The 56078-nt window shown below is 71.9% G+C and carries 51 protein-coding genes (2 of these 51 only partly in view); 25 read left to right on the forward strand and 26 right to left on the reverse strand.

Annotation, left to right across the window (positions count from 1 at the left end):
• The 3 genes from ACFYST_RS22990 to ACFYST_RS23000 all read left to right on the forward strand — a co-directional run.
• On the forward strand, positions 1-1030 hold the 3' portion of the coding sequence (locus tag ACFYST_RS22990) for a hypothetical protein (RefSeq protein WP_387865028.1). 17 nt of this gene lie to the left of the window's left edge; 1030 of the gene's 1047 nt are visible here — the last part of the coding sequence; its start codon lies off the left edge, out of view; the stop codon is at positions 1028-1030.
• Positions 1031-1384: 354 nt separating this feature from the next.
• A complete protein-coding gene (locus ACFYST_RS22995; RefSeq protein WP_387865030.1) occupies positions 1385-2197 on the forward strand; it encodes an ABC transporter ATP-binding protein in 813 nt (270 codons plus the stop codon).
• Positions 2198-2318: 121 nt separating this feature from the next.
• Positions 2319-4841, forward strand: a complete 2523-nt coding sequence (locus tag ACFYST_RS23000; RefSeq protein WP_387865033.1) for an FtsX-like permease family protein — start codon at positions 2319-2321, stop codon at positions 4839-4841.
• Positions 4842-4962: 121 nt separating this feature from the next.
• Here ACFYST_RS23000 and ACFYST_RS23005 read toward each other — a convergent pair whose 3' ends face one another.
• Complete coding sequence (locus ACFYST_RS23005; RefSeq protein ID WP_387865036.1) at positions 4963-6372, reverse strand: oxygenase MpaB family protein; 1410 nt, start codon at positions 6370-6372, stop codon at positions 4963-4965.
• A gap of 250 nt (positions 6373-6622) precedes the next feature.
• Complete coding sequence (locus tag ACFYST_RS23010) at positions 6623-7270, reverse strand: DUF4253 domain-containing protein (RefSeq protein ID WP_387865037.1); 648 nt, start codon at positions 7268-7270, stop codon at positions 6623-6625.
• Positions 7271-7665: 395 nt separating this feature from the next.
• Here ACFYST_RS23010 and ACFYST_RS23015 point away from each other — a divergent pair, with 395 nt between their 5' ends.
• The gene (locus ACFYST_RS23015; RefSeq protein WP_387641418.1) at positions 7666-8703 is read left to right on the forward strand and encodes an NlpC/P60 family protein; all 1038 of its coding nucleotides are present in this window, start codon (positions 7666-7668) and stop codon (positions 8701-8703) included.
• Positions 8704-8739: 36 nt separating this feature from the next.
• On the opposite strand, the gene ACFYST_RS23020 is transcribed toward ACFYST_RS23015, so the two are convergent.
• The gene (locus ACFYST_RS23020; protein WP_387865039.1) at positions 8740-9690 is read right to left on the reverse strand and encodes an EamA family transporter; all 951 of its coding nucleotides are present in this window, start codon (positions 9688-9690) and stop codon (positions 8740-8742) included.
• 91 nt (positions 9691-9781) lie between these two features.
• Here ACFYST_RS23020 and ACFYST_RS23025 point away from each other — a divergent pair, with 91 nt between their 5' ends.
• The 3 genes from ACFYST_RS23025 to ACFYST_RS23035 all read left to right on the forward strand — a co-directional run bounded on the left by ACFYST_RS23025 (position 9782) and on the right by ACFYST_RS23035 (position 13378).
• Positions 9782-10666, forward strand: a complete 885-nt coding sequence (locus ACFYST_RS23025; RefSeq protein ID WP_387865041.1) for a LysR family transcriptional regulator — start codon at positions 9782-9784, stop codon at positions 10664-10666.
• Positions 10667-10907: 241 nt separating this feature from the next.
• On the forward strand, positions 10908-12227 hold the full coding sequence (locus ACFYST_RS23030) for a bifunctional o-acetylhomoserine/o-acetylserine sulfhydrylase (RefSeq protein ID WP_387865042.1): 1320 nt from the start codon (positions 10908-10910) through the stop codon (positions 12225-12227).
• A gap of 8 nt (positions 12228-12235) precedes the next feature.
• Positions 12236-13378 carry a homoserine O-acetyltransferase gene (locus ACFYST_RS23035; protein ID WP_387641406.1) on the forward strand — a complete coding sequence of 381 codons (1143 nt, stop codon included), beginning with the start codon at positions 12236-12238 and terminating at the stop codon, positions 13376-13378.
• 32 nt (positions 13379-13410) lie between these two features.
• On the opposite strand, the gene ACFYST_RS23040 is transcribed toward ACFYST_RS23035, so the two are convergent.
• A complete protein-coding gene (locus ACFYST_RS23040; RefSeq protein WP_387865045.1) occupies positions 13411-13833 on the reverse strand; it encodes a DUF350 domain-containing protein in 423 nt (140 codons plus the stop codon).
• Between the two features lie 145 nt (positions 13834-13978).
• Between ACFYST_RS23040 and ACFYST_RS23045 the strand changes: the two genes are divergently transcribed.
• From ACFYST_RS23045 to ACFYST_RS23055, 3 genes are all read left to right on the forward strand, one after another.
• On the forward strand, positions 13979-14317 hold the full coding sequence (locus ACFYST_RS23045; RefSeq protein WP_387865047.1) for a hypothetical protein: 339 nt from the start codon (positions 13979-13981) through the stop codon (positions 14315-14317).
• A gap of 6 nt (positions 14318-14323) precedes the next feature.
• Positions 14324-15553, forward strand: coding sequence for a glutathionylspermidine synthase family protein (locus ACFYST_RS23050; RefSeq protein WP_387641400.1), 1230 nt, complete (start codon positions 14324-14326; stop codon positions 15551-15553).
• Between the two features lie 137 nt (positions 15554-15690).
• On the forward strand, positions 15691-15843 hold the full coding sequence (locus tag ACFYST_RS23055) for a hypothetical protein (protein WP_387865048.1): 153 nt from the start codon (positions 15691-15693) through the stop codon (positions 15841-15843).
• Positions 15844-15921: 78 nt separating this feature from the next.
• On the opposite strand, the gene ACFYST_RS23060 is transcribed toward ACFYST_RS23055, so the two are convergent.
• Positions 15922-18756: an AAA family ATPase gene (locus tag ACFYST_RS23060; protein ID WP_387641396.1), complete on the reverse strand. Its 2835-nt coding sequence runs from the start codon at positions 18754-18756 to the stop codon at positions 15922-15924.
• 372 nt (positions 18757-19128) lie between these two features.
• On the opposite strand from ACFYST_RS23060, the gene ACFYST_RS23065 reads away from it, so the two are divergent.
• Positions 19129-19623 carry a DUF5709 domain-containing protein gene (locus ACFYST_RS23065; RefSeq protein WP_387641394.1) on the forward strand — a complete coding sequence of 165 codons (495 nt, stop codon included), beginning with the start codon at positions 19129-19131 and terminating at the stop codon, positions 19621-19623.
• A 33-nt stretch (positions 19624-19656) separates the two neighbouring features.
• On the opposite strand, the gene ACFYST_RS23070 is transcribed toward ACFYST_RS23065, so the two are convergent.
• Both ACFYST_RS23070 and ACFYST_RS23075 read right to left on the reverse strand, forming a co-directional pair.
• Positions 19657-20388: a carbon-nitrogen hydrolase family protein gene (locus ACFYST_RS23070; RefSeq protein WP_387865050.1), complete on the reverse strand. Its 732-nt coding sequence runs from the start codon at positions 20386-20388 to the stop codon at positions 19657-19659.
• Positions 20389-20877: 489 nt separating this feature from the next.
• Positions 20878-21450 (reverse strand): chloramphenicol phosphotransferase CPT family protein, encoded by a 573-nt coding sequence (locus ACFYST_RS23075; RefSeq protein ID WP_387641388.1) that lies wholly within the window; start codon positions 21448-21450, stop codon positions 20878-20880.
• 545 nt (positions 21451-21995) lie between these two features.
• Here ACFYST_RS23075 and ACFYST_RS23080 point away from each other — a divergent pair.
• Complete coding sequence (locus tag ACFYST_RS23080) at positions 21996-22211, forward strand: heavy-metal-associated domain-containing protein (RefSeq protein WP_387865051.1); 216 nt, start codon at positions 21996-21998, stop codon at positions 22209-22211.
• Between the two features lie 737 nt (positions 22212-22948).
• Positions 22949-23953, forward strand: a complete 1005-nt coding sequence (locus ACFYST_RS23085) for a GNAT family N-acetyltransferase (protein WP_387865052.1) — start codon at positions 22949-22951, stop codon at positions 23951-23953.
• A gap of 213 nt (positions 23954-24166) precedes the next feature.
• On the opposite strand, the gene ACFYST_RS23090 is transcribed toward ACFYST_RS23085, so the two are convergent.
• Positions 24167-25012, reverse strand: a complete 846-nt coding sequence (locus tag ACFYST_RS23090) for a spermidine synthase (RefSeq protein ID WP_387865053.1) — start codon at positions 25010-25012, stop codon at positions 24167-24169.
• A gap of 187 nt (positions 25013-25199) precedes the next feature.
• Here ACFYST_RS23090 and ACFYST_RS23095 point away from each other — a divergent pair, with 187 nt between their 5' ends.
• Positions 25200-26153 carry an alpha/beta hydrolase gene (locus tag ACFYST_RS23095; protein WP_387865054.1) on the forward strand — a complete coding sequence of 318 codons (954 nt, stop codon included), beginning with the start codon at positions 25200-25202 and terminating at the stop codon, positions 26151-26153.
• A 180-nt stretch (positions 26154-26333) separates the two neighbouring features.
• Here the strand turns inward: ACFYST_RS23095 and ACFYST_RS23100 are convergent, their stop codons facing one another.
• The 4 genes from ACFYST_RS23100 to ACFYST_RS23115 all read right to left on the reverse strand — a co-directional run bounded on the left by ACFYST_RS23100 (position 26334) and on the right by ACFYST_RS23115 (position 31389).
• Positions 26334-27467: an AI-2E family transporter gene (locus ACFYST_RS23100; protein ID WP_387865057.1), complete on the reverse strand. Its 1134-nt coding sequence runs from the start codon at positions 27465-27467 to the stop codon at positions 26334-26336.
• 974 nt (positions 27468-28441) lie between these two features.
• The gene (locus tag ACFYST_RS23105; protein WP_387865060.1) at positions 28442-29143 is read right to left on the reverse strand and encodes a glycerophosphodiester phosphodiesterase; all 702 of its coding nucleotides are present in this window, start codon (positions 29141-29143) and stop codon (positions 28442-28444) included.
• A 197-nt stretch (positions 29144-29340) separates the two neighbouring features.
• On the reverse strand, positions 29341-29754 hold the full coding sequence (locus ACFYST_RS23110; RefSeq protein ID WP_387865062.1) for a molybdopterin-binding protein: 414 nt from the start codon (positions 29752-29754) through the stop codon (positions 29341-29343).
• A 327-nt stretch (positions 29755-30081) separates the two neighbouring features.
• Positions 30082-31389, reverse strand: a complete 1308-nt coding sequence (locus tag ACFYST_RS23115) for an ROK family transcriptional regulator (protein ID WP_387865064.1) — start codon at positions 31387-31389, stop codon at positions 30082-30084.
• 86 nt (positions 31390-31475) lie between these two features.
• Between ACFYST_RS23115 and ACFYST_RS23120 the strand changes: the two genes are divergently transcribed.
• Positions 31476-32669, forward strand: a complete 1194-nt coding sequence (locus ACFYST_RS23120; RefSeq protein WP_387865067.1) for an MFS transporter — start codon at positions 31476-31478, stop codon at positions 32667-32669.
• Positions 32670-32923: 254 nt separating this feature from the next.
• Here ACFYST_RS23120 and ACFYST_RS23125 read toward each other — a convergent pair whose 3' ends face one another.
• On the reverse strand, positions 32924-33568 hold the full coding sequence (locus ACFYST_RS23125; protein WP_387865068.1) for a methyltransferase domain-containing protein: 645 nt from the start codon (positions 33566-33568) through the stop codon (positions 32924-32926).
• 180 nt (positions 33569-33748) lie between these two features.
• Here ACFYST_RS23125 and ACFYST_RS23130 point away from each other — a divergent pair, with 180 nt between their 5' ends.
• Both ACFYST_RS23130 and ACFYST_RS23135 read left to right on the forward strand, forming a co-directional pair.
• Positions 33749-34651 carry a deoxyribonuclease IV gene (locus ACFYST_RS23130; protein WP_387641363.1) on the forward strand — a complete coding sequence of 301 codons (903 nt, stop codon included), beginning with the start codon at positions 33749-33751 and terminating at the stop codon, positions 34649-34651.
• Between the two features lie 103 nt (positions 34652-34754).
• Complete coding sequence (locus ACFYST_RS23135; protein ID WP_387865069.1) at positions 34755-35534, forward strand: TVP38/TMEM64 family protein; 780 nt, start codon at positions 34755-34757, stop codon at positions 35532-35534.
• A gap of 175 nt (positions 35535-35709) precedes the next feature.
• Here ACFYST_RS23135 and ACFYST_RS23140 read toward each other — a convergent pair whose 3' ends face one another.
• Positions 35710-36066: a YrdB family protein gene (locus ACFYST_RS23140; RefSeq protein WP_387865072.1), complete on the reverse strand. Its 357-nt coding sequence runs from the start codon at positions 36064-36066 to the stop codon at positions 35710-35712.
• A gap of 147 nt (positions 36067-36213) precedes the next feature.
• Between ACFYST_RS23140 and ACFYST_RS23145 the strand changes: the two genes are divergently transcribed.
• The 4 genes from ACFYST_RS23145 (at position 36214) to ACFYST_RS23160 (ending at position 40017) form a co-directional block, all read left to right on the forward strand.
• The gene (locus tag ACFYST_RS23145; protein WP_387641354.1) at positions 36214-36747 is read left to right on the forward strand and encodes a DinB family protein; all 534 of its coding nucleotides are present in this window, start codon (positions 36214-36216) and stop codon (positions 36745-36747) included.
• 426 nt (positions 36748-37173) lie between these two features.
• Positions 37174-37569, forward strand: coding sequence for a cell division protein SepF (locus ACFYST_RS23150; protein ID WP_387641352.1), 396 nt, complete (start codon positions 37174-37176; stop codon positions 37567-37569).
• A 313-nt stretch (positions 37570-37882) separates the two neighbouring features.
• A complete protein-coding gene (locus tag ACFYST_RS23155; RefSeq protein WP_387641350.1) occupies positions 37883-38437 on the forward strand; it encodes a TetR/AcrR family transcriptional regulator in 555 nt (184 codons plus the stop codon).
• Positions 38434-40017: an MFS transporter gene (locus tag ACFYST_RS23160; RefSeq protein WP_387865075.1), complete on the forward strand. Its 1584-nt coding sequence runs from the start codon at positions 38434-38436 to the stop codon at positions 40015-40017. Before ACFYST_RS23155 ends, ACFYST_RS23160 begins: the two co-directional genes overlap by 4 nt.
• A gap of 55 nt (positions 40018-40072) precedes the next feature.
• On the opposite strand, the gene ACFYST_RS23165 is transcribed toward ACFYST_RS23160, so the two are convergent.
• Positions 40073-41434, reverse strand: a complete 1362-nt coding sequence (locus ACFYST_RS23165) for an alpha/beta-hydrolase family protein (protein WP_387865076.1) — start codon at positions 41432-41434, stop codon at positions 40073-40075.
• A 252-nt stretch (positions 41435-41686) separates the two neighbouring features.
• Between ACFYST_RS23165 and ACFYST_RS23170 the strand changes: the two genes are divergently transcribed.
• Positions 41687-42391 (forward strand): hypothetical protein, encoded by a 705-nt coding sequence (locus tag ACFYST_RS23170; RefSeq protein ID WP_387865078.1) that lies wholly within the window; start codon positions 41687-41689, stop codon positions 42389-42391.
• A 91-nt stretch (positions 42392-42482) separates the two neighbouring features.
• Here the strand turns inward: ACFYST_RS23170 and ACFYST_RS23175 are convergent, their stop codons facing one another.
• The gene (locus ACFYST_RS23175) at positions 42483-42770 is read right to left on the reverse strand and encodes a hypothetical protein (protein ID WP_387641338.1); all 288 of its coding nucleotides are present in this window, start codon (positions 42768-42770) and stop codon (positions 42483-42485) included.
• A 229-nt stretch (positions 42771-42999) separates the two neighbouring features.
• Between ACFYST_RS23175 and ACFYST_RS23180 the strand changes: the two genes are divergently transcribed.
• Both ACFYST_RS23180 and ACFYST_RS23185 read left to right on the forward strand, forming a co-directional pair.
• Positions 43000-44202 (forward strand): nitrous oxide reductase family maturation protein NosD, encoded by a 1203-nt coding sequence (locus ACFYST_RS23180; protein ID WP_387865080.1) that lies wholly within the window; start codon positions 43000-43002, stop codon positions 44200-44202.
• Positions 44203-44248: 46 nt separating this feature from the next.
• Entirely contained in the window at positions 44249-45364 is a 1116-nt protein-coding gene (locus ACFYST_RS23185) for a methyltransferase (protein ID WP_387865083.1), read from the forward strand.
• A gap of 92 nt (positions 45365-45456) precedes the next feature.
• Here the strand turns inward: ACFYST_RS23185 and ACFYST_RS23190 are convergent, their stop codons facing one another.
• From ACFYST_RS23190 to ACFYST_RS23235, 10 genes are read right to left on the reverse strand one after another with little or no spacing between them, the layout of a single operon-like run.
• Complete coding sequence (locus ACFYST_RS23190) at positions 45457-46812, reverse strand: acetyl/propionyl/methylcrotonyl-CoA carboxylase subunit alpha (RefSeq protein WP_387641328.1); 1356 nt, start codon at positions 46810-46812, stop codon at positions 45457-45459.
• Positions 46813-46821: 9 nt separating this feature from the next.
• Positions 46822-47319 carry an acetyl-CoA carboxylase biotin carboxyl carrier protein gene (locus ACFYST_RS23195; RefSeq protein WP_387641325.1) on the reverse strand — a complete coding sequence of 166 codons (498 nt, stop codon included), beginning with the start codon at positions 47317-47319 and terminating at the stop codon, positions 46822-46824.
• A complete protein-coding gene (gene accA / locus ACFYST_RS23200) occupies positions 47316-48992 on the reverse strand; it encodes an acetyl-CoA carboxylase carboxyl transferase subunit alpha (RefSeq protein ID WP_387865085.1) in 1677 nt (558 codons plus the stop codon). Before accA ends, ACFYST_RS23195 begins: the two co-directional genes overlap by 4 nt.
• A 34-nt stretch (positions 48993-49026) precedes the next feature.
• Entirely contained in the window at positions 49027-49356 is a 330-nt protein-coding gene (locus ACFYST_RS23205) for a TcmI family type II polyketide cyclase (protein ID WP_387641319.1), read from the reverse strand.
• Positions 49353-49811, reverse strand: coding sequence for an SRPBCC family protein (locus ACFYST_RS23210; RefSeq protein ID WP_387641316.1), 459 nt, complete (start codon positions 49809-49811; stop codon positions 49353-49355). Before ACFYST_RS23210 ends, ACFYST_RS23205 begins: the two co-directional genes overlap by 4 nt.
• 1 nt (position 49812) lies before the next feature.
• A complete protein-coding gene (locus ACFYST_RS23215; protein ID WP_387641313.1) occupies positions 49813-50067 on the reverse strand; it encodes an acyl carrier protein in 255 nt (84 codons plus the stop codon).
• A gap of 26 nt (positions 50068-50093) precedes the next feature.
• Positions 50094-51317, reverse strand: a complete 1224-nt coding sequence (locus ACFYST_RS23220) for a beta-ketoacyl synthase N-terminal-like domain-containing protein (RefSeq protein WP_387641310.1) — start codon at positions 51315-51317, stop codon at positions 50094-50096.
• Complete coding sequence (locus ACFYST_RS23225) at positions 51314-52576, reverse strand: beta-ketoacyl-[acyl-carrier-protein] synthase family protein (RefSeq protein WP_387865088.1); 1263 nt, start codon at positions 52574-52576, stop codon at positions 51314-51316. The genes ACFYST_RS23220 and ACFYST_RS23225 overlap by 4 nt, the downstream gene beginning before the upstream one ends.
• Positions 52573-53004 (reverse strand): cupin domain-containing protein, encoded by a 432-nt coding sequence (locus tag ACFYST_RS23230; RefSeq protein WP_387865091.1) that lies wholly within the window; start codon positions 53002-53004, stop codon positions 52573-52575. Before ACFYST_RS23230 ends, ACFYST_RS23225 begins: the two co-directional genes overlap by 4 nt.
• Before the next feature lie 42 nt (positions 53005-53046).
• On the reverse strand, positions 53047-54195 hold the full coding sequence (locus ACFYST_RS23235) for a SchA/CurD-like domain-containing protein (RefSeq protein WP_387865093.1): 1149 nt from the start codon (positions 54193-54195) through the stop codon (positions 53047-53049).
• A 216-nt stretch (positions 54196-54411) separates the two neighbouring features.
• Here ACFYST_RS23235 and ACFYST_RS23240 point away from each other — a divergent pair, with 216 nt between their 5' ends.
• Positions 54412-56078, forward strand: partial view of an FAD-dependent oxidoreductase gene (locus tag ACFYST_RS23240; protein ID WP_387865096.1) — the 5' portion only. Its footprint extends 4 nt past the window's final position; the window shows 1667 of its 1671 coding nt (coding positions 1-1667); it begins with the start codon at positions 54412-54414; its stop codon lies beyond the right edge, outside the window.

Here is a 56078-nt window from a genome sequence, read left to right on the forward strand (position 1 = left end):
GTCCGATGCCATCGAACCGCCGGACCCGTTCGAAGGTCTGGTCCTGGACGAGGAGTTCGTCCGCTCCGCCACCGTGACCGAGCCGTCCGCGCGGGCCCGGATGCTGGCGGAACGCTGGCGTCATGAGCCGCCGGTCGACCCGGGTGGCCGCCACTGGTCGCCGGGCGGGTCGCGACCGTCCCGCCGCAGTCGGCGGCCCCGGCGGACAAGGCAGGCCCAAGTTCCCTACCACACCCGGCGATTGGGGCGGCTGCGACGGTTCCGCTCGCTCAGCCGGGGTGAGCAGTGGACGGTGGTGCTCGGGCTGCTGATCGTCCTGCTGGTGGTGGGCGGGGTGCTGTTCGAACCGCAGCGCGCCCACACCCCGCAGCTGGCCCGCCTGGCAGGAGAGCCGGGCAGCCCGTCGCCCTCGCAGGACCGTGCGCTGCCGGGCGGTGGGATATTCGTCGGCAGCCGGTGCGGGACTCGCGGCTACCACCATTTCCCGGCCGCGCCCGCCTCGCTCAGCGTCGACGGGTCGTCAGGTCCTGCGTTGCTGCTGGCCGCCCACGGTTACCGACACCTCGGCACCGACCGGCCCGGCGAGTTCACCTTCGACCTGCGGCTCAGCTCGGGCTCCGCGACGCCGATGGTGCTGTCCGGACCGCTCGGCCCGGAGGGCGTGGCGGTGGAGATCGAGGGACCGAACGGGCTGGTGGCCGGCGCGTACGGACTGCCCGCGACAGTCGAGGGCGCGCCGCACACCTCCGACGGCCGGAGCTGGCTGATCTCCGACTACGGCGCGGTCGCGCACGTCGTGCTGCCAGCGGCGGCGCTCTGCCCGGGCGTCGACGCGCAGGCCCTGGCGACCGGGCTGGCACTGCGCACCGACGGCGGCAACACCATCACCGGCCCGGCGCCGTACACCGTCACGATGTCGCTGGCCGACCCGGAGGTGGGCGAGCTGCGGCGCACCCTCGGGGTGCTGACCCGGGGCGAGGTCCTGGCGGTCACCAACCAGATCCCGGCGCGCGCGACCAGCCCGATCTGATCCTGTCGCGAACCTTCTTCCTGAGGCTGCCCCAATCTCCCCAAACCTTCCGGGGGTTGGCCACCGGACACCGGTGGGGATAACCCCACCTCGAACCTTCGTGCCCCCTCCATGGCGGGTGACCTGCGGTTTTCCTAGCGTTGGTGAGGCCCCGGCAGAGAGAACCACTGGGGCCTCATCTCCGAGGAAGGCTTCACCATGTCGCCCCGCCTGCGCCGTTCCCAGCCCGGCCGGCCCGCCCATTCCGCCACGCCGGACGCTGCCGCCGCACCGGGGTCGCCCTGGCCCAGCCATGCCGCGCCCACGTCCACGCCCGGCCTGCCCACGCCCGGCCTGCCCGTAAACGGACGGCCCATGGACGGACGGCCCACCGGCGGGCAGCCGGCGAGCGGGCAGGCCACGGGCGGACGGCCCGTCGACGGAACGCCGGCGGTCGAACTGCGCGGCGTGCGCCGGGTCTACGGTCGCGGCGCCGCGGCGGTGCATGCCCTCGGCGGGATCGACCTGGCCCTCCCCGCAAGCAGCTTCACGGCCGTGATGGGCCCGTCCGGCTCCGGCAAGAGCACCTTCCTGCAGTGCGCCGCCGGCCTCGACCGGCCCGATGCGGGGCAGGTGCTGCTGGCCGGGAGCCCGATCAGCTCGCTCGGGGAGGACGCGCTGACCAAGCTCCGGCGCAGCAGGATCGGCTTCGTCTTCCAGGCGTTCAACCTCCTTCCGTCTCTGACGGTCCTGCAGAACGTGCTGCTCCCGCAGCGCCTGGCCGGCCGCCGACCGGACAAGGCCCGGGCCCACGAACTGCTCGCCCGGGTCGGCCTGGGTGAACATGCCGCCCGCCGCCCCGGTCAGCTCTCGGGCGGCCAGCAGCAGCGCGTCGCCCTGGCCCGGGCGCTGATCACCCGGCCCGACGTGATCTTCGCCGACGAACCCACCGGGGCGCTCGACACGCGCAGCGCGCACGAGGTCCTCGGCCTGCTGCGCAACGCGGTGGACGGCCTCGGCGCCACGGTGGTGCTGGTCACGCACGATCCGGTCGCCGCGTCCTTCGCTGACCGCGCGGTCTTCCTGGCCGGCGGTCTCCTCGCGGGCGAACTCCACCGGCCCGATCCCCGCACGGTCTCCGAGCACATGCTCACCCTCTCCGCCCAGCCCGTCGGTACCCGCGAATGAACCCGCGCCGTCCCCGCCCACGCCCCGGAGTCGGCCGCGCAGCCGACGGACCGGCCCGCACCGGCATCGCCTCCAGGCCTTCCATTACCCTCTTCCCCTGCCACGCCCCGGAGTTGACCGCATGACCAACGGACTGGCCCGCGCCGCCATACGCTTCCGGCCCGCGTCGTTCGCGGGCACCTTCCTTGCGTTGCTGTTCGCCTCGACGATCGTGACCGCCTGTGGCGTGCTGCTGCAGACCGGGCTGACCGCGAGCATCACGCCCCACCGGTACGTGGACGCACCGATCGTGGTCTCCGCCGATCAGCAGGTGAAGATGACGGTCGTGCACGGCAAGAGGCCCGACACGATCGCCCAGACGCTCCCCGAACGGGCCCGGCTGGACGCCTCTTTGACCGCAGTCGTGGCCGCCGTGCCCGGCGTCGAGCAGGCCCGGCCCGACTCCGCGTTCCCGGTGTCGGCCGGCCGATCCGGACTGCCGGCGCTCACCGGCTGCGGCTGGGCCGCACTGGGCATCGCCCCCGGCGAGCGGCTCACCGAGGGCCGCGCCCCGGCCGACGGCGAACTGGTCCTGGACGCCGCGAGCGCCCGCGCCGCCCACCTCTCCCCCGGTACGGACCTGACCGTCGACACGCCCGTCGGCACCGCGTCCTACCGGATCTCCGGCCTCGCCGAAGCCCAGCCCGGCCGGGCAACCGCCTGGTTCGCGGACGGCACCGCCGACCGGATCTCCGGCCACCCCGGCCGAATCGACGCTCTCGCCGTCCGCCCCGCGCCGGGCACTACCCCGGCCGCACTGGCCGACGCGCTGCGCCAGGCGCTGGACGGCAAGGCGCAGGTGGCGACCGGCCAGCAGCGCGGCGAGGTGGAGCAGCCGGTGCTGCTGAAGGCGAAGGAGGTGCTGGCCGGCATCGGCGGTTCCTTCGGCGGGACGGCCGCCACGGTCGCCGTCTTCGTGCTGGCGAGCACCATCGCGTTGGCCACCGGCCAGCGGGCCCGCGAATTCGCCCTGCTGCGGACCGTCGGGGCCACGCCCCGTCAGATCCAGCGTTCGATCGCCACCGAGGCGGTGCTGATCGCCCCGGTTGCCGCCGCGATCGGCATCCTGCCCGGGCTGGCGCTGGCCCGCTGGTGGTTCGGCGAACTGGTTGCCCGCGGTGCGGTGCCCTCCGGGGTGCCGCTCGACACCGGCCCGCTGCCGCTGCTCGTCTCGGTGGCGGTCTGCACCGGGACAGCTCTGGCGGCCGGTCTGCTCGCGGCCCGGCGCAGTGCCCGGATGCGGCCCACCCAGGCACTCGGCGAGGCCGGCACCGGGCCGGGCACGCCGGGCGTGGTACGCGCGGTGTTCGGTGCGCTGTTCGGCGCGGGCGCCGTCGTGCTGGCGGTGGTCGCCGCCAACCTGGCGGGTGCGACCGCGGCGAACCTGGCCCTCGGTGTGGTGCTGTGCTTCATGGTCGCGGTGGGGCTGCTCGGCCCGTGGCTGGTGCGCGGCGCGGTCGGTCTGGTCGGTGTGCTGCTTCGCGCCGCCGGGGCGTCGGCCTCGCTGGCTGCCGACAACGCCCGCGCCGGCTCGCGCCGGCTGGCCTCGGCGACCGTCCCGATCGTGATGGTCATCGCCTTCTGCGGGACGCTGGTGTTCCTGCAGTCCAGCCTTCAGCACGCCGCCTCCGAGCAGGTCCGCGAGGGTCTGAAGGCGGATCTGGTGGTCACTGCCGAAGCCGCTCCGGGATTGCCGGCGAGCGCGGCAGAACGCGCGGCCAAGATGCCGGGCGTGGACGCCGCGGTCGGCCTGCTGCCCACCGGTCTGGCGTACCAGAGCTCCGGCGCGCTCGGCACGGCCACCGCCGAGGCGGTGGACGGCGATCCGGCCGCACTGGCGAAGCTCCTGGACCTGAGTGTGACGTCCGGTTCGCCGGCCGACCTGTCCCGCTCCGCCGACACCGTCGCGCTGGACAGCCTTCTGGCCGAGAGCCTGCATGCGAAGGTCGGTCAGCGGACGGCGTTCTGGCTCGGCGACGGCACCCGGGTTGAGCCCACGGTGGTCGCGATCTACCGCCGTGGACTCGGTTTCGGGCAGGCCCTGCTGCCGAAGGCCGCGGTCGCCGCGCACACCGATTCGCCGTACGCGACCCGGCTGTTGGTCGCCATGACCCCCGGCACGGACGGAGCGGCCACCGCGAAGGCACTCTCCGAACTCGCACCAGCGGGCCTGACAGTGACGGATCGCCAGGGCTACGCGGCGCAGACCGACCAGGACCGCGAGCTGAACGGCTGGGTGAACAACGTGATGGCGGGCGTGCTGGCCGGGTTCGCGGCGCTGACAGCCGCGAACACCCTGGTGATGACGGTGCTGGACCGCCGCCGCGAGATCGCCCTGTTGCGACTGGCCGGCACCACCCGCCGTCAGGTCCGCGCGATGCTGCGCTGGGAGGCGTTGCTGATCACCGCGATCGGCCTGGTGACCGGTGCCGCGATCGCCTGGGCGACGCTCACCCCGATCACCCGCGCGCTGACTTCCGCAGCTCCACATGTTCCCCTCACCACCGCCCTTCCGCTCGGCGCAGCGACCGCTCTGCTCTGCCTGGCCGCCACTGCTCTCCCCGGACGCGCCCTGCTGCGCACCCGTCCCACCACCGCGCTCTGACACCGCGCCCGAACTCCGCGATCCCGACCGGCGTACCCGCGCGCCCTCGGCGGCCGCCCCTCCCGAGGGGGCGGCCCTGCCGCGTTCCCCGGCGCCGGGCGCGCCGGGCACCGGGCATCCGTCATGGTCGGCCCAGGAGTTGAGTGCCGGCCATGCTGCTGGAGCGGGCGGTGAAGAACTCAGTGAAGCCCCGGACGAATTCCTCCTCGGTGATCTGGCCGTCCCCATCGGTGTCCAGTTGGCGGAAGCCGTGGGAGAGTTCGGCCGGGTGGACACGGGAGCCGCCGAACAGAGTGCGGTACTCGTCGGCACACAGCTGGCCGCTGTGGTCGACGTCGGCGGCGTGGAACATGGCGCGGACGGCGACGTGCAGGCCCTGCTCCAGGTAGCCCGGGTCACGGTCGGTCCCGGCCAGCATCGCGGTGACGAACTCCTCGCAGGAGATCTCCCCGTCGCCGTTGGCGTCCATGGTGGCCAGCAGGTGCTGCCACCAGGTGTCGAAGGCGGTGTAGACGGCGGACTCGGTCTCCTCGTCGCGCTCCAGCGGCCAGCAGATGTTGTGCGCCATGGCCCGGAAGTCGGCGGCGGTGAGGCGTCCGTCGCCGGTCTGGTCCATCACCTGGTGGTAGAAGGCGGCGATCCGGGCCGGTCGGTCGTCCCGCCGTGGCGTACGTGGTGTGCGTGACGGCCGGGGCGGTGCGGTGGTGGCCGCCCGGGGCTGCTCGCCGCCGGGATGGGTGCGGTAGCGGAGCCGGTCGGGCAGCCGCTCGGCGATCAGGCGCGCGCCCCGGTGGACCGTCCAGGAGAGTAGGGCGGCGCTGCGGCTGCGTGGCAGGCCGCACTTGGCGCGGAACTCCGCCGGAAGGTCGGCCAGGGTGAGCGTGGTGAGGAAGCGGGCGACGAATCGGCGCAGCAGCGGCCAGGCGGGTCGGAGCCGGCCGAGGCGCCGTGGGGCCGGTGCGCGGGTGAGGACGGTGTGCAGCATGTCCTTGGCGGCTTCGGTGAGTTCGAGCGTCTCCCTGATGGTGTCCCGGAGGTAGCCGGGCACGTCGGCGGCGGTGGGCGGGAACAGCTCGTCGGGGAGCCGGAAGGCGGTGCAGACCTCGCGGAACTCCCGGTAGAGCTTGTCCAGTTCGGCGGGGCGCAGCGGGCGGCCGGAGAGTGCCCGCATTGCCGTCATAGCCTCGTACAGGGTGACCAGCACCCAGACCCGGACGGCGGGGTCGAGGGCCGTGTAGGGGCGGCCCTGGGCGTCGACTCCGGCGATCCGGCGGTGGCTGCGTTCGAGGCGCTCGATCTCGCGGCGCAGCGCCTCCTGGTCGGAGAAGAACAGGCGCCTGCCGCTGTCCATGGTGTGTTCGATCCGCCGCCAGGGGTGGCTGCGGTAGGTCGACAGTTGGTCGACTCCGGCGCCGACGGCAGGGTGGGCGTTCTGCAGGACGAGCAGCCGCCAGGCGACCAGGGCGATGCGCCGCTCGCCGAGGGTGCGGCGCAGCATGGAGTCCGATTCCGCTCGTGCGGTGTGCGTCATAGGTCCGTACCCCCTTTCGCTCCGGCTGGCCCGACGGCTACTCAATGGCCGTTCGGCTTCGGCCCGTTCCGGTTGTTCCGAAGCCTAGGGGCGGCTCCCAGCCGGACCCGCTGGCACAGGCCCCAAACCACCCGGCGGGGTGAGCCGAAGGGCAATTCTCCGCCCGCACGGGTGGATCGGCCCTGAGCGAAGTTGACGTTCACTCAATCTCCTTTTGTGAATGGCACATTGCGGAAGAAGCGAAGGGGGCTCAGTCCCGCCAGAAGGACCACTGGTCGGCATTGACCAGGCCGGGGGCGTAGTCGGCGATCGTGCCGACTCCTTGGAAGATGTTGTCGGGGCAGAACGCCAGGTGTTCGGCGGCGATCCGAAGCGCCGGTTCGTCGTCCTGGGGTGGCGCGCCGACGCTCAACTCGAGTTCGGCGAAGCCGACCTGGACCAGCCGGGTGCCGTAGCGGCGTTCCCGGTCGAGCAGTACGGCGGAGACTTTGGCGATGTCGCCCTCGTGGTTGACCGGTCCGGTCCAGCCGCAGGCGGTCAGTGCCTCGGCGCCGGTGGCGGCCGGAACCAGGCCGATCCGCAGGTGCGCGTTGTTGGCCAGCAGTTCGCGGGCCAGTGCGCGGGCGGCCCGGTCCGGGTCGCCGGGCTGTTCGGCGGCAGACGCCGTTCCGGGCCAGCCGTCGGTGAACGGGGCGAGGCTCTCGGCGAGTTCGGCGCTCTCGTCCGGGTCGGGGGAGCGTCGGCGTCGGGGGTTGCGTAGTGCTCCCAGTTGGTGCGCAGCAGCGCGGCGGGGTCGTACCAGTCGGGTTCGGTGGCATAGCGCGGTTGGAGTTCGCCGGAGCTCCAGGGGCGGAATTCGACGTCGGTGGTGGAGAGCGGGGCGAGCAGTAGCGGCCACAGTCCGCTGGCCGGGGGCTCGTGGTGCAGTTTCTCCCAGAGCCCGAGGGGTGCCGGCCCGTCGCTCGTCCAGAGCACGGGGGCGGTGTCTTCGTCGTTGTCGTACGGCTTCACCAGCCGTCCGGCGGTCAGCAGTGCGGCAACGGCGGCCAGGTCGGCGTCGGGCCGCAGGTGGCGCAGTTGGTGGAGGGTGTCGGTCATGCGGGCAAGCTAGCGAGCCCTCCTGGCAAGGCATTTTCTACTGATGGGTAGTCATGCGGCAGCCGTGCGAGCCGGTTCACGGACCTGCGGAAGTGGACGCAGAGGCCCTGCCTTGATTACGGTCTGGCACCAAACCGATTGTCGGATGATCACGCACTCAGACGCATCCGACCGGAGCAGAAAGAAGGAGCCCACATGGCTTCCCATCGACGCCCGAAACAACCGAGCCGCGCCCGCACCTACGTCCTGACCGGTGCCGCCGCGACTGCGGTCGTGCTGTCGGCCCAGGCGAACGCGCACGCCGCGCCGGCCCAGCCGAACAAGAACGAGGTGAAGGCCCAGGTCGACAAACTGCTGGAGGAGCAGGAGCAGTCGACCGAGAAGTACAACGGCGCCAAGGAACGGGCGGACCAGCTGCGCAAGCAGGCCGACCAGTTGCAGGACCAGGTGGCCCGCGGCCAGGAGCAGTTGAACGAGCTGGCCTCGGGGCTGGCGGCGGTGGCCGGCGACCAGTACCGGCACGCCGGCGTCGACCCGTCGATGCAGCTGATGCTCTCGTCCGACCCGGACAAGTACCTGGACCAGGCGTCGTCCTTCGACCAGGCCGCCAGCACCCAGTCCGCCACGCTGAAGGCGTTGCAGGAGCAGCAGCTCCGCTTGGAGCAGCAGAAGCGGGAGGCGGCGACGGTACTGGCCGAACTGGACAGCCGGACCCAGGAACTCAACGGCGCCCGGAGCACGGCGCAGTCCAAGCTGGCGGAGGCGCAGCGCCTGCTGTCCACGGTATCGGCGGCCGACCGGGCCTCGATCGTACGGGGCGACGACGGGTCCGCCTCGCGGAGTGCCTCCCGGGTCGATCCGGCAAGTCTGCCGGCAGCCAGCGGCGCGGCGAAGGTCGCGGTGGACGCCGCGCTCAGCAGGCAGGGTCTGGACTACGTCTCGGGCGCGACCGGTCCGAACACCTTCGACTGCTCCGGCCTGATGGTGTGGGCTTACGCGAAGGCCGGTGTCTCGCTGCCGCGCACCTCGCAGGCTCAGGCCGGCGCCGGCATCAACGTGGGCACCGACTGGCACAATGCCCAGCCCGGCGACCTGGTGATCTACAAGTCCGACCGGAGCCACGTCGCCATGTACATCGGCAACGGCATGGTGGTGCACGCGCCGAAGGCCGGTGACGTGGTCAAGGTCATGAAGGTCGACGCGATTTCGATCAACGTCATCCGCCGGGTCTGACGCGCGGGGGCCGAGGCCCCGGCACCCGATCGCCGATCAGCTCCGAGCGGGGGCGGGGCGGCGGTCGGGCAACTGTCCGGCGACGATCGAGGCCAGCGCGAGGGCGAAACCCACCAGCTGGACCGGGCCGAGGGTCTGGTCGAGCACCACCGCACCGAGGACGGCAGCCACCAGCGGAGAGAGCAGCCCGAGCACCGCGACGCCGGTGACCGGAAGGCTGGTGATGCCCTGGAACCAGAGGGCGTAGGTGAGCAGTCCGCCGATCAGGCCGAGCCACAGGTAGCCGAGCGCGGCTCGCCCGTCGATGGCCGGCGGGGCGCCCTCGAACAGGAAGGTCAGCGGCAGTAGGAACAGGCCACCGGAGGTGAGTTGCCATCCGGTGAGCGCGAGCGGGGAGACGCCTTCGGGGCGGCCCCAGCGCTTGGTGAGGGTGACGCCGAGCGCCATGGTGGCGGCGCCCCCGAGCCCGGCAGCCACGCCGGCGGCGTCCAGGGCGGCGCTCGGGCCGATCACCACCAGTCCGACGCCGAGTACGCCGACCAGGCCCCACAGCAGTCGTCGGCCGGAGAGCCGTTGGCGCAGGACCACCACGGCCAGTACGGCGACGATCATCGGCTGGGCGGCGGCGAGGGTTCCGGCCACTCCGCCGGGCAGGCGTTCGGCGGCGGTGAACAGCAGCGGCAGGAACAGTCCGATGTTCAGTACCCCGAGGACGGCGGCCTTGCCCCACCAACTTCCGCGCGGCAGCGTCCGGGTGACGGCCAGGGCGATCAGGCCGGCGGGCAGGGCGCGCAACAGGGCGGCGAACATCGGGTGGCCGGGCGGCAGCAGCTCGGTGGTGACCACGTAGGTGGTACCCCAGACGGCGGGGGCGATCGCGGTCAGCGCGGTTCGCGGCAGGACGCCGCGGCCACCGCCCGAACCGCCGGACGGTGCACGGGTGGTGAGCGGTTCGGCGGACGGGGTGGCGGTGCTGGTCGCTGTCATGCGGAGAGTCTGACTTTCACCCGATCGATGAGTCCAACACATGTTTGTCAGTGCATTGATCTCGTTTCGCGATGGATGCAGGATGGGGCGCATGGAGCTCCAGCAGGTGCGCTACGTCGTCGCGGTGGCCGAGACACTCAACTTCACCCGTGCCGCGGAGCGCTGCCTGGTGGTGCAGTCGGCGCTCAGCCATCAGATCTCCCGACTCGAACACGAGCTGGGCGCCCGGCTGTTCGAGCGCACCAGCCGTCGGGTGCGGCTGACCGCGGCCGGCGAGGCATTCCTGCCGGCCGCCCGCCAGTGCCTGGAGGCGGCGGAGCGGGCGGCGGCCGAGGTCGCGGCGGCAGTCGGCGAGGTACGCGGGCGGCTCGCGGTGGGCCTGATCCCCACCGTCACCGCCGTGGACATCCCGTCCGGGCTGCACGCGTTCCGCGGCCGCCATCCGCAGGTGCGGATCAGCCTGCGGGTCGGCGCCAGCGACGACCTGATCGAACTGGTCCGCCAGGGCGTACTGGACGTGGCCTTCCTCGGTCTGCCACCGACGCTGCGCCCGCAGGGGGTGACGGCCCGTGAGCTGGCCCGCGGCCGCCTGGTCGCGGTCGTCGCGCCGGACCATCCGCTGGCCGCCCTCAGCCGGGTGAGCTTGCGCACGCTGGCCGCCGAGCCGTTCGTCGACCTGCCTGCGGGCACGGCCGGCCGTGCCCAGACCGATCTGGCGTTCAGCGCGGCCGGCCTGGTCCGTGATGTGGCGTTCGAGGTCACCGACGCCGCCTACATTCCCCGGCTGGTCGGCCCTGGCCTGGCGGTGGCGATGCTGCCCGCAGCGTACGTGGACCGGTTGACGGGCGTCGCCACCGTCGAGGTCACGGACGCACCGACCCGGATCGAGACGGTGGTGTGGAGCCGCACGGGCCGCACGCCGGCCACCGCGGCATTCCTCGATCTGCTGGGCATCCCGGCCGACGCGTCCACCTGAAATCGGCTCGTCCGACGATCAGATGATGACCCGTCAGGTCTCCGTGGCGTTTCGCCACATGTCCCCGCGTGTCCGCTCCTGCGATCCGCTGGCGGGTCGATCCCGCGCTGTGCTTACCTGACGCCGTGACCGCCCGGGCGGCCTTCCTCCCCCGCCCCGCGCATCTCTCACCTCCCCATCCCGCGACGGCTTCGCCCTGCCCGCGCAGCCGTCGCTATCCCCGCACGCGTACAGGAGCAGCATGTCCGATCAGAGCCCCGTCGCCACCCCCGGCTGGTCGTTCGAGACCCGGCAGATCCATGCGGGCGCGCAGCCCGACCCCGCGACCGGGGCCCGGGCGGTCCCGATCTACCAGACCACCTCGTTCGCGTTCCGGGACACCGCGCACGCCGCCGACCTGTTCGCCCTTGCCGAGCCGGGCAACATCTACACCCGGATCCACAACCCGACCACCGACGTGCTGGAGCAGCGCCTGGCCTCCCTCGAGGGCGGGGTGGCGGCGGTCGCGCTGGCCTCCGGGCAGGCCGCGGAGACGCTGGCACTGCTGACGGTGGCCGGGGCCGGCGACCACCTGGTCTCCTCGGCGTCGCTGTACGGCGGCACCTACAACCTGCTGCGGCACACCCTGCCCCGGTTCGGCATCGAGGTGAGCTTCGTCGACGACCCGGACGACCTGGGCGCCTGGCGGGCGGCGATCCGCCCGAACACCAAGGCACTGTTCGCGGAGTCGCTGGGCAATCCGCGCGGCAACGTGCTGGACGTACGCGGCGTCGCCGAGGTCGCGCACACCGCCGGGGTGCCACTGATCGTCGACAACACGGTGCCCACGCCGTTCCTGCTCCGGCCGATCGAGCACGGCGCGGACGTGGTCGTGCACTCGGCGACCAAGTTCCTCGGTGGGCACGGGACCACCATCGGGGGCGTGGTGGTGGACGGCGGCACCTTCAACTTCGGCGCCCACCCCGCACGGTTCCCCGGCTTCACCGAGCCCGACCCGAGCTACCACGGCCTGCGGTTCTGGGACGCCCTCGGACCGGGCGCGTTCGCCGCCAAGCTGCGGGTGCAACTGCTGCGCGACCTCGGTCCGGCGCTCTCCCCGCACTCGGCGTTCCTGCTGCTGCAGGGCATCGAGACGCTGTCGCTGCGGCTGGAGCGGCACACCGCCAACGCGCTGGAACTGGCCCGCTGGCTCCAGGCCCGCGACGAGGTCGCGGCCGTCCACTACCCGGGCCTGCCGTCCAGCCGTTGGCACGCCGCCGCGCAGCACTACCTGCCGCGCGGCGCGGGCGCGGTGCTCTCGTTCGAACTGCGCGACGGCGTCGAGGCCGGGCGGCGGTTCGTGGACGGGCTCGAACTGTTCAGCCACCTCGCCAACATCGGGGACGTGCGCAGCCTGGTGATCCACCCGGCATCCACCACGCACAGCCAGCTGGACGCCGAGCAGTTGGCGGCCACCGGCACCTCGCCCGGCCTGGTGCGGCTGTCGGTCGGGCTGGAGAGCGTCACCGATCTGAAGGCGGACCTGGAGGCTGGTTTCCGCTCGGCGAAGGGCGCGTCCTGAACGGCACCTTGGGCCTCGCCGTCCCGCCCGCCACCGGGGCCTGGCGGGACGGCGACCCGGCCGGCCGGCGGCGCTGGTTCACGCTGCCCGGGCCGCTCCCCCTGGAGGCGGGCGGCACCCTGCCGGGCGGGCGGCTGGCATACGAAACCTGGGGGACGCTCGCTCCGGACGGCTCCAACGCCGTCCTGGTGCTGCACGCGCTGACCGGCGACAGCCACCTCGCCGGGCCCGCTGCGGCCGGGCACCCCACGCCCGGCTGGTGGGACGAACTGGTCGGCCCCGGCCGGGCGCTGGACACCGACCGCTGGTTCGTGGTGGCGCCGAACGTGCTGGGCGGCTGCCAGGGCTCCACCGGGCCGTCCGCTGCCGCGCCGGACGGACGGGCCTGGGGCGGACGCTTCCCGTTCCTCACCCAGCGCGACCAGGTCACCGCCGAGGCCCACCTCGCCGATGCGCTCGGCGTGGGGCACTGGGCGCTGGTGGCCGGCGGGTCGATGGGCGGGATGCGGGCGCTGGAGTGGGCGGTGACACACCCTCGACGGGTGGGTGCGCTGCTGGTGCTGGCCACCGCGGCCGCAGCTTCCGCCGAACAGATCGCGCACGCCTCCGCGCAGCTGCACGCGATCCGCACCGACCCGGGCTGGCACGGCGGCGACTACCATCACTTGCCGCTCGGCGCCGGGCCGCACCGCGGCCTCGGCCTGGCCCGCCGGCTCGCCCAGATCACCTACCGCAGCGAACCCGAACTCGCCACCCGCTTCGGCCGCGCCCCGCAGCCCGGCGAACACCCTTGGCGCGGTGGACGGTTCGCCGTCGAATCCTACCTCGACCATCACGCGTCGAAGCTGGCGCACCGCTTCGACGCGGGCAGCTATGTCGTCCTCAACGAGGCGATGAACGCCCACGACCTCGGCCGCGGTCGCGGCGGGACGGCCGCCGCCCTGCGGCGGGTGACCGCGCCCGCGCTGGTCGCCGCCATCGACTCGGACCGGCTCTACCCACCCTCCCAGCAGGCCGAACTCGCCGCGCACCTGCCGCACGCCGACGCCCTGCGGGTGATCTCCTCGCCGTACGGCCACGACGGCTTCCTGCTGGAGACCGGCCAGGTCGCACCGCTGCTCGCCGAACTCCTGCCGGGCGCCGGCCGATGAACACGCACCGGGGCCCCAGGGATGACCGGCCGTCAGGCGATCGAGGCGGAGACGATCGCCGCGGCAGCCAGGTTGCAGCTGGCCGACACCCACACCGCCGGGTGCGGCTGATTCGACACCAGGATCGCGCCCAGCCGCCCCGGGGTGAGCAGGTCCAGCAGCCAGAACGCGAGCGCCATGAGCAGCAGCCCGAGAACGCCGAAGGCCAGCGTGGAGATCAGGCCCTTGCCGAAGTCGTCGTAGGTGGTGCGGATCGCGGTGTAGACGATGCCGCCGACGCCGAGCAGTGCCGAGCTGAGTAGCAGGGCGGCGTTGCGATTGCCCTCCGCCCAGATCAGCCGGCCGAGCTTGCCCGGGGTGAGCATATCGATCAGCAGGTAGCCGAGCAGCAACAGCACCAGGCCGACCAGGCCGTAGACGGCGGCCGCGCCGAGGCCGTGGGCTATGTCGTTCATCAGCGGGGCTCTCCCAGGGTCGGGCAGCCGCGCCGGGCCGCGCCATGGTCAAGGATCGGCAAAACATAACCCATCTCCCCGGCAGCCCGTCAGATTCCGACGGCACTGGACCTGACATCACATCTTCCGCGTACGATGGTCCGCCATGACACCGCCGCCGCCCGCCACTTCCGCCCCGGGCCTTCCGATACCGGAAGGCCGTCGCCGGTCCGGTTTCGTCACGCTGGGGATGGTCGGCACGCTCGCCCTCACGCTGTCCGGCTGCTCCTCCCCCAGCGCCCCGCCCAGCCGCTGCGTCGACCCGACCACGCTGAAGGTGCTGGACAGCCACTCCTGCTCGGGCGGAGGCTCCGGCGCGGGCCGCTGGTACTACTGCGGGTACGGCACCGACACCGCCAACGGCGGCACCTTCGACAAGGCCGCCACCAAGCGCGGTGGCTTCGGTTGCCCCAAGGGCAGCAGCAGCGGCTCGGGCGGCGGCTGACCCCTGATGCGCCGCCACACCATCACCCCGCGCCCCGACTGGCTGGCCACCGTCGAATCCCAGGGCCTCGTCTACGCGATGTGCTCCGACCCCTGCAACCAGGGCGGCCCGCACCCCTACTGGGACGAGAGCGCCTACTACGAGTTCTCGCTGCCCGAGGTCGAGGCCCTGGAGGAGGTCGTCGAGGAACTCCACGAACTCTCCCTCGCCGCCGCCGACCACGTGGTGCGCAGCGGCCGCTTCGCCGACTTCGGCATCACCGACCCCCGGCTCGCCGCGATCGTCGCCGAATCCTGGCACCGCCGCGACGAACAGCCCAGCGTCTACGGCCGGTTCGACCTCGCCTACGACGGCACCGGACCCGCCAAGTTGTTCGAGTACAACGCCGACACCCCGACCTCGCTGATCGAGGCCGCCGGGCCGCAGTGGTTCTGGCTGGAAGACCGCTTCCCCGACGCCGACCAATGGAACTCCCTTCACGAACGCCTGATCGCCTCCTGGCAGCGCCAGAAGCACCTGCTGCCGCCCGGGCCCGTGCACTTCGCCCACTCCCGCGGCGACACCGAGGGCGAGGACTGGCTGACCACCCTCTACCTCCAGGAGTGCGCCGAACAGGCCGGCCTGCAGACCATCGGCATCGCCATGGAGGACATCGGTTGGGACGGCCTGACCGGCCGCTTCGTCGATCTCGAACACCGCTTCATCCGCTCCGCGTTCAAGCTCTACCCCTGGGAGTGGCTCGCCGAGGACGAGTTCGCCGACCAACTCCTCGACGTCATCGACCTCGGCGGCAGCACCGGCTCCACCCTGTGGATCGAGCCCGCCTGGAAGATGCTGCTGTCCAACAAGGCGCTGCTGGCCGTCCTGTGGGAACTCAACCCCGGCCACCCGAACCTGCTGCCCGCCTACCTCGACGGCCCGCGCGAACTCGCCGACCCCGACGGCCCCGGCTACGCCGCCAAGCCGCTGCTCGGCCGCGAAGGCGCGGGCATCCGCATCGTCGAACCGGACGGCACCCAGACCCGCCTCGCCGACTGGGCCGGCGACCCCGACCGCTACGGTGCCGAAGGCCACTGCTACCAGCAGTACCACCCCCTCCCCGACTTCGACGGCAACCGGCCCGTCCTCGGCACCTGGGTCGTCGACGGCGAATCCGCCGGCCTCGGCATCCGTGAAACCGACGACAGCCCCATCACCCACCAGGGCGCCCGCTTCCTCCCGCACGTCATCCGCTGAACTCCTTGTCCTGTCGACCCACCTCGGCCACTACGTACTCTTCGCCGTGCCGGATGGGTATCCCCTACGCATTGATCAGCCCACCGCCCACCGCAAAGCTGGTATTCGCTCTCCCCACCCCCAGTCAGGAGATCCGGATGACCCGCCGCGAACGCTTCCGCCTGTACGCCAGCGAGCACTTCACCGCACTCGCCGAACGCCCCGCCCCCCGCCGCGGCTTCGTCGAACGCCAGACCCGCCGTGCCACCCTCTCCCGCCTCGCCCGCCTGCCCCATCGTCCTCGTCTCTGAGTCCCGCGACTCGCTGATCCACCGCCTCTCGGCCCACACCTGCCAACTCGGCGCCCACGCCCGTCGGCTCACCGGCCGTCACGTCGCCGCCAACGCCTCCGCCACCTCCTTCCGCCCCACCCCGAGCTTCCGCAGCACGCTCGCCACGTGGTGCTCGACCGTACGTGGCGACAGGAACAGCGCCTGGGCGATGTCCTGGTTGGTGGCCCCTTGCCCAACCAGCTCCGCGACCTGCCGCTCGCGTGGCGACAGTGCCTCGCCGTAGCCCCGCCGCCCCGGCGACGCCATCCGCCCGAGGCCGAGATCGCGCCGGACGTGCTGGCAGCGCGCCGCGTCGGACGCGGCCCCGAGCGTGGTGAACGTCGCCTCCGCGGCGGTCAGCCGCTCGGCCGCGCTCTGCGCGTCGTGCTCGGCCAGCACCCGGGCCAGCCGCTCCTCCGCGCGGGCGGCCTCGTACGGCCGCCCGATCGCCCGCCAGGCGTCCCGCGCCCGCCCGAAGGCCTCGGCCGCGCCGTCGCCACCACTGGCAGCACCGCCGACACCGTCCAACAAGAAGCCCCTGGCCAGTTCGAGTCCGGCGTGCGCGGCCGGCGCATCGACGCCTTCCAACGCCTCCGCCGCCTCTTCCGTGAGGTGCCGGGCGGCGTCGATGTCGCCGACCGCCCGTGCGGTCTCCACCGCCAGCGGCAGCAGTTCCGCACTGCGCGCCCACGCCCCCGCCTGCCGCAGGATCGCCACGGCGGGCGCCACCACTGCGGCAGCCGCCGCCCCTCCGCGCTCGGCCAGTTCGAGCGACCCCAGACCGGCGGCAGCCCGCAGCGCGGCGGTGACCTGTGACTCCCGCTCACCGTACCTGGCCGCGCTGGTGAACTCGGCCCTGGCCACCGCCAACCGCCCCTGGGCGGCGGCCAGCCGGCCCAACAGCATGGCCCGTTCGGCACCCGCCATGGCCACGTCGGGGAACTCCGTTCCGAGCGCCGCGAACCGTTCCTCGAGCCCCTGCCACCGCCCGGCCAACCCGTCCAACCTCAGCAGGGCAATTCGGCTGTAGCACTCCAGGTAGGCGATCGAGGCCTGCCGGGCCAACGCCCGGCTCTCGGCGAGCAGCCGACCCGCCTGCTGGTCGTGCCCCGTGTCGAGGGCGATGTCGCCGACGTTGTACAGGGCGCGGGTGGTCTGCCGGACCACCTCGGGGTTGGTGGAGTGGCGCGGCAAGCGGTCCAGTTCGGGCCACAGTTCGGGGTCACCCTCGCGGGCCTGGAAGGTCAGCAGGGTGGCCCGGTACGCGGCGGTGACCTCCTCGTCCGGCTCGGCCTCCAGCGCTGCCGCAGCGTTCGCCATGCGCTCCCGGGCGGCAGCACCGGCACCGTCTCGTTCGTTCATCGCCAGCGCCAACAGTGCCCGCGCCGCCCGGGCGGGACGCCCGGCAAGCTCGTCGGCAGCCTGCTCGATCTGCGCGAACCCGGCGCGGTCGCCGCCCTGCACGGCCACCCGCAGGCCGAGCGTGAGCCGGATCTCGCCCCGATCGCCGACCGGCAGACGCGGGTCCGCGATGATGCCGACCAGCGCCGCGGTACTCGCGGTGTCGTCGGCGGCGTTCGCGGCGATCGCCGACAGGGCCCGGGCGACCCGCACCCGTCGCTCGGATGCCAAATCCGTTTCGGCCAGCAATTCGCGCAGCAGCAGCCCCGCATCCGCCGGATCACCCTGCTCCATCGCCTGCTCGGCCGCCGCTTCGGCCACCTGCTGCCACGCCTCCCGATCACCGAGGGCCCCGGTGTGTGCGGCGATCCGGATGAGCGGCTGCGGCTCGAGGCCGCGCAGCACAGCGATCGCCCGCCGGTGCAGCGCCGACCGCGACGGCCCCGGAATACGCCGGTACGCCACCTGCCGGGCAGGCTCCCGCCGGAAGGCGTACCGGGCTGCGGTGGGCTCGGCCAGCACCCCCGCCCGCAGCGCCTCCACCAGGCCCGCCGCCACCCGTTCGGCCGATAGCTGCGCCACCTCGCCGATCATCTCCTCCCCGGCCGGCTCACCCAGCACTGCGGCTGTCTCCGCCACCGCAAGCGCGTCCGATCCGAGCGCGGCCAGGCGTTCGGTGACCGCGTCCCGCAAGCCCCGCGGTGGCTCCGCGGCCATCAACGCCGCAACCGGATCGGAATGCGGGCCGCCGTCTCGCAAGGCCGTCAGGTCCTCCAGGACAACCACCGGAAGCCCCCCGGACCGCTCGCAAAGCACGGCTGCCAGCCCGGTCACCGCATCAGCACCCCACTCCCCGCCGACCATCTCCCGCACCTCGGACTCCCGCAAAGGACCGAGCTGGACCACCCCACCTGCCACCCCTGGCGGGCAGCGATAGGCCGCACCCAGCACCGACACACCTACCGCCATCTCCTCCGCCCGGTAGGTCACCAGCAACGACAGGCCCGGCAACGGATCCCTGGCCAGCAACAGCAAAAGCTCGCGGCTCGCCGGGTCCGCCCACTGCGCATCCTCGATCAGCAACACCACGCCACCCAGCGCACCCAGCAGCGCCCGCATGCCCTGCATCAGCCGGTACCGTTCGTCGCCGCCCTCGACCTCTCCCGGAAGCCAGGCTCCGATGTCAGGCAGCCACGGCCGAAGCGCACCCGCACTCGGTGGCAGCTCCGCCGCCTCCGCAAGCAACGGACCACTGCGTCGAAGCGCATCGAGCACCGGCCCGTACAGCGTCGGCTCGGCAACCGGATGGCAGCGCCCGGTCAGCACCCGCCCAGGCGCCACGCCGGCCTCCGCCAAAGCCTGTCGCACCAGTGCGGACTTGCCGACACCCGCCTCACCTTCCACCAATACCACCGAAGGTGCCGCCCGCAAGGCGGCGACCAACCGGGCCCGCTCACGCCGCCGCCCGACAAACCCCGGCACCCTCAACACCGCACACCTTCTCCGTCGACCGTTCCGAGCTCGCCCATCGGCGGGAGCACATCGCTTCCGCTCCGATCATCATGCGCTGCTGCTCCACCACCCCGACCAGCTCCGCTCACCACCTCCCGTCGCCGCCGTCGATCCGTTGGCCACTCGACACGCCACCTCGTGGACCAACGGCTCCAAGCACCGCAGCGGGACCTGCCTCCGCCGCAATCTGCACGCGACCCCATCCGACCCGCAACGCCAACCTGCCCGGCCTTCCCGCGCCCTCCCTCTCAGGCTGCTGCCGCCGCGCCGTGTTGCGAGCCGGGTGGCTCCCTGGCGAGCATGAAGAAGCTGCGTGGGACCTCACCCCGAGTGACGAGGACAGGTGCTGTCATGACCGACTGGGACCCTCAGGACCCGGAACCCGCCGAGGACGACGGCGTTCTCGAACCGGCCGACTCCCTGCTCACGGACCGGCTCGACGACGACCCGCTGGACACCGGAGTCATCCCTCCCGACGGGTACTACGGCTCGACCGCGTACGGAACGACACCCGGGGAGGCCGCGCGCGGGGAGTCCCTCGACCAGTTGCTGTCCGAGGAGGAGCCCGACGACACCCCGGAGATGGTCGACGACCGCTGGAATGAAGGGCCGTCCCCACGCGCCGGACGCCTGGTCGAGGACGGAATCGACACCGCAGGCTCCGATGTCGGCCCCGACGGTGGGGCGGCCAGCGCCGAGGAGGCCGCCGTGCACCTGGTCTACCCGGACGAGGACGCCGAGGCACAGTTCGATGACGCAGCACCCGACGAGCCATTGCGCGAGGCCGTCCAGTTCACCGTTCTCGACGACCTGGCCGACCGGGTACCCGACGACGAATTCCGCTGACGACCAACGCCCACCGCCGACTCCCAGCCTGTCTCACTTGCTCATCTCCACCTCCAGGTCAGCCACCAGCACCTGCGGACCAGTCTCGTCCGCCTCCGCCACCACGGCGCCGTCCGGAGCCCACACAGCGCTGCCTCCGCAGCCCGTCCACGGCCCGGCGACGCCCACATGATTGGCCAGCATCACGTGCATACCGGTCGCCTTCGCTATCGCCGGATGCACCGTCCGCCGCTCTTCCCTCCCACCTTCGGTGCCGTACAGCGAACTGGCGAGGTGCACCTGGCATCCCAGCGCCGCATTTCGCGCCGACACCTCTGGGAAGTGGTTGTCAAAACAGGTGGCCAGCGAGAAGCCGACCCCATCCAGCCAGAACCGGCCACCACCGCTGCCGGCTGCGAACACCTCCTGCTCGTTCTCGTACAAGTGCTCCTTCGCGTACGTCGTCACCACGTCCCCAGTCGGCCCGTACACGGTGCTGACGATCTGCGGTTGATTCCCCGGCCCCGCAGCGACGCCATTGACCACGACCGCGATACCGACACTGCGCACCGGATCGAGTCGCGCGTCGTTCGGCTCCGTCCACAGCCCCCGATCCGCGGCGATCATCCCGAGCTCATATCCGGTGAGGCACAACTCCGGCCCGAACACCACAGCCGCGCCGGCCTCCCGTGCCTGCTGCGCCAGCGCCGTGATCCGCTCGATGTTCGCCTCCACATCTCCCGGCACACATTCGAACTGAGTCGCCGCCACCCGAACCCGTCCCATGCTGCTTCCTTCCTCCGACACGCCATCACCCGTCTTGTTGACCGGCCATCACCACACCGCCCTTGCCCGGGCCCGAGTTGCGGGCCCGCCACCGCCGCGCCACTGGCAACAGCACTTGTGGATCGCCCCGCCCCGCGCCCGACTGCTCCCGTCCCGATCAGGACAGTTCGAGGTACACCGTAGGGCGTCCGGCCCCGGCCTCCGGCGGGACTCCCAGTCGCCACCCGGAACCGGGCTTACGCGCCCTGCCGAACTGACCGCGACCGGCCCTCTGTTCTCCGTTGGCGGTTCGGGGCTGACCTTCAGTCAGCCCCGAACCGCACCTCACCGCTCAGACCTGCGAGCCTCCGTCACCGACTCGTTCCGGTCGTTGCGACCGGCGACGCCACCCCATCAGCTCGCCAATTGGGCGGTGTCCCAACGTGGTCGCTCTGTCCACCCCTCCCAAATTCCCACCCATTGCTCGGGCGGCTTTCTGGGACATCGGGACTACCGGCGTATGCCCTCCCGCAGTCGCTCGAAGGCGGTCTGGTCCGGTTGGTTCGGCAGAAACGCTTTGATCCGCTCGGCACACTCGCGCGGCGAGTACGCTCCGCTGTCACATTCGAAGTCGTAGTCGCCGTGCTGGTGCACCAGGTCGTGCTGCCGGGCTGCCAGACCGGGGGGCCGGTCACCCCGAGCTTCCTCGCGCCGGGTCAACTCCTCCACGTCACAGCGAACCCCAACGAACATGACTCGATAGGGACTGAGCACGTCCAAACAGTCGGACAGCCGCCACGGCTCGCTCAGGACATGGTCGACGATCACGTTGTTGCCGGCATCCGCCATCGCCGCGATCGACCGGTGAAATCCCTTCCTGGTCCGTTTCAGCGCCTCATCGAACTGAGCCTGCTCTATCGCGCGCATCGTCCGCATGGCGTTGAACATGTCGACGCCAAGATGGAACCAGACCTCGTCATCGAGAATTTCCAGCAACTCACGTGCGATGCTCGACTTTCCCGAGCTCGACGTTCCGTTGAGGAAGATAATGCGCCCTGGCGCTTCACTCATGTGATCACCCATTATTTCATTCCATTGATTTGACATCTCGACAAATCGAGTCTCCGGCACGCCCATCGACCCCATCAGCCACCCATGCCAGAAACCGCATGCCGATCTATAGATGGACCAAGGACGCCAAAGCCTCACCGACCCAGCCACAACGGTCCATCTGACCCAGCCGAGCCGAGCAACCCAAGACGGTTCACATTCCCGTCACCATCACCACCCGAGCCTTCGCAGGTTCAAGGCCAGAGTGAGCATTTCACAAAACTTCACCCCAGGCCCCCTACGGCCCAAAACCTTCCTATCAAATCCACACATCACGAACACTTCGGCAAGCACCATCGCCCCGGCATGAGCGTCAGGCGACAGCGAATGCCGCTTATGCCTCATGCAGTCCGCCCTCGAGGCTCGGCCACCCTCCCTCCCTGTCGAGAAACCACTCATTGGGGGCATTTGACAGTGCGCCCCGATGCCCCCATCGCGGCGCGCCCGTTGAGCAACACGGCGGCGCCTTGCCCCGCCGGACAACCCGCCACACCCAACCAGCTCAACGGAGGTAACCCATGTCCACCACCACTGTCTTCACCGTCGAAGGAATGAGCTGCGGCCACTGCGAACGGACTGTCACGGCCGAGTTGACCGCATTGCCAGGTATCACTGATGTCACCGTGGACACGCGGGCCGGCCAAGTCACCATCGAGTCAGCCCAGCCACTGGATGACGACCAGGTCCGATCCGCCGCAACCGGATCCGGCTTCATCCTCGGTGTCCGTATCTGATCTCCTGACATCCCCCAACACCGCCCGAAGTGCTAGCGGCCGGCGCCCACGTGCGCCGGCCTGCCACTCCACCCACTCATTCGCCGACACCTCCTCCCAGGTTCGCTGCCGCCAGTGACATTTCTACCGCCGCCGGATCAGCACCAACCGCACTCATGGTCGATATTTCCTGATCCACTCTTTCGAGTAATTCAGCGTAACCTGCTCCAGCCCTTCACCATCTACGCACCCGACGACCCTGATGCGCGTCGCTGCCCGGCCCCCTGTCGCACCAAAAACCAACCCAGCCTCAAATGGATGCTTATAGAAAAAGCTTCCTAATGCAGGCTATTTCAACAGTGCTTCACAACACAGGAACCTGCCGGGATCTCCCGCTGAATATGCAAGCGCCACCACTCGGCACCGCCCCCGGAGCAACCCATTTTCCCGGCCGCAACAAGCCCTGCGAAATAATCTCCGAAAAATAATTTGCGAACCACCCACCAACCTCTCTAAGCTTCGGGCCACTGACGGTGGATCAACTCTACCGACGGTCCAGTGCACGCCCAGCCGCAGAGTGGCTTCGCACCCACGATGCCCCGCACCGAGAGGAGGTCCTGTGGTAGTCCCGATAACTCAGCTCCGTCCCACAGCGCATCCGATCACCCGCGCGTCCAGCTGACACGCCCCCACTTGGGCGGTCGCCACGGATCATCGCGGTCGGGATGCGTCCACTACTCCCCTGCCTCGGAGACCCTGTGATCTTCCGCCCGATCGTCCTTCAAGAACTCGACACGGCCCTGACCTGCCTTCGGTCCGACCCGTCCACCACGATCTCCGCCGAGGTCGTCCTCGCCCGCATCGCCGATGGCGAGTACCGACCCGAATGGATCTGGATCGCGGAGGCCAGCCCTGAACGAGTGCCCTTGGCGCTCGCCATCTGGTGGGGCCTGCCCGACGACATCCTTCCCCGAAGCTTGGACGCACTGTTCACCACTGAGGCGGCCACAGCTCTCACAAACCTCGATACACCGGGGCCTGGAGCGCGCCTGCTGCCCAGCGACCCTCGCTCTGCGATCGCCGCCGCTCTGCTCACCGCAGCCCACCAGGTCTTCGCCGCCGACAGCCTGGCCGTCCCACCGGAGTACCACCTGTTCCTGCCTGCGAACTGGCGCGGCCAACCTGAGGCTGCGACAGCAGTGGAGTGGCGCCGCGAGGCCGCGAAGCTGGCCGGCCTCCGTCTTGCCACCGAGCGTCTCCGTTTCGAGTGGGAAGCGGAGCGGCCAGTCCCCACCGTGTCCGAGCGGTTGGTGTTCGCACCGGAACCCGACGACGAGGTCTTCGTCGATCTCTTCCGCCGGGCTCTACCGGGGAGCCTGGACGCGGCCACCACACGGGAGTCGCTGCTTCTCGGGCCGGCGGAGCAAGCCCGGAACGACGTCGCCTTCTATCACCATGACATGCTCGGTGACCGCTCCTGGTGGCGAATAGCTCGAACTCCCACGGGGCAGGTGGTCGGCTTCGGGATCCCCTCACGCAACTCCGCCGCTTCGGTGGTGGGCTATCTCGGAGTCCTTCCCGAGTTCCGCGGGCGGGGTTTCGTGGCGGAGATCCTCGCCGAGGTCACCCGGGTCCTCGCCACCGAGGCCAAGGCAACCGTCATCCGCGCCGACACGGACCTCGCCAATCACCCGATGATCGCCGCCTTCGAACTGCTCGGCTACCGCGAGACAGCGCGCCGGCTTGTTCTCTCCGCGGACTGATCAGCCCCACCACACAGCCAATCCGCCCGACCACGCGCGAAGTCGGCTGGACGGTCCGCCCACGCCGCCGCTCTCCAGCGTTCCGTCCAGCCGATGCCTCAGCCAATGTCCGGCTCGCCGGCCAAAGCCGACCAGCCGACCTCGCCTCCAGGGAAGGAGCTCGCCATCAGGTACGACTTCCAGCACAGCAGCCCGCGTGACCCGCTGTCCACCTCAGCTCAGCGAGAACGCCCCGGCCGGTGGCGGCGGCGAATCCTCGGCAGTCGCATCCGTGACCGGCTCGGAAGCCTGCTGCGGCGATTCCGTCAGCCTGGCAGGGAAGGGGTCGGAGGCGAGCCGCCGACTCAACTCCCCTGCGGGCAGCGGCTCATCGGAGCCGATCAGCAGAACGTTCCCGTACCGCCGGCCTCGCAGCACACTGGGCTCGGCCACCAGGCAGACATGAGCGAAGACAGCGGCGACGGTGGCCACCTGGGCCTTGGCGAAGGCGAGTGGCGGGCCATCTGCGAGGTTCGCCGCGTAGCACCCGCCGGGCCTGAGCGTGGCGGCGGCAAGCCGGACGAACTCCACGCTGGTGAGGTGTGCCGGCGTCCGCGAGCCGCGGAAGACGTCAGCCACCACGACGTCGAGTGTTCTCGGCGCCACAGATTCGAGTGCCGACCGCGCGTCGCCGACCACCACGTCGATGCCGGACGGCCAAGGAAGGTGCTCCGCGATGAACTCGGTCAACGGCCCGTCGACCTCAACCACTTGCTGCCGCGAGCCGGGCCGAGTATGTGCCAGGTAGCGGGGCAGGGTGAGCGCACCACCGCCGAGGTGCAGGACGTCGAGCGGCTCTCCGGAGTCCGCGACCACATCCAGCAGATGCGCAATTCGCTGGACGTATTCGAACTCGAGATGCGTGGGGTCTTGGAGGTCGACATACGACTGCGGGGTGCCGTCGAGGGTGAGCAGCCAACCGCCCTCGTCATCGATGTCGGGCATCAGCTTGGCTGTCCCCAGCGCCACCTCGCGCTCGACGGGGCGCGGCTCCGGCAGGCCGGCGGCCGGGCCGGTCATCGGACAGCCCTCCGGAAGGTGACGGTGAGGAGAACGATCAACGAAGGGGCAGCCATGCGGGCAGCTTAGGCCCGACCAGGGCAGTCTTCCCAAACGGAGCGACTTACCGACCGGTATGGTCGCAGAAGTGGCACCGCCTCGAACGGCCTCGGGGCGGCGAGCAGAGCAGGAAGTGGGTGTGGTTGACATGGAGTTCCGCGAAGACATCCTGGGTGCCCCGTACGAGGCGGCGGAGCTCCCACTGATCCCGGACGAAGAAGGAGAGGTCAGCGCCACGCTGGTCCGCCGGTTGGTTCCGGGATCCCGCCAGGCGGTGCTGTACTTGCACGGCTACACCGACTACTTCTTCCAGACCCACCTCGCCGATCATTTCACCGCCGCCGGCTATTCCTTCTACGCCCTGGATCTCCGCAAGTACGGCCGGTCGCTTCGGCCCCACCAGTCCCCCAACTTCGTCACGGACCTCGCCTCGTACGACGAAGAACTGGACGAAGCCGTCCGCGTGATCCGGGAACTCGACGGCCACAGTCGGGTGCTGGTGAACGGGCACTCCACGGGTGGGCTGGTGGCGGCACTGTGGGCGTCCCGTCGTGGTGGACGTGGACTGGTCGACGGTCTGTTCCTCAACAGCCCGTTCCTGTCGATGCCTGCCGCACCCGCAGTCCGCAAGCTCGGGGCGCCGGCCCTCGATGCTCTCGGCCGGGCCGCCCCCACCCGGAAGTTGCCGGCACCGCTCAACCCGCACTATGTCCACAGTCTTCACCGGAAGCACCGCGGTAGCTGGGAGTTCGACCTCGCTCTGAAGCCGGCCGAGGGCTTCCCGCTTTACGCCGGCTGGCTGGCGGCGATCCAGCGCGGACACCGTACGGTCCGACGCGGGCTCTCCCTCGGCTGCCCGATCCTGATGATGGCTTCCACCGCGTCCACCGTCACCAGTCGGTGGGATCCCGCACTGATGCACACCGACGCGGTCCTCCGCGCCGACGACATCGCCGCGCTCGCACCACGCCTCGGCCAGCACGTCACCACTATCCGCATCGAAGGCGGTATCCATGACCTGGTCCTCTCGGCCGAGCCGGTCCGGGCCCAGGTGTTCGCCGAACTCGACCGCTGGCTCGCCGCTTACTTCCCCGCTCCCTGACCACCGCAGCACCACCGGGGCAACCACCCAACCCGACCCGGTGGTGCTGCCGAACCGTCGACCCAGTGTCGACCGCCGGGACCTCAACCCAGGAGGCCATCGCTGACCAGCAGTCAGATCCGCAGCTGTCCGCCCCACCCAACTACGTTCGGCACGGCAAGCCGCTGATCAGCGAACACCTCAGCTCTCGGAGCGCACTCGCCTGCGGCGGCTCGTGGGCGCCCCAGGTGTCTCCGCGCCGCCACGCAGCACCGACACCACGCCGAGGCCGGCCGCGCTGACCGGCACGGCGAGCAACGCTCCGATGATTCCGGCGATCCCGGAGCCGGCCACCACGGCGATCATGATCGTCGCCGGGTGAAGCTCGACGGTGCGGCTCTGAATGACCGGTTGGAGCACGTTGCCTTCGATCGCCTGCACTGCCAGCACCACGCCAAGAGCCCAGAGGGCGGTGCCGAGACCGCCGTTCGCCAGGGCCACGAGTACCGCCACAGTCCCGGAGAGAAAGGCCCCGACGAACGGAATGTAGGACCCCATGAAAACGAGAGCACCCAGTCCGGCCGCACCCGGAACATCGAGGAGCAGCAGTCCGATGGAGATGAATGTCGCGTCGATCAGCGCGATCAAAGTGGTGCCGCGCATGAAGCCGGCCATGGCCGCGAAGGCCTGCTGACCGCAGGCGATCACCGTGTCGGAGAGCTTGCCCGGCATCAGTTCGTGGATGGCGTCGGCAAACCGATGGCCGTCGCGCAGGAAGAAGAAAACCAGCGCGAGGGCCAGCACTCCTCCGGTAAGCAGCTGAGTGACCAGGCCAAGTCCCGACAGGACCCCGTTGGCGAGGGAATCCACCAGGTTGCTTCCCGAGCCTGCGCTCTGCCGAAGCGCGTACTGGATCCTGTCGCCGAGTGGTCCGAGCCACGAGGCGATCCGGTTGCCCGCCTGTTGGAGTCCCGAAGCGATCTGTGGGGCGCTGTTCACCAGAGAGTTGACGAGCAGTGCGATGCCTCCGGTGACAACGAGGACCAGGGTGGCACAGGTCAGTCCAGCTGCCGCTCCACGGCCGACGCCCCGGTTCACCAGCCATGGCATGACCGGGTAGAGCAGCGCGGTGGCCAGGAGTGCAACCACCATCGGGATGGTCGCTGCTCTGAGCGCCACGACCACGAACACCGCAGCCCCGGCGACGGTGACCAAGAGGATCACCGCGGCCGACCAGGCAGCGGCGGCTCGAACGGATGGCGGCAGCATCAGGGCCGGCCTCCGATCGTCCGGCACCGTACTGCGGGTGGCCACCACCGCGCCCGTTTCCGACAAGCCCTCAGCACCTATGGAGGTGTACGCACTTGACGTCGATTGCTCGCCAGTTGCCGGCACCGCACCGGAGGGGCGTCGGCCGCCCTTCCCGGCTTTCTCGCCGGAGGCAGTACCGCCAGCCCTCTCTCCGCTGGTCTCACCAGCTGCGCCGTCATCGGCCGGACCGGAGTCTCCGCCCAAGGACGGTCTGCGACCAGCAGGCCCAGATGCGCCGGAGTTGTCGGCCGGCTCTGCCCCTGATGGGTCACCCGCCGAGTCGTTCACATTGGGCTGCTCCGAGCCGTCCTCGTCACCGGACGGCGTTGGCGGCCCGGGGTGCTCGTTCGGTTCGCGAGGTTCCGGGGGGCCTTCCGTTGCCACCGCCACCTCCGCCCACGCGCCGCCATGATCGTGTCATTTCAGCACACACCTGCCGTCACAGCAGGTAGTCGCCTGTGGGGCGGCGCGCCGCCCACGCCGCCGCCGAACGGACCATCAACTCGTCAGCGCTACCTGGCTCCCAGCCCAACCCAGAACCCCTGCCGCCCACTACGCCCTCGCACTCCCGGACACGCTGCCGGGTCGACAAGCAGATTGGACATACTGTGACCGCACCTGTCAGCACTGTCTGCACGGCATTCGCCTTCCTCTCCAGGGCGTCCGCTCGGGTCTTCGGCATCGCACGGAGGACAACACACCGACGTCTCCTCCGGCGGCTCGCCGGCGAGCCCAACAGCAGTGGGGTGTCACGAGGCTCGCCGACCCCTGAGACACCGCCCGCCGCAGACGTCGCACGCAGTGCAGCCCCGATGCCCGCACACCGGCTCCATCGCCGGAGCAGGGCCCAAGGCCCGACGTTCGAGCCTGCGGTCGGCCTCACGGCGGCCACCGACCAGAACCGCGACCGCAGCACCGGTTCGGACATCAGGTCGGTGCGCCACAGCCCTTCAGCGTCGGGCCCGGCCCGGCCGGCGGCGCGGCCCGGGTGCCCCGGCTCAGCGGGCGTGCTGGTCGATCGTCCGGCGCAGCAGGGCCACTCGGTTGGAGGTGAGCGAGTCGACGCCGAGATCGAGCATTCGTCGCATCGTCCTGCGGAGGTCGACGGTCCAGGTGGCGAGGGCGAGGCCGGCGTCGTGCACAGTCGCCACCAGTCGCTCGTCGACCAGCCCGAAGGGGGGATTGAGGTAGCTGGGGCGCAGTTCGTCCAGCAGCCGCTGCTTGGGCAGTTGAAGTCGGTTCCAGGTCAGCGAGATCTCCGCCTGGGGTGCGAGCTCCCGCACGGCGAGCATCGCGGCGACGGACCCGCAGAATGCGACGCGGTCGGCCAGGCCGAGATCGCTGACGGTGCGCCAGGTCGCGGCGGCCGGCTGGGCGTCGTCCAGGTCGACCAGCAGCTGTCGGCCGTCGGCCTGCGCGACGACTGGAAGGATCTCCGCGAGGGTGGGGATCCGGAGGCCGGGCGTGGCCAATTCCTCGAGCTGTTCGGAGGTCACGCGGTTGATCGGGCGCGGGTCGTTCCAGAGCCGTTCCAGGGTCCGGTCGTGGAGCAGGACCGGCACGCCGTCCCTGGTGAGTTGGACGTCGACCTCGACGGCGTCCGCTCCCGCCGCGAGGGCGGCACTGACCGCGGGCAGGGTGTTCTCGCGGTGCTGGTACGGGTCACCACGGTGGGCAACGGCGCGCACGCGGCTCTTCAACGGGGTCGTCCTCTCACACGGTCGGGCAGCTCACACCACGGGCCGCCTCGCCGGCGGTTGGCCGCAGAACTCCGCATCCTAGGCGGCGCCCGCTCGTCGCTGTGCAGGTACCTCCGATACCTGGCGGCGGGCATCACGCCCCGCCGGGCCGGGAGGCCACTGCAAACTCGGCCTCGGCTCATCGGCCGGGCAGCGGGTCAACGGCGTTCGACCACGACGTTGGTCGACTTGATGACGGCGGTGGCGGGTGCCCCGGGCACCAGACCGAGCTCCTCCGCGGAGTCGCGGCTGATCAGCGAAACCACCCGGAACGGCCCGGCCTGGATTTCCACCTTCGCGGCCACGTCGCCCAGCACCACCGCGGTCACAATCCCCGGGAACCGGTTTCTGGCCGAGGACCGGCCTTCCGCCTCGCTGTTCTCGGGGCGCGCCAACTCACGTGCGAAGGCGGCGAGTTCGGCCCCGGCAATGATCCGGTGCCCGTGCTCGTCCCGGGTCGCCGGCAGCCGCCCCGCATCCACCCACCGCCGCATGGTGTCGGCGCTCACCCCGAGCATCGAGGCCGCCTCGCCGATGCGGTACGGGTGGACGGGCGGGTCGGGGATGACCATGGATGCAGCTCCTGGGCAGCTCACGGAAGGTGGGACAGACTCCGCCATCCTGCCCTACCGGCAACCGGCCCCGTACCGACCCCACCATCAGTGGCCCCCGAACCGCCGCCCGGACGATCGCGGCTGGGTCTCCGGATCGGCCCCAACCTCAGCCGCGCCGCAGCTCCCGACGACCACGCCAAGGCGGCAATCAGCAGTCGCGGCGCCAATCCAGTCCCTCGAAGGCCCTGCTCACCCCAGAAAGCGCGCTGCCCGCGCACGACCCGACCACCCGCCGGCCGCACGAAACGACCACATCCAACCCGCGCATCGGCCACGACCGGAGCCTCACTCGCCTCCGAACAGCTCGCGCCGCACCGCGTCCCCGGCGGTCAGCACTGCACCGGCGAGCACGGCGCCGCCACCGGCCGTACCGGCGCGGACTTCGGTGGCGAGTGGGGAGAGCCGGGCGAGTTGGCGCTCGACTCGGACGGCCAGTTCGGGGCCCCCGGCCTGGCCGATCTCACCGCCCAGCACCACACAGCCGGGGTCGAGTACCACGCAGATCGACGAGGCTCCGACGGCGATCCGTCCGGCCAGTTCCTCCAGGAAGTCGTGGGCTCCGGTCCGGACCGCGAGTCGTACGACGGCTTCGGCGCCGGGTTCCGATCCGTCAGGCTCGGCGTCCAGGCCGTGGCGGGCGCCGAGTTCGCAGATCGCGGCGCTCGAGACCAGCGAGTGGAAGCCGCCGTCGCACCGGGTGGCGTCCGGCAGGCCGCCGGTTCCCGGGACGGGCAGGAACCCGATCTCGCCGGTGCCGCCGGAGGCTCCACGTCGCAGCCGACCATCCAGGACGACCGACGCGCCCACGCCGTGGCCCAACCAGATCAGGGCGAAGTCCTTCCGGTCCTGGGCTGCGCCGATCCGGTGTTCGGCGATCCCGGCCAGGTTCACCTCGTTCTCGAGGATCACCTCCGTCCCGCGGCGGGCCCGCAGGGCGGCGAGCAACTTGGTGTGCCACTCGGGCAGTTTCCCGGAGTTGTTGAGTGCGCCGCTCACCGGGTCCACCAGCCCGGGCGCGCCGACCGCGACGGTGTGCAGGTCCTGCGCACCGGCCGCAGCGGCGGTCGCGAGCAGTGCCTCGACCGTCCGCTCGACGAGCAGATCGCCGTCCCCCGGCCCGCCCTCGGCGGACAAGGCTGTTCCCGCCCTGGTCGGCGACGAGACATCAACAGCGGCTCCGGCGGTTCCGGCCGCCCCATCGACCGCGGTCGGAGGCCTGCCCGGTCCCTCGGCCTCGCTCCGCGCCGGTGCCGCGATGGTGGCCGTGCCGAGGGTGCGGCCGGTCAGGTCGGCAACGACCAGGCTGACACCGGTGGCGCGGATGTCGATCCCGGCGAGGTGCGCCCGATCGGCGACCAGCCCGTACAGCCGGGCGTTGGGGCCCCGGCGGAGTGCGGCGCTCTCCCCTGCCTGGGCGACCAATCCGCTGCGTTGGAGGCGTTCGAGCAGGTCGGCGACGGTGGGCCGGGAGAGTCCGGTCAGCGTGCGCAGGTCGGATGCGGTGAGCGGGCCCCGTTCGAGCAGCAGGTCGAGGGCGAGCCGGTCGTTGATGGCCCGGGCGGTGCTCGGCGTGGCAGTGCGAGCGGTCGTCATGAGCCTGCATCCTTCCAGAGGTTTCTATCAGGCAGGGTCCCTGATAGTTTATTTTCAATCCGACCGACCCAAGGGGGGAGCCCGGCGTGGGCGAAACTCTCAAGGACGTCCGGCGCGCAAGGCTGAGTGTGGCGCTGGTGTTCGCCGTCCACGGAGCCGTCACCGGCACCTTCGTCAGCCGCATCCCGTGGATCAAGGACCAGCTGGATCTGAGTCCCGGCCAGCTCGGTCTCGCCCTGGTGTTCCCGGCGATCGGCGCCTCGATCGCGATGCCGCTGGCCGGAGGCATCGTGCACCGCTTCGGCGCCCGGGCCGCGCTGCAGGGCCTGTTGTCGCTGTGGTGCCTGTCGCTGGCGCTGCCCGCGCTCTCCCCGCACCTGGTGGTCCTCTGTCTCTCGCTGTTCATCTACGGCGCGACGTCCGGCATGTCGGACGTGGCGATGAACGCCCAGGGCGTCGAGGTCGAGAAACGGCTCGGCCGGTCGATCATGTCGGGTCTGCACGGGATGTGGAGCCTGGGCGGTCTGGTCGCCTCCGGCTTCGGTGTGCTGGCCGCGCATCAGCAGGTGGACGCCCGGATCCAGTTCGCGGTGACCGCACTGGTTCTGGTGCTGCTCGCACAAATCGTGTCGCGCGGGGTGCTGGACGTTCGGCCGGCCGTCGACGAGGAGGCACCGCCCCGCTTCGCACTGCCACCTAAGGAGGCACTGCTCATCGGTCTGGTCGGGTTCTGCGCGGTCTTCGCCGAGGGCGCGTCGATGGACTGGAGCGGCGTGTACCTGCGCGACGTCACCGGCGCCTCCCCGTCGATTGCCGCCGCGTGCTTCACGGCCTTCGCCGCCACCATGGCCGCAGCCCGCCTGGCGGGCGACGCGGTGATCCGCAGCCTCGGCCCGGTGCGCACGGTACGGGTCAGCGGCGCGGTCGCCGGCGTCGGCGGACTGCTGGTGGTCGTCGCCGACAGCCCGTACCTGGCCATTCCGGGGTTCGCGCTGATCGGCATAGGTATCGCCGTGGTGGTTCCGCTCGCGTTCGCCGCCGCCGGACGGGCCGGTACCAACCCGAGCCAGTCCATCGCCGGCGTCGCCACCATCACGTACACCTCCGGCCTGGTCGCCCCGGCCGTGGTCGGCGGCATCGCCCAGGCGAGTTCGCTGACGGTCTCGTTCCTCGTCGTCACGCTGCTGGCGGCCGCCCTGATCCCGTCCGCCACTGCCATGCGCCAGCGCAGGTCGGCGGACTCGCCGGCCGCGTCGGGCTCCCTGGAGCCATCACGCTGAGACTGTGCCAGCAGCCGGACCGCCGGCGCCACCGGCCAAGCCGCCAACCGAACCGCCACGTGAGGGTGCGGGAACCGCCCCCGCACCCCTCACCACGTCAGCCCGCCCCACCGCACCCACGCGCTCGGCCTGCCCCGCACCCCTCACCACGTCAGCCCGCCCCACCGCACCCACGCGCTCGGCCTGCCCCGCACCCCTCAGCACGTCAGCCCGCCCCACCGCACCCACGCGCTCAGCCCGCCCCGCGCCGCGTCTCAGGCGGTCCGGCGCTGCGTCACCCGCCAGAGCCGGCGCGGAAGATCGCCCTCCTCGAACGGCTCGACCTCAGCCGGGTCCCAGCCCTCCGCGAGGCGGTCCACCAGTTCCCGCGAGAAGAAGTGGACGGCGAAACCGCCGTTCTCCCAGATGTCGTCGCCGTGGCCGATCCCGGCCCCGTAGTGCGCATCGCCGGTGTGCCGCACGGTGTACACCAGCACGCCTCCTGGCCGCAGCACCCGCCGCACCTCCCCGACCAATGCCACCAGCTCGGCCGTGGACAGCGCCATGCAGAACAGCATGTGCGCGTACACCGTGTCGACGGACGCGTCCGGCAGGTCCAGCGGCTGGCGGACGTCCTGCACCACGGTGGTCACCGTCAGACCGTCGGCGGCGGCCCGCTCGCCGAGTTGGTCGAGGGCGACGGGGCTGAAGTCGGCTGCGGTGACCGTGAAGCCCCGGCGGGCGAAGAACAGGGCGTCGCGCCCATGGCCGGCGCCCAGTTCCAGCACGGTTCCCCCGGGCGTGGACACCGTGGCGGCGTACTCCGCCGACTCCGACGGCTGGTCCCCGTACATGCCGGGGTGCTCGGAGTACGTGCGCTCCCAGTGCTCGCGCTGCGCCCGCGCCAGTGACTTGTCCATCTGCTTTCTCGCCTTCCGTCCTGTAGCCGCCCGTCAACCGTCCGGCCGGCTCAGCCCGACCTGCTCTGCCCGGCCGGCTCTTGCTGACCGACTCCCCCGAATTGCCGGCCGCCGCATCGAGATGGCCGCTGCCGACCCCGGTGACCTGCCGGTCCATCCTGCCGTGGGATGCTCGTGGCCATGAATTCCGCCCCGCGAAACCCGATCGGCGCCCATGTTCCAGTTGCCGGAAAGGGCCTGGCGGGGACGGGGCTGGCCTACGCCGAGAAGGTCGGCGCGGAGGCAGTGCAGGTGTTCGTCGCCAACCCGCGTGGGTGGGCCACTCCGGCCGGGAATCCAGCGCACGACCTGGCGTTCCGCACGGCCTGCGCCGAGCAGGGCATCCCGGCCTACGTCCACGCGCCCTACCTGATCAACTTCGGCTCCGATTCGGCGGCGACCCGCGAACGTTCGGCGGAGTCGCTGACGCACTCGCTGCACCGCTCGGCGGCGATCGGGGCGCTCGGTGCGGTGGTTCACACGGGTTCGGCACTGTGCGGCACTCGCGAGGAGGCGCTGGCCCAGGTTCGCGCGCAGGTCCTGCCGATCCTGGACGGACTCGACCGGTACGGGGACGACGCGCCCTGGCTGCTGCTGGAACCGACAGCGGGGCAGGGCAGCTCGCTGTGCGCCCGGATGGAGGACCTCGCCGCCTACCTGGACGCGCTCGACCACCACCCGCTGGTCGGCGTCTGCCTGGACACCTGCCACGCCTTCGCCGCCGGTCATGACCTGGCCGCCCCGGGCGGGGTCGACGAACTCTTCGACGCCCTGCACCGGGCGGTCGGCCCGGACCGGCTCCGGCTGATCCACGCCAACGACTCGCAGGACGTGGCCGGCGCCCGCAAGGACCGCCACGAGAACATCGGTGCCGGTCACATCGGCGCCCCCGCGTTCCAGGCCCTGCTGGCGCACCCGGCCACCGCCGGCGTCCCGCTGATCATCGAGACCCCGGACGGCCGCCACGACCCCGAGCGCATCGAAGGCGTCCGGCACGCCGCCGACATCGCCCTACTGAAGCAGCTGCGCCTCCCCACCACCTGAGCGCCCACCGACTGACCGCGCTGCCGCCCAAGCCCAAGCCCGCACCCGCACCCGCCAGGCCCCTCGCAAACGCCCCGGCCCCGGCGCCGGTTAAGCTCCCCGGGTGCCCGCCCCGCAGCCGACATCCGGCCCCACCGCGCCACTCCCCGCCGACGCCGACGCCGGCACCGACACCAGCACCACCGCAAGCGCCGCCCCGGACACCCGCACCGAAGCCGACGCACCGAACGCGCCCGCACCGCGCCCGCGCCCGCACCGCCACGCGCTGCTGCGCCTCGGTCTGCTCGCGGCCGTCCTCGCCGCCGCAGCGGCCTCGCTGCTGCTCTGGGATCCGACGGCGGTGCTCGCGGCGGCGGCCGGTCCGTGGCGGATGCCGATCGCGTTGGCGGCCTACGCCTTCGGCACGGTGGCGTTCCTGCCTCGCCCGGCGTTGAACGCAGGGATGGGGTTGTTGTTCGGTTCGCTGTGGGGCGTGCCGCTGGCGGTCGCGGGGTCGGCGATCGGCGCGATCGCGGCGTTCGCCCTCGGCCGGTCGCTCGGCCGGGAGGCGCTGCGGCCGCTGGTGCGCGGCAAGGTGCTGACCGAGATCGACCGCCGGCTGTCCGAACAGGGCTTCCGCAGCGTGCTGTTGGTGCGACTGTTTCCGGGGGCACCGTTCCAGGCGGGCAACTTCGCGTGTGCGTTCTCGGGAGTCCGGTTCTGGCCGTACCTGGCGGCAACTGTGCTCGGAGTGGTCCCCACCACGGCCGCGTACGTCATCGCGGGGGCCAGCGCGAGCTCGCCGGGATCCCCGGCGTTCCTGATCTCGGCGTCGGTGATCGCCGCGATGTGCGTGTTCAGCGCCGTCTCGCTCTGGCGGGCCCGCCCCCGCCGCTCCGCCTGACCGCCTGACCGCCTGACCGCCTGACCGCCTGACCGCCTGACCGCCCAAGCATCACACCGCCGCCGACGCCAATTCCGCTCCCGAACCGGACCGGCACCCGGCCGCGCGCCACATCCGCACACACGTCAACGTCCCGGCGCCGCACCGGAGAACGAGTGCGGCGCCGACCATCCGCCTACCGCTCGATCTCCGGCGACCATTCACCCACCAGCCGCAGCCACACCGTGTTGACGACCATCAGCGCACCGAGCCAGATCGCCCAGCCCGAGTGGCCGGTGACGGCCAGCAGGGCGACCGAGCCGCCCCAGATCAGCAGTTGGACGCCGTACCAGGCCACCGCCGAGCCACGCACGGGCCGCCGCGGTGCCGCATAGCGCCCCCACAGCACGGCCGCAGCCACCGGCAGGGCGAGCGCGATCAGCACCCGCACCACCACGGGCCCCCCGTGCCAGAGCCCGTAGCCACCCACCGCCAACGCGGCCAGTGAGGCCAGCTCCAGCAGCAGACGTAGCGTCAGCTGGACCCCCGTCATCACCTTGCGCACAACGACACCCCACCCGAGTCAACCAGCAATGAACATCAGATCATCGCACCGAGCTCCGCCTCCGTGCCCGCACACCACCGCCCAGCTCCGGAAATCGGCTCGCCCCCTACGCCGACCCGCCCCCACCATGGCGGCATGACGAACACCAGCGGCTCCCCTGCCACCGCCCGCATCAGCCCGGCCTTCGCCTCCGACGAAGCGACCATGCTCAACTCCTGGCTGGACTTCCACCGCGCCACCCTCGCCCTCAAGTGCGAGGGTCTGACACCGGACCAGCTCCGCGAACGGTCCTGCCTTCCATCGCCAATGTCGCTACTGGGGCTGGTCCGGCACATGGCGGAGGTGGAACGGCACTGGTTCCGGCTGTATCTGAACGGCGAGGATCTCGGGCCGGTCGGCCGGTACTGGACCGAGGAGTTCCCGGACGGCGACTTCGACCTGGTCGACTCCGCGGATCCGGTGGCCGACACCGCCGCCTGGCAGCAGGACGTCGCCTACGCCCGTGCCGCGGTCGAGGGCGTCTCGTTGGACACGGTGGCCAGGCGCCCCTGGCGCGGCAACGAGGTGACGCTCCGGTGGATTCTGTTCCACATGGTCGAGGAGTACGCCCGGCACAACGGCCACGCCGACCTGATCCGAGAGCGGATCGACGGCGCGACCGGCGAGTGACCGCACAAACCCCGGCTCGCCAAAGGCCCGCCGACCCGGCCGAGCCACACCGAAGCCACGACACACACGCCCAAAGCCACGACACCCACGACACACACGACACGCCGGGGACAGAACCGAGAACCCGCGGCCGAAATGAACCCCATCAGGTGACGCCGTTACAGGATTGTTGACACTCAGTCAACTGCCCTTAGGTCCCCACCGATAGTGTCGTTGGGCGCAACCGTTCACCGACCGCCTGCGTCGTTACGAATATCCGAGTAAGCACGGATATTCGCCCGCGCCACAACCGTGGGGTGGGCACGTGCGGGCACTTCCGCGGTGATCAGTGCGATACTCGGACAGTTCCAACAAGTGGATGACGTGTCAAAACGACTCGTCGTCCCCCGGGGGACGAGTACGGAACGAGACAGGGAGGCGCGGTTAATGGGAGCACTTCGCGACGAGCACCACAACGGGTGGCTTATGCCCTCCGGTAGCTACCCGGCCGCGATGTACGAGGAATCGTGGGACGGCGAGGAGACGCTGCCGAGTGGGCAGATCGGGCCGTCCAAGATCATCTCGCTCCGGCCCACCGGGTTCGAGGCCGCCCGCACCGTCGGCGAGCACATCCGCGCCGCCACGCCGGTGGTCATGGACCTCACCGAGATGAACGACGCCGAGGCCAAGCGGATGGTCGACTTCGCATCCGGTCTGATCTTCGGCACCCGAGGCGGCATCGAGCGGATCGCCCGCCGGGTGTTCCTGCTCACGCCGGCGGACGTCGAGGTGATGGTCATCGACCGCCCGCTCGACGAGACCGGCTTCTACAACCAGAGCTGACCTCATCGGGCAGCCCAGCGGGCCCACGCCCGACGGCACAACCCCAAAGCACGCCCCAGAAGACCCCGCGCCCCGCGCGGGGTCTTCTGCGTGCGCCCCCAAGCTCCCCGCACCCCGCACCCCGCACCCCCATCGAAACCAAGACACCGAGCCCAAAACCCGAGCCCGGGCCCAAAACCCGACGAGCCCGAACCCAGGCCCGAGACCCCGAGCCCGAGACCCCGAGCCCGAGACCCAGAGCGCGAGACCCAGAGCGCGAGACCCAGAGCTCCAATGTGAGACATCAATGTCTCACTTGCACTATGCTGCTCTCATGGCAACCGACCGCGACTCCGTCCTCGAGGCAGCCGTCGGCGTCCTCTCCCGACGCCCGACGGCCCATCTCGACGAGATCGCCCGCGCCGCCGGCATCAGCCGCGCCACTCTGCACCGGATCTTCCCGGGCCGGGAGGCCCTGATCCGCGAGGTGGGCGCGCTCGGCCTGCGCCGGTTCGCCGCCGCGCTGGACACCGCGCGGGTGGAGGAGGGCAACGCCGAGGCGGCGCTGCGCCGGCTGGTGGATGCGGTGGTGCCGGATGCGGCGCTGTGCGCCTTCCTGGCCGGCGAGAACCAGCTGTACGACGATCCCGACATCAATGACCTCTGGGAGCTCCAGGACGCCCGGGTCCGCGCGCTGTTCCTGCGCGGGCAGCGGGAAGGAACGTTCCGGATCGAGCTCTCGGCCGGCTGGCTCAGCGAGGCGTTCTTCGATCTGGTGGCCGGCATCGGCTGGGCCGTCCAGGAAGGCCGGCTCGCCCCTCGCGAAAGCGCATTCTCGCTCGCCGAACTGTTCCTCGGCGGCGCTCTACGGAGACCTGATACCCAATGAGTTCCCCCCTCGCCGACCAGTCCACCCGGACCGTCCGGAACGGACGGTCCGGCCACCGCTGGACCGGTCTCGGCGTCCTCGTGCTCGCCGTCACCCTGGTGGCGGTGGACGCGACGGTGCTGTCCCTCGCCATCCCCTCGATCACCGAAACCCTCCGCCCGTCCGGCACCCAGCTGCTCTGGATCGGCGACATCTACTCGTTCGTGCTGGCCGGCCTGCTGGTGTCGATGGGCGCGCTCAGTGACCGGCTGGGCCGCAAGCGGGTGCTGCTGGCGGGGTCGGCCGCGTTCGGCGTGGCCTCGCTGTTGGCGGCGTACGCGCCGGGGCCGGGCTGGCTGATCCTGGCCCGGGCGCTGCTCGGTGTGGCGGGCGCGACGATCATGCCGTCCACGCTGTCGTTGATCCGCTCGCTGTTCCCGGACGCCCGGGAGCGGGCGACGGCGATCGGCATCTGGGGTGCGGGCGCGACGGCGGGTGCGGCGCTGGGGCCGCTGGTGGGCGGGGTGCTGCTGGAGCACTTCTGGTGGGGGTCGGTGTTCCTGCTGAACCTGCCGGTGATGGTGCTGCTGCTGGTGTTCGGTGCTTGGCTGCTCCCGGAGTCCCGCGATCCGCGCCCGGGCCGCTGGGACATGCTGAGTGTGCTGCTGTCGATGGCGGGTGTGATCGGCGCGGTGTACGGGATCAAGGAGTTCGCGGCGCACGGCCTGGACACCTGGATCACCCCGGCTACCTTCGTGCTCGGGGTGGCGGCGCTGGCGCTGTTCGTGCGGCGTCAGCTCCGCCTGGAGACCCCGCTGCTGGAGGTCCGGCTGTTCCGTGACCCGCGGTTCACGGCGGCGGTGGTGTCCTCGCTGATCAGCCTGATCGGGCTGTCCGGTGTGATCTTCTTCATGTCGCAGTACCTCCAGCTGGTACGCGGCTACTCGCCGCTCTCGGCGGGTGTCGCCGAGATGCCGGCCTTCGTCGGCTCGGTGGTGGGCGGCCTGCTCACGGCCCGGCTGGCTCGGCGTGCGGGTGCGCGCCGGGTGCTGACGGTCAGCCTGCTGGTGATGGGGCTGGGCATCGCGGCGCTGGGCATGGTCCGGGTCGACAGCACGTACCTGCTGCTCGGCTCGTCCTTCCTGGCGCTGGGTACCGCCGAGGGTGTGGTGTACACCCTCTCCTCGGACCTGGTGCTGGGTGCCGCCCCGGCCGACAAGGCGGGTGCCGCCTCGGCGGTGTCGGAGACGGCGTACGAACTGGGCGCAGCGCTCGGCATCGCCCTGGTCGGCTCGATCGTGACGGCGCTGTACGCGGGGGCCCTCACCGTCCCGGCGCACACGGACCCGGCCCTGGTGGACCAGGCCGGGCAGTCCCTCGGCGGCGCGGTGGAGGCGGCCTCGACGCTGCCCAGCGACCTCGCGAACCAGCTGCTGACCAGCGCGAACGACGCGTTCGTCCACGGCATCAACATCGCCGCGTGGGTCTCGGCCGCCCTGCTCCTGGCCTCCGCCGCCTTCGCCCGCCACCTCCTCCGGCCCCGGAGCCGCGCAGAAACCCCCACCACCGCCGAGAGCGCCCACGAGCCGGTTCACCACTAAAACCGGCCAGGCCCGTCAACGGACAGCGTCAACAATTCGCGTCAACAACACCCCGTCAGGGCTGCTCCCCCAGGTACGCCACCAACCGCTCGGTGTCCTGCGGGGTCCAGCCGTCGGGCGGGACGATCCTGGCCCAGGCCTCGATGGGCATCCGGCGGTAGCGGTGCCCGTGCCCGTCGGGCACCGCCTCGGAGGCCGTCAGGTCGAAGGTGACTTGCCAGAAGGTCACCAGGGGGTACCAGCGTATGGTCGGTGAGACGTCGTGGGCGCGCTGCCCGTTGAGCCAGGCGGGCCGGCTCCAGATCAGGGCGGGCTCCCACCACACCACGGGGTCGCTGCCGTTCTGCAGGTAGACCACCCGGGGCTGCGGCCGGGGCGCGTCGGGCACCGTGAAGTCGGAGGTCTGCTGGGCGAAGCGCACGGTGCGGCCGTCCTGGTAGACGGGCCGCCAGACGGGGCTGCCGGGGGCGCGCCCGTCGGTGATGACCGTCCGCAGCGGGTTGTCGGGGGTGGGCCCGACCAGCAGTGCCAGGACCTTCCGCTGGAAGCCGCCGGCCCGGTCGAGTTCGGCGACGGCGCGCAGGGCCCGTTCCTTCAGGACGCGTTCCGGGTCGGTCAGGCCGACGCCTTCGCCGGAGCGCAGGCCGACGTAGGCCCGGACGGGGTCCTTCGCGGGGCGCCCGGTGAAGGCGGAGATCTGGGCGGCGGTGGGGGCGCGGCCGACGAAGTCGCGGCCCTTCTTGCCGAGGCTGTCCCAGCTCTCGTGGGACTCGGGGCTGCCGGAGAGGGTGGGAAGTTCCGGCCGGACGGTGCCGGGGCTGGTGGAGCGGTCCGTCAGCGCGGCGCCGCGTTCGGCGGCGCCGAGCAGGGCGCGCAGCAGGAAGCCCTGGACGAAGCCGGTCACGAGTACGACGGCGAGCGCGGCTGCCCCGGCGGCGGCCGCCCAGCCGGGAACGGCCCGGCCGAGGACCTCCCGCAGCGTCCGGGTGCCGAGCCGGACGCCCCGTGCGGCGAGCACCAGCAGCGCGCCGAGCAGCAGCGCGACCGGCAGCACCAGGGCCCACTGCCACCAGCCGATCCGCGGGTCGAGGCCGACGGCCCGCCGCAGGTCGCCCTGCCGGCGCACGCTCCAGGCGGTGATCGCGACGACGGAGCCGCCGCCGACGACGGCCAGCAGCCACCACCCGGCACGCCGCACGGCCGGCGAGGGAAGCAGCCCGCAGCGGCGGGCGACCATGCCGAAGAACGCGCCAAGTCCGTACCCGAAGAATGCGGTGAGCGCCCCGGCGGCGGCCTGCAGCAGCCAGGGCCCGGGCAGCAGCGACGGCGTGAACGACAGGCAGTAGAACAGCACCGCCCCGACCAGCGCGCTCCAGCTCGGCAGCCGCCGTACGATCCGCTGCTCCCCCACCGGCATCGGCGTCCTCCCCGTACTCCCTCGCCCGTCAGTCACCCGGCATACGTATCTCCCCACCGCCGTTGCCGATCTGACGCTCCGTCGGACCCCCCGAATGGCGCAGCGCCGCTGGCCGGAGGGGTTGCCCGGCTCCGACGATGGGGACGGAGAGCGGAGCGTTGGTTCCGCACGTCCGGGCGCGGGCCGACGGCTCGTCGGATCGACCGCGGCGCGCAGTGGCCGGCGCGGTTCTGAGCGAAAGGGTGCAGCGCGATGCGAGACGCGGACCAGAACAGTTCCGGCCAGGGGCCGACGCCCCGCCAGCCGCTGGTGCGCCAGGGCCGGGTCGGCCCGCCGGCCCGGCCGGAGCAGCCCGGACGGCGGCGGGTCCACCGCGGCGCGCGGCTGATGCTGGCGCTGGGCGCGGGCGCGGCCGGGATCGCGGTGATGGCGTCCTGCGGTGGCACGTCGGGTGAGGATCCGGTGCAGGCGGCGATGTCGACGTTCGTGGTGGGGACGGAGCGGTTCTCGGGCGAGCCGCCGTCCCCGCTCGGTTCGTTGCACTCGTCCGCGCTGGCGTCGGTGTCGGCGGCGCAGGCGTCGGCCTCGCAGCGGGCGGCGGAGTTCGAGGCGTCGGCCAACGCGCAGCTGGCGGCGGGCCGAGAGAAGGCGACGGCGGTGCTGTCGACCGTTCAGGGGTCGGGCAACGCGCTGGGCGATGTGACCCTGACCGGGATTCCGACCCAGACCACCGGCGATGTGTCGGCGGCGAAGGTGACGATCACCAACAGCACGCAGGAGACCCGCTCGTACGCGGTCCAGGTGGACTTCACGGACCCCAACGGGCAGAGCGTGGACTCCTCGGTGGTGGGGGCGGAGAACGTCGCGCCGGGCGCGACCGTGAACCCGGTGGCGTTCTCCACCAAGGGCGCGGGCACCACGCTGACGCCGGTGGTGGTGAAGGCCCAGCGCTACTGACCCGCAGCGAGTGTCCGCTGAGTGCCCCTCAGCGCACTGTGCCCGCCGCTCGATCACGGTCGAGTGGCGGGCACAGTGCGCTGAGGGGCACTCAGTTGACCGACCGAAAAATGACGTCGTCGTAGTCCCAGGAGGGGTCCTCGGCGTCCGGCCAGCTCGCGGTCTCCACTTCGCTCTCGGGGCCGATGTCCGCGGCGGTGGGCCGGGCGGCGAGTTCCTCGTCGAGCCGGTACTCCTCGCTGCGCTGCCGCTCGGTGCGGTAGTGGTCGGCGGAGTGCGGTTCGGCGGGGAACAGGTCGGTCCGGCCGGCGCCGGTGGGGCGCAGGTCGTCGGGGGCGGGGTCGGTCTGTTCGGAGGTGCGTCCACGTTGCAGGGTCATGGGTCCATAGTGGTTCGACCGGCCGAGGGGGGCCCGGTGCCCGGCCGAAGTGCCCCCCGATCGGGTGTACGGGTGGTGCCGTCCTCCCGGGCCACCCGGTCGGCGGGTGTGGGCAACTCGTGCGACCGAACCCGGCTGGCCGCGGGCGGGTCGCGGCCATAGCTTCGAGGCGGCGGGCGCGCGCCAAGGCCGTCCGCGACCGCAACCCCTTGGAAACCGGCTCTCCCTGATGACTCCTCTCTTCGCTCCGGCGCGCCCGCGCACCCGCCTCGCCGCCGTCCTGCTCGCTTCCGCCGCCACCGTGCCCGCCCTGCTGGCCGTCAGTCCGGCACCGCCCGTCTCCACCCTCCTGACGTCCGCTCTCTTCGCCGCCCCCGGCCACGTCCTCGTCCCCGTCCCGATCCCGGGCGCCGCGTTCGCCGGTTCTGCCCTTGCCGCGCGTCCGAACGTGGTTCACCTCGCGCCCGGTGCCTCGGTGCAGGCCGCCGTCGACGCGGCCCACCCGGGTGACGTGGTGGAGCTGGCCGCGGGCAGCTACCCGGGCAGCGTCACCCTCGCCACCGACGGGGTGACGCTGCGCGGGCAGGGCAGCCGCACGGTACTCGTGCCCGACCCGGCGGACGGCAGCGCCTGCGCCAAGGCCGGCAACGGGCTGTGCGTGACGGGTGTGGCGGACGACAACGGGGCGCCGGTGCGGCCGGTGTCGGGCGCGGTGGTGGAGGCGCTGACGGTGGCGGGGTTCGCGAAGAACGGGATCGCCGCCGCCGTCACCGACGGGCTGACGGTCCGCCGGGTGACGTCCCACGACAACGGCCTGCAGGGCATCAGCGTGGAGATGTCGACCCGCGCCACGGTGATCGACAACGAGGCCCGGGACAACGGCCAGGCGGGGATCTTCATCGCCAACTGGTTCGACCGCAAGGGCGGCGCGTTGGAGACCCGCGGCACCCAGGTGGCGGCGAACCGGCTGACCGGCAACCGGATCGGCCTGCAGCTGCGCCGGGTGCGCGACCTGACGGCGATGGCCAACCTGGTGTCCGGCAACTGCGGCGGCATCTTCGTGGTCGGCGACGACGGGGTGCCGCGGGCCGGTGCGCTGACCGTCACCGGCAATGTGGTGCGCGCCAACAACCGCTACTGCGAGCCCAATCCGCGCCTGGACTCGGTCCAGGGGACAGGCATCCTGCTCACCGGCACCGAGGACGTCGCGGTCGTCGAGAACCTGGTCGCCGACCACTCCGGCAACTCCCCGATGTCGGGCGGCATCGTGCTGTACCCGAGCGTGGTGGGCGCGCCGAACGCCCGCGCGGTCGTCACCGGCAACACGCTGAACGACAACCGGCCCACCGATCTCGCCGATCGTGACCAGGGCACCGGGGACTCCTTCACGAACAACATCTGCAGTACTTCCCAGCCCGCCGGCCACTGCTGACCGGCCCTCCCGAGCCCTCCAGCCCCGACGAAAGGCCGCCGTGCCCATGACCTCCGCCCCGACCCGACCGGTCCCGCCGTCCTCCTCCCCCGCGGCGACCGCTCCGGTGACCACCACCCCCGCCGAACCCGTCACCGCCCCGTCCGCCCGCACCGGTGTGCCGCCCGCGATGCTGCTCCGCGAGCTGGTCTTCGGCGCCGCCTGCGCCGGTGCGGTGCGCGCCGCCGCCAGTCTGAAGCTGGCCGACGCGCTCGATGAACAGCCCGCCACCGCCGAGGAGTTGGCGGCGCGGCTGGGCGTCGAAGCCGGCCCGCTGGAGCGCCTGCTGCGGGCCCTGGCCAGCTACGAGGTGTTCGCCACCGCCGGTGACGGCCGCTTCTGCCACACCCCGCTGTCGCGTCTGCTGCGCTCCGACGAGCCGGGCAGCCTGCGCGACATCGCGCTGTGGTGCACCGAGCCGTGGACCTGGCAGTCCTGGTCCCGGCTGGACGACGCGGTGCGCACCGGGCGCAGCGTGTTCGCCGACGCGTTCGGCAAGGAGTTCTTCCAGTACCTGCACGACGACGCGCCGGAGTCCGCGGCGCTGTTCAACCGGGCGATGACGCAGTCCAGCCGCCAGTCCGCGCAGGATCTGGCCGACTTCCTGGATCTGACGGGCGTCGCCACGGCCGCCGACATCGGCGGCGGTCAGGGCCAGGCGCTGGCGGCCCTGATGGAGCGCCAGCCGGGCCTGCACGGCACGCTGCTGGATCTGCCGAAGGTGGTCGAGCACGCCGATCCGCGGCTGTTGCCCGGTGGCGCGCTGGCCGACCGGGCGCGGTTGGTGCCGGGCGACTGCCGGGTGGCGATCCCGGTGCAGGCCGATCTGTATCTGGTGAAGAACATCCTGGAGTGGGACGACGAGTCGACCCGCCGCACTCTGCGCAATCTGCGTCAGGTGGCCCGCCCGGGTGCCCGGGTGGTGATCGTGGAGAACCTGGTCGACGATTCCCCGTCGATGCGTTTCACCACCGCGATGGACCTGCTGCTGCTGCTCAATGTCGGCGGCGCCAAGCACACCCTGGGCAGTCTGACCGCGCTGATCGAGGAGTCCGGCCTGCTGCTGAAGGCCGTCGCCCCGGTCAACCCGTACCTGCACGCCTTCACCTGCACGGTGCCGTAGCGGGAGAGCCGAAAAGCCGTCCGGACCACGTCGGTCCGGACGGCTTTTCCATCGCGAGAAGCCGGACGGCTTTTCCATCGTGAGAAGAAGGGCTACGACACCTCCGCGGCCATTTCGGCGACCAGCGCGGTGGTGTGCCGGCCGGCCCGGAAGCGCGGGTCGGCGAGGGTGCGGCGCAGGTAGTCGGTGGTGGTGCGCACGCCGGGGCCGTCGATGCGGAACTCGGCGAGGGCGCGGTCGAGACGGGCGATGGCCTGTTCGCGGTCGGGTGCCCAGGCGATGGTCTTGGCGAGCAGCGAGTCGTAGTCGGGGCCGATCGGCCAGCCGGGGTAGGCGTGGGTGTCGACCCGGACGAACGGGCCGCCGGGCGGGACGAATTCGGTGAGCAGTCCGGGGGTGGGCAGGAAGCCGCGTTCGGGGTCCTCGGCGTTGACCCGGGCCTCGACGGCTGCGCCGCGCGGGCGGACGGCGTCCTGGCGGAGCGTCAGGGGTTCGCCGGCGGCGATGGTGAGCTGTTCGCGGACCAGGTCGATGCCGGTGACCATCTCGGTGACGGGGTGTTCGACCTGGAGGCGGCAGTTGACCTCCATCAGGTAGAACGCTCCGTCGGTGGCGAGCACGAATTCGAAGGTGGCGGCACCGACGTAGCCGACGGCGAGGGCGCCGCGGACGGCGGCGGCGCAGATCTCGTGGCGCAGCGGGTCGGACAGGTTGGGTGCGGGTGATTCCTCGATGAGTTTCTGGTGGCGTCGCTGCACGGAGCAGTCGCGTTCGGCGAGGTGGACGGCGTTGCCGTGGCGGTCGCAGAGCACCTGGACCTCGATGTGCCGGGCGCCGTCGACGTAGTGCTCGAGGTAGAGCCGGTCATCGCCGAAGACGGCGCGGGCGTGGGCGCGGGTCTCCTGGAAGGCGGTGGGCATGTCGGCGGGGTCGCGGACCACGGCCATGCCGCGTCCGCCGCCGCCGGCGACGGCTTTGAGGATGACGGGGTAGCCGGTGCGGGCGGCGATCTCGCGGGCTTCGGCGGGGCTGCGGACGGCGCCGGTGGAGCCGGGCAGGACGGGCAGTCCGGCTTCGGCCATCAGCCGGCGGGCGGCGGATTTGTCGCCGAGCTGTTCGATCACGTGCGGGGGCGGGCCGATGAAGGTGAGGCCGTTGGCTTCGCAGATCTCGGCGAAATCGGGGTCCTCGGAGAGGAATCCGTAGCCGGGGTGGACGGCCTGGGCGCCGGTGAGCCGGGCGGCTTCGACGATGGACGGGATGTGCAGGTAGCTGGCTCTGGCGGCGGCGGGTCCGAGGTGGACGGCCCGGTCGGCGAAGCGGACCACCGCCGAGTCGCGGTCGGCGGTGGAGTACAGGGCGACGGTGCGGATGCCCATCTCCCGGCAGGTGCGGGCGATCCGCAGGGCGATCTCGCCGCGGTTGGCGATCAGCACGGTGGTGAACATGCGGGCCCCTTACGCGGGTTCGACGGCGATCAGGCGCTGCTGGAACTCCACGGCGGTGCCGTCGGCGACCAGGATCTCCACCACCCGGCCGGCGAGGTCGGCCTCGACGGGGCTCATCATCTTCATCACTTCGAGGATGCCGATGGGCTGGCCGGCGGTGACGGTGTCGCCGACGGCGACGAACGGCGGCGCGCCCGGTTCGGGCGCGTGGTAGAAGGTGCCGATCATCGGGGCGCACACGTGGTGGCCGGCTGCTTCGGGTTCCGCCTCGGGTTCCACCTCGGGGCTGGTCCGGTCCGGCGCACCGGACTCGTCCCATTCGATCTCGACGGCGGTGCCGAGGTGTTCGAGCCGGATCCGGCGGGGCGGCTGGGCACGGGTGCGGGCGAGTTCGGCGACGCTGCGGCACAGCTCGGCGAGGTCCGCGACCTGGTCGGGGCCGCCGGATCCGTCACCGGTGAGGGTGATCCGTCCGTGGGACGGCTGGTTTTTCACCTCGACGGTCATGGCTGGCTCCAATCTGCCGCGGCGGTGTCGGCGCCGTAGCGGTGGAAGCGGGCCCGGCGGGCGGCGCGCAGCCGGTCCGGGTCCCAGGGGATCAGTTCGCGCAGGGCCTCGGTGACGGCGGCTTCGAGCAGGTCGGCCGCGGCGGCGTGGTCCTGGTGGGCTCCTTCGGGCGGTTCGGGGACGATGCCGTCGACGACTCCAAGGCTGAGCAGGTCGCCGGGGTGCATCCGCAGCGAGGCGGCGGCGGTGGGTGCGGCCTGCGGGTCCTTCCACAGGATGGCGGCGCAGCCTTCGGGGCTGATCACCGAGTAGATGCCGTTGGCGCTGACCAGGACGCGGTCGGCGACGGCGAGTGCGAGGGCGCCGCCGCTGCCGCCCTCGCCGATCAGCACGGCGACGATGGGGACGGGCAGGCGGGCCATCAGGCGCAGGTTCTCGGCGATGGCGGCGGCCTGTCCGCCGGATTCGGCCTCGGGTCCGGGGTTGGCGCCGGGGGTGTCGATCATGGTGACCACGGGCAGGCCGAGTTTGGCGGCGAGCCGCATCAGCCGGTTGGCCTTGCGGTAGCCGGAGGGCTGGGCCATGCCGAATCGGCGGCGTTTGCGTTCGCCGAGGTCGGTGCCACCCTTGTGGTGGCCGATCAGGACGACGGGGGTGCCGGCCAGGCGTCCGGTCCCGGCGACGATGGCGGGGCAGTCCTCGGTGAGCCGGTCGCCGTGCAGTTCCTGGAAGTCGTCGACCAGGCGGCGGATGTAGTCGAGGGTGCTGGGCCGTTCGGGGTGCCGGGCGAGGCGGACGTTCTGCCAGGGGTCGCGGTCGGCGAGTTCGTCGGCGGCGCGCAGGATGGCGGCGGGGTCGCCGGGGGGCCGGGGTTCGGCGGGGGGCCGCAGGCCGAGCAGCCGGCCGAGGACGGGGCGCAGGCCGATCCGGGGCACGACGTCGTCGACCATGCCGTGGGCGAGCAGGAATTCGGCGGTCTGGAAGCCGGCGGGGAGTTTCTCGCCGGTGGTCTGTTCGATGACGCGGGGTCCGGCGAAGCCCATCCGGGCGCCGGGTTCCGCGATGATGACGTCGGCGAGGGTGGCGAAGGAGGCGGCGACGCCGCCGTAGGTGGGGTCGGTGATCACCGAGACGGTGAGGATGCCGGCTTCGTCGAGTTCGGCCATGGCCTGCGCGGTCTTGGCCATCTGCATCAGTGACAGCACGCCTTCCTGCATCCGGGCGCCGCCGCTGGCGGTGACCAGGACGAGTGGGGCGCGGCGCTCCAGCGCGACGGTGGCGGCGTGGGTGATGAGGGCGCCGACGGCGCAGCCGAGGCTGCCGCCGAGGAAGCGGAAGTCCATGACGGCGGCGATGCAGGGCTGGCCCTCGATCTGTCCAGCGGCGCACAGCACGGCCTCGTGCAGGCCGGTGTGGGCGCGGGCCTCGTCGAGGCGGTCCTGGTAGGGGCGGCTGTCGACGAAGCCCAGCGGGTCGTGCAGGGCGGGCACCGGTCCGAGGGGTTCGGCGGTGCCCGGGTCGAGGAGTTGGGCGAGCCGCTGCGGGGCGGTGAGCCGTCCGTGGTGCCCGCAGTCGGGGCACACCTGCAGGGTGCGTGCGTAGCGTCTGCCGTAGACCAGGCCGGCGCAGCCTTCGCAGCGCACCCAGTCCGCCGGTTCGCTCTGTTCGGCCACGGCGGCTCTCCCTTCCCTGTGCAACGGCGGGTGGTCAGCGGTCCCAGCGGTAGAACTCGTGGGCCATGGCGTCCTTGGGGCTGCGCCAGGTCGACGGGTCGTAGGCGTCGACGTAGACGGCGAGCCGTTCGCTGATGTCGCGGAATTCGGGGTGGTCGGTGTACTTGGCGACCTCGGGTCCGGGGGGGCGTTCGGACTCGATCAGGTGGAGGTAGATGTCGCCGTACTGGAACAGGCTGCGGCCGTGGACGCCGATCAGCCCGGGCAGCGGGCCGCGGTCGGAGTCGGCGAAGACACCGGCGATGTGGTCGGCGGTGCCTGGCTTCATCCTGGCGACGATCAGGGCGCGGTGGGTGCCGGTCATCGGGCCCCGCCGGCGCGGTGTTCGACCTTGGCGCGGATCAGTTCCATCTGGACCTTGGAGTTCTGGTTGATGATGTCGGTCATCTGGAGGTCGTCGACGGGGGCGGTGGGCTTCATCGCGAAGTCCTGGATCCAGCGCATCCGGGTGCCCTGCGGGAGGTCCTCGTACTCCCAGCGGATCTCCATGAATTCGAACGGGCCGGGTTCGACGCGGCGGGCCCGGACGGCGAGCGCGTCGCGGTCGGTCTCGCGTTCGGAGACCCAGCTCCACACCTGGCCGTTGTCGTCGGGGTGCATGGTGAGCCGGAACTTCACCAGCTGGCCCTGCCGGTCGAGGACTTCGACGGAGGCGTACTCGCTGAACAGCTGCGGCCAGTTCTCCAGGTCGTTGGTCATGTCCCAGACCAGGTCGACGGGGGCGTCGATGAGGATGGTGTTGTCGGTGTGTCCGGGCATCTCAGGCACCAGCTTTCACAGTGGAGTTGACGGTCTGCAGGAACTCGGCGACGGGGCGTCCGAGCAGTTCGGAGGAGTCGATGGAGACGCCGTAGCGGTTCTCCAGGTCGGCGAGGACGCCGAGCACCCCCAGCGAGTCGACGCCGAGGTCGAGGAACATGCAGCCCGGGTCGGCCAGTTCGTCGACGGTGACCTGGACGCCGGCCCGGGCCTTGATCAGGGTGGCGAGTTCCTCGTAGGTGATCTCGGATGCCATCTGTTGCTCCTAGCGGTGGGGTGGGGTCAGGCCCGGCGCAGTACCAGGGCGGTGTTGGAGCCCATCTGGCCGCGGCTGAGCACCAGGGCGGTGCGCAGTTCGGCGGGCCGCGGGTGGCCGATGACCAGGTCGAGGCCGTACGGGCAGTCCTCGGTGTGCGGGGTGGGCGGGATCAGGCCCTGTTCGAGGGCGAGCACGGCGGCGGCCACGTCGAGGGCGGGGGCGCCGCAGTGGGCGCGGCCGAAGCCGGCCTTGGGGGCGGTGACGGGGACGCGTTCGGCGTGTTCGCCGAGTGCGTCGGTCAGGGCGAGGGCTTCGGCGCGGTCGGCCTCGGGGACGCCGAGGGCGTCGGCGAAGACCACGTCGATCTCGTCGGGTGCGCAGTGCGCCTCGGCGAGGGCGCCGCGGATGGCGTGGGCGAGTCCTTCGCGGCTCTCGGCCCAGCGGGCGGCGCCGGTGAAGGTGGCGGTGTGTCCGGCGATCCGGGCCCGGGTGCGGGCGCCGCGCCGGAGGGCGGTGTCGGCGTCCTCGACCACGAACATGGCGCCGCCCTCGGCGGGGACGAAGCCGGCCGCGTCGGAGCCGAACGGCCGGTAGGCGCGGTCGGGGTCGTCGGTGGTGGACAGCCCGGGGTAGCCGAGTTGGCAGACCATCGAGTAGGGGGCGATGGGTGCCTCGGCGGCGCCGGCCAGCACGGTGTCGGTGCCGCGGCCGACGGCGCGGGCGGCGTGCGCGAGGGCGTCGAGGCCGCCCGCCTCGTCGGAGGCGACCACGCCGCACGGGCCCTTGAAGCCGCCGCGGATGGAGATCTGGCCGGTGGAGGCGGCGTAGAACCAGGCGATGGACTGGTAGGGGCCGACGTGGTGGGGTCCTTCGGCCCACAGGTGCTGGAGTTCGCGCTGGCCGAACTCGCCGCCGCCGGATCCCGCCGCGGTGACCACGGCGACCTGGAACGGGTCGTCGGGGTGGGACGTCAGGTCGGCGTCGGCCATGGCGAGTTCGGCGGCGGCCATCGCGAAGTGGGTGAATCGGTCGGTCTGCACCAGGTAGCGCGGCTCGACGTACTCCTCGGCGTCGAAGCCGCGCACCAGGCCGGCGATCCGCAGCGGAAGGTTCTCGCAGCCTTCGCGGTCGATCCGGGTGAGCGCGGAGCGGCCCTGGCTGAGCGCCTTCCAGTAGTCGTCGGCGCCGATGCCCTGCGGGGAGACCACGCCGACGCCGGTGATCACCGCATTACGAGTTCGGCTCATGCCGCCTCCGCTCTGCTCAGCACCACCGCGGACTGGAAGCCGCCGAAGCCGCTGCCCACCGACAGCACGTGGCGCAGCGGCAGTTCGCGGGCGGTGCGGGGGACGTAGTCGAGATCGCACTCGGGGTCGCGTTCGGTGTAGTTGGCGGTCGGCGGGACCACGCCGTGGTGCAGGGCGAGGGTGCAGGCGACCAGTTCGATGGCGCCGATCGCGCCGAGCGAGTGCCCGACCATCGACTTGATGGAGCTCATCGGGGTGCACCTGGCGTGCGCGCCGAGGGAGCGTTTGACGGCGGCGGTCTCGTGCCGGTCGTTCTGCTTGGTGCCGGAGCCGTGCGCGTTGACGTAGTCGATGGCGTCGCCGGGCAGCCGGGCGTGGGCGAGGGCGCGGTCGATGGCTTCGGACATCTCCACGCCTTCCTGGGTGAGTCCGGTCATGTGGTAGGCGTTGCCGAAGGTGGCGAAGCCGCCGAGTTCGGCGTAGATCCGGGCGCCGCGCCGCTTGGCGTGCTCCCATTCCTCCAGCACGAGGACGGCGCCGCCCTCGCCGAGCACGAAGCCGTCGCGGCTCTTGTCGAAGGGGCGGGAGGCGTGTTCGGGGTCGTCGTTGCGGGCCGAGGTGGCCTTGATGGCGTCGAAGCAGGCGACGGTGATCGGTGAGATCGGTGAGTCGCAGGCCCCGGCGACGATGACGTCGGCGCGGCCCTCCTCGATGGCGAGGGCGGCGTAGCCGACGGCGTCGAGGCCGGAGGTGCAGCCGGTGGAGACGGTCTGCACGGGGCCGTGCGCGCCGATCCGTTCGGCGACCGCGGAGGCCAGCGTGGCCGGGGTGAAGGCCCGTTCCAGGTGCGGCTTGGCGGGCCGGTGGTCGACGTCCCAGTGCTCGCCGCGGCCGCTGACCAGCACGTAGTCGGCTTCGAGCCGGGTGGTGCCGCCGACCGCGGTGCCGAGCGAGACGCCGATCCGCCAGGGGTCCTCGCGGTCGGGTTCGAGTCCGGCGTCGGCGATCGCTTCGGCGGTGGCGACCAGCGCGAACTGCACGTAGCGGTCGTTGCGGGCGATCTGGTCGGCGGTCAGGCCGTGCGCGGCGGGGTCGAAGTCGCACTCGGCGGCGATCCGGGAGCGGAAGCCGTCGGGGTCGAACAGGGTGATGCCGCGGGTAGCGGTGCGGCCGTCGGTGAGCAGCTTCCAGAACTGCCGGACGCCGATGCCGCCGGGTGCGACCACGCCGATCCCGGTCACCGCGACCCGGCGGTTCACGAGGCCGCCCCTGCCGGTTCCGGCGGCCCCGCCTCGGAGGTGCTCTGCTCCTCGGTGTCGACGTGGCCGAGTTCGGGGCGCGGCGCGAGCGGCCCGAGGTGGAAGACCATCCGGGCCTGGCCGGTGCCGACGTTGCGGAACCGGTGCTTCATGCCGATCGGGATCATCAGGCCCTGGTCGGGGCGCAGCGGCTGGGTCTTGCCGTCGAGGTCGACCTCGAGTTCGCCGGACATCACGAACACGAACTCCTCGGAGTAGGGGTGGTAGTGCTCGCCGATCCGCTCCCCCGGTTCGACGATCGCCACCCCCATGAATCCGCTGGTGGCGCCGCACGCCGTCGGGGTGAGCATGGCCCGCAGGTCGCCGCCGCGCTTGCGGTTCGGGGGCGCGTCGTCGACGTGGACGACAGGTGGCATCTCGGTGGTCACGGTGGACTTCCTTCCGGGCGTGGGGATGTGCGGGACGGGTGGTCAGGCGTCGGCGGAGCGGCGGTCGGTGATCGGGGTCATGGTGCATTCGGCGAGCAGGTGGCGCAGGCCGTCGGCGCTGGGCACGGGGTGTTCGGTGGGGATGTCGGCGAGCTTGCCGAGCACCGCGGCGGCGCGCGGGCCGGCCACGCCGAGGGCGGTGGCGGGGTCGCTCGCGGGGTCGGTGAGCAGGTCGACCAGCCGGACCACCAGGTCGTCGCGGCGGTGGACGGTGGCGCGGACCAGCGGCGAGCCGGGGTCGGCGGCGGCGTGCTCGTCCTCGCCGGCCAGCAGTTCGGCGAGCGCCGCGCCGCAGCCGGGGCGGACCGGGTACAGGTAGGCGTGCCGCTGCACCGGGCCGGACTTGAGCGCGGCGTGGTGGTGGACGGCGGGGATGGCGGCGCGCTGGAAGAAGTCGCGGGCGGCCATCGGGTCGTCCAGGTCGCGGTGCTCCTCCAGGTACGGGTTGATGGCCTGTTCGACGGCCCGCACCTCGGGCTGCTGGGCGACGTGCCGCAGCGCGGCGACCAGGTCGCCGGCGACTTCGACGCAGCGCACGACCCGGTTGCCGCGCATGAACAGCGAGGTGCGCAGCAGCCGGGTGGTGTCGTCGACCCGGGCCTGCGGGGAGCGGTAGCCGGACAGCAGTTCGGCGGCCTTGGCCTCGGCGCCGGGCCGGACGGTGAAGCTGAGGGCGTGCCGGACCACGCCGTCGGGCCCGGGCCGGGGCGCGGCGGGCACGCCCGGGTGGTGTTCGCCGGGGCCCAGCGGGGCGGCGAGGCTGTCGATGGTGTGCGTGCCCTGGGTTTCGCGCAGCACGGTGTAACGCAGTGAGCGGGTGTCGCGGACGCAGCCGTGCAGCGGCTTGACCATGTCGCGGTGGGCGGGGCTGTCGACCCAGGCGAGGAACGGCGGGGCGCTCTCCCATTCGCTGGTGATCAGCCAGCGGGACGGGTCGTCGATGGACTGGCAGAGCTGGTCGCTGATGTGGCCGGGGACGGCGGCCACCTGATGGCGGAGCAGTTCGTAGACGTCCAGGAAGTGGTCCTGGGCGCCGTCGTGGACGTCGAGCATCAGGACGACGCGAAGCCGGCCCGTGGCGGGCCGGCCGGTGGTGGTGGCGGTCTCCTCGGTTGTGGAGAGCAGGGTCATGGCAGCGGGATCCTGTCGTTTGTTCACATGGGTGCTCGGCCGGCCGGTCGTCGGGTCGGCGGGCGGGTCGTGGTTCGCACTCGATCGTCACGGGGGTGCGGGGGTGGCGCGAGAGTTCGCGGCCATCCGGGCGAAGCACCCTGCGTGGCCGTCGGCGGCGGGGGATGGTTGCGGGGTCTGGCGCATCCAGCGCCCCGCACGGATGGAGCAGGTCTGATGAACACACAGATGGCGGACCGGGTGCCGGTCCTGGTCGCGGGCGGTTCCCTGGTGGGGCTGTCGGCGTCCCTCTTCCTTGGCCGGCTCGGCGTGCCGCACCTGCTGGTGGAACGGCACGCGGAGACCTCCCGGCATCCGCGCGGGCGCGGCAACAACCTGCGGACCATGGAGCTGTTCCGCACCGCCGGGGTGGAGGACGACATCCGGGCGGCCGCGTCGGTGCTGGCCGACAACCACGGCATCCTGCAGGCCGAGACGCTGTCCGGCGGCGAGCAGGAGTGGCTGTTCCGGGAGATCGACCCGGGCGGGGGCCTGGCCAGATTCAGCCCGTCCTCGTGGTGCCTGTGCAGCCAGAACGACCTGGAGCCGGTCCTTCAGCGGCACGCCGCCGAACGCGGCGACGTGCGGTTCAACACCGAACTGGTCTCCTTCGAGCAGGACGCCGACGGGGTGACGGGGCGGCTGCTGGACCGGGCCACCGGCGAGGAACGCGAGGTGCGGGCCGACTATCTGATCGCCGCGGACGGGCCGCGCAGCCCCGTCCGGGAACGCCTCGGCATCGGACAGTCCGGGCGTGGCGACCTGTTCCACAACGTCAGCGTCACCTTCCGGGCCAAGCGGCTGGCGGACGTGGTGGGCGACCGGCTGTTCATCGCCTGCTACCTGACCGACCCCGCGGGCGCGGGCGCGCTGCTGCCGGTCGACAACCGCGAGAAGTGGGTGTTCCACCTGCCGTGGCACCCCGAACGCGGCGAGGCCGTCGAGGACTTCACCGACGCCCGCTGCATCGCGCACATCCGGGCCGCCGCCGGGGTCCCCGACCTCGAGGTGGAAATCACCGGCCGGGCCCCGTGGCACGCCGCCGAACGGGTCGCCGACCGGTACGGCGCCGGACGGGTGTTCCTGGTCGGGGACGCCGCCCACGAGATGCCGCCGACCGGCGCGTTCGGCTCCAACACCGGCATCCAGGACGCCCACAACCTGGCCTGGAAGCTCGCCGCCGTACTGGCCGGCTGGGGCGGGCCCCGACTCCTCGACTCCTACGAGAGCGAACGCCGCCCGGTCGCCGTACAGACCGCGGCCCGGGCCGCAGCCCGCTCCGTCGAGCACCAGCACCCCGGATTCGACGCCGCCCCCACCGGCGGGCCGCGCACCAACGTCCTGGCCGTGGCGCTCGGCTACCGCTACCCGGAAGGCGCGCTGGTCGGCGCGGACGCCACGGCGGGCGTCGTCCCCGAGCGATTCGCCGCCACCGGCGAACCCGGCACCCGCGCCCCGCACGTATGGCTGCGCGACGCCGCCGGCAAGCGCCTGTCCACCCTCGACCTGTTCGGCGGCGGACCGCTCCTGCTGGCCCCCGCCGAGGGCGGCGCGGCATGGCCGGAGGCCGCCCGCAAGGTGGCCGAGCAGACCGGGGTCCCGGTGCGCTGCCTCCTGATCGGCGAGGGCGGCGACCTGCGTCCCGAGCCCCCCGCCGACCTCCCCTCCGGCGCCCGCCCCACCGGCCCGGTCTCCCCCACCACCTGGCCCGAGGCGTACGGGCTGCACCCGGGCGGCGCCGCGCTCGTCCGTCCGGACGGGTTCGTCGGCTGGCGCGCGACCGGAGCCGTGGGCGACCCGGCCGCGGCACTGCTGGTCGGCGTGCGGGGGGTGGCCGGCCTGGC

It is taken from the genome of Kitasatospora sp. NPDC004614, assembly GCF_042873675.1.
GTDB lineage: Bacteria > Actinomycetota > Actinomycetes > Streptomycetales > Streptomycetaceae > Kitasatospora.

What these genes read in the sequence shown, in the direction of transcription:
- ACFYST_RS23210 (WP_387641316.1), bottom strand. Translation starts at nt 49,811, where the DNA reads ATGCCCGGACACACCGACAACACCATCCTCATCGACGCCCCCGTCGAC.
- ACFYST_RS23020 (WP_387865039.1), bottom strand. Translation starts at nt 9,690, where the DNA reads ATGACAGCGACCAGCACCGCCACCCCGTCCGCCGAACCGCTCACCACC.
- ACFYST_RS23145 (WP_387641354.1), top strand. Translation starts at nt 36,214, where the DNA reads ATGACGAACACCAGCGGCTCCCCTGCCACCGCCCGCATCAGCCCGGCC.
- ACFYST_RS23170 (WP_387865078.1), top strand. Translation starts at nt 41,687, where the DNA reads ATGCGAGACGCGGACCAGAACAGTTCCGGCCAGGGGCCGACGCCCCGC.
- ACFYST_RS23025 (WP_387865041.1), top strand. Translation starts at nt 9,782, where the DNA reads ATGGAGCTCCAGCAGGTGCGCTACGTCGTCGCGGTGGCCGAGACACTC.
- ACFYST_RS22995 (WP_387865030.1), top strand. Translation starts at nt 1,385, where the DNA reads ATGGACGGACGGCCCACCGGCGGGCAGCCGGCGAGCGGGCAGGCCACG.
- ACFYST_RS23220 (WP_387641310.1), bottom strand. Translation starts at nt 51,317, where the DNA reads ATGAGCCGAACTCGTAATGCGGTGATCACCGGCGTCGGCGTGGTCTCC.
- ACFYST_RS23090 (WP_387865053.1), bottom strand. Translation starts at nt 25,012, where the DNA reads ATGACCGGCCCGGCCGCCGGCCTGCCGGAGCCGCGCCCCGTCGAGCGC.
- ACFYST_RS23195 (WP_387641325.1), bottom strand. Translation starts at nt 47,319, where the DNA reads ATGACCGTCGAGGTGAAAAACCAGCCGTCCCACGGACGGATCACCCTC.
- ACFYST_RS23190 (WP_387641328.1), bottom strand. Translation starts at nt 46,812, where the DNA reads ATGTTCACCACCGTGCTGATCGCCAACCGCGGCGAGATCGCCCTGCGG.
- ACFYST_RS23155 (WP_387641350.1), top strand. Translation starts at nt 37,883, where the DNA reads ATGGCAACCGACCGCGACTCCGTCCTCGAGGCAGCCGTCGGCGTCCTC.
- ACFYST_RS23040 (WP_387865045.1), bottom strand. Translation starts at nt 13,833, where the DNA reads ATGAACGACATAGCCCACGGCCTCGGCGCGGCCGCCGTCTACGGCCTG.
- ACFYST_RS23070 (WP_387865050.1), bottom strand. Translation starts at nt 20,388, where the DNA reads ATGGGACGGGTTCGGGTGGCGGCGACTCAGTTCGAATGTGTGCCGGGA.
- ACFYST_RS23125 (WP_387865068.1), bottom strand. Translation starts at nt 33,568, where the DNA reads ATGGACAAGTCACTGGCGCGGGCGCAGCGCGAGCACTGGGAGCGCACG.
- ACFYST_RS23050 (WP_387641400.1), top strand. Translation starts at nt 14,324, where the DNA reads ATGCGCCGCCACACCATCACCCCGCGCCCCGACTGGCTGGCCACCGTC.
- ACFYST_RS23015 (WP_387641418.1), top strand. Translation starts at nt 7,666, where the DNA reads ATGGCTTCCCATCGACGCCCGAAACAACCGAGCCGCGCCCGCACCTAC.
- ACFYST_RS23045 (WP_387865047.1), top strand. Translation starts at nt 13,979, where the DNA reads ATGACACCGCCGCCGCCCGCCACTTCCGCCCCGGGCCTTCCGATACCG.
- ACFYST_RS23140 (WP_387865072.1), bottom strand. Translation starts at nt 36,066, where the DNA reads ATGACGGGGGTCCAGCTGACGCTACGTCTGCTGCTGGAGCTGGCCTCA.
- ACFYST_RS23030 (WP_387865042.1), top strand. Translation starts at nt 10,908, where the DNA reads ATGTCCGATCAGAGCCCCGTCGCCACCCCCGGCTGGTCGTTCGAGACC.
- ACFYST_RS23000 (WP_387865033.1), top strand. Translation starts at nt 2,319, where the DNA reads ATGACCAACGGACTGGCCCGCGCCGCCATACGCTTCCGGCCCGCGTCG.
- ACFYST_RS23080 (WP_387865051.1), top strand. Translation starts at nt 21,996, where the DNA reads ATGTCCACCACCACTGTCTTCACCGTCGAAGGAATGAGCTGCGGCCAC.
- ACFYST_RS23150 (WP_387641352.1), top strand. Translation starts at nt 37,174, where the DNA reads ATGGGAGCACTTCGCGACGAGCACCACAACGGGTGGCTTATGCCCTCC.
- ACFYST_RS23005 (WP_387865036.1), bottom strand. Translation starts at nt 6,372, where the DNA reads ATGACGCACACCGCACGAGCGGAATCGGACTCCATGCTGCGCCGCACC.
- ACFYST_RS23180 (WP_387865080.1), top strand. Translation starts at nt 43,000, where the DNA reads ATGACTCCTCTCTTCGCTCCGGCGCGCCCGCGCACCCGCCTCGCCGCC.
- ACFYST_RS23185 (WP_387865083.1), top strand. Translation starts at nt 44,249, where the DNA reads ATGACCTCCGCCCCGACCCGACCGGTCCCGCCGTCCTCCTCCCCCGCG.
- ACFYST_RS23055 (WP_387865048.1), top strand. Translation starts at nt 15,691, where the DNA reads ATGACCCGCCGCGAACGCTTCCGCCTGTACGCCAGCGAGCACTTCACC.
- ACFYST_RS23130 (WP_387641363.1), top strand. Translation starts at nt 33,749, where the DNA reads ATGAATTCCGCCCCGCGAAACCCGATCGGCGCCCATGTTCCAGTTGCC.
- ACFYST_RS23215 (WP_387641313.1), bottom strand. Translation starts at nt 50,067, where the DNA reads ATGGCATCCGAGATCACCTACGAGGAACTCGCCACCCTGATCAAGGCC.
- ACFYST_RS23095 (WP_387865054.1), top strand. Translation starts at nt 25,200, where the DNA reads ATGGAGTTCCGCGAAGACATCCTGGGTGCCCCGTACGAGGCGGCGGAG.
- ACFYST_RS23110 (WP_387865062.1), bottom strand. Translation starts at nt 29,754, where the DNA reads ATGGTCATCCCCGACCCGCCCGTCCACCCGTACCGCATCGGCGAGGCG.
- ACFYST_RS23175 (WP_387641338.1), bottom strand. Translation starts at nt 42,770, where the DNA reads ATGACCCTGCAACGTGGACGCACCTCCGAACAGACCGACCCCGCCCCC.
- ACFYST_RS23065 (WP_387641394.1), top strand. Translation starts at nt 19,129, where the DNA reads ATGACCGACTGGGACCCTCAGGACCCGGAACCCGCCGAGGACGACGGC.
- ACFYST_RS23235 (WP_387865093.1), bottom strand. Translation starts at nt 54,195, where the DNA reads ATGACCCTGCTCTCCACAACCGAGGAGACCGCCACCACCACCGGCCGG.
- ACFYST_RS23160 (WP_387865075.1), top strand. Translation starts at nt 38,434, where the DNA reads ATGAGTTCCCCCCTCGCCGACCAGTCCACCCGGACCGTCCGGAACGGA.
- ACFYST_RS23205 (WP_387641319.1), bottom strand. Translation starts at nt 49,356, where the DNA reads ATGACCGGCACCCACCGCGCCCTGATCGTCGCCAGGATGAAGCCAGGC.
- ACFYST_RS23115 (WP_387865064.1), bottom strand. Translation starts at nt 31,389, where the DNA reads ATGACGACCGCTCGCACTGCCACGCCGAGCACCGCCCGGGCCATCAAC.
- ACFYST_RS23165 (WP_387865076.1), bottom strand. Translation starts at nt 41,434, where the DNA reads ATGCCGGTGGGGGAGCAGCGGATCGTACGGCGGCTGCCGAGCTGGAGC.
- ACFYST_RS23075 (WP_387641388.1), bottom strand. Translation starts at nt 21,450, where the DNA reads ATGGGTGATCACATGAGTGAAGCGCCAGGGCGCATTATCTTCCTCAAC.